Source organism: Mycobacterium paraffinicum, from assembly GCF_001907675.1.
Classification (GTDB): Bacteria; Actinomycetota; Actinomycetes; order Mycobacteriales; family Mycobacteriaceae; genus Mycobacterium; species Mycobacterium paraffinicum_A.
Genome location: NZ_MPNT01000023.1, coordinates 1 through 57,671, shown reverse-complemented (window position 1 = coordinate 57,671; position 57,671 = coordinate 1). Strand labels below are relative to the sequence as shown.

45 protein-coding genes, 5 pseudogenes and 1 riboswitch (1 of these 51 running past the window's edge) are annotated in these 57,671 nt (G+C 68.4%); of the genes and pseudogenes, 30 read left to right on the top strand and 20 right to left on the bottom strand.

The window, feature by feature from the left end:
- Positions 1–366, top strand: the final stretch of a protein-coding gene (locus BRW65_RS21595) for a phospho-sugar mutase (protein WP_073878100.1). It extends 1,257 nt beyond the left edge of the window; only the last 366 of its 1,623 coding nucleotides appear in the window; its start codon lies beyond the left edge, outside the window; it ends in the stop codon at positions 364–366.
- Positions 367–369: 3 nt separating this feature from the next.
- Here BRW65_RS21595 and upp read toward each other — a convergent pair whose 3' ends face one another.
- Positions 370–993, bottom strand: a complete 624-nt coding sequence (gene upp, locus BRW65_RS21590; RefSeq protein WP_073878097.1) for a uracil phosphoribosyltransferase — start codon at positions 991–993, stop codon at positions 370–372.
- 175 nt (positions 994–1,168) lie between these two features.
- Here upp and BRW65_RS21585 point away from each other — a divergent pair, with 175 nt between their 5' ends.
- From BRW65_RS21585 to BRW65_RS21575, 3 genes are read left to right on the top strand one after another with little or no spacing between them, the layout of a single operon-like run.
- Positions 1,169–1,987, top strand: coding sequence for an alkaline phosphatase family protein (locus BRW65_RS21585; RefSeq protein WP_073878154.1), 819 nt, complete (start codon positions 1,169–1,171; stop codon positions 1,985–1,987).
- Positions 1,988–2,030: 43 nt separating this feature from the next.
- Positions 2,031–3,338: a protein export chaperone SatS gene (gene satS / locus BRW65_RS21580; protein WP_073878095.1), complete on the top strand. Its 1,308-nt coding sequence runs from the start codon at positions 2,031–2,033 to the stop codon at positions 3,336–3,338.
- A gap of 41 nt (positions 3,339–3,379) precedes the next feature.
- Positions 3,380–4,363: a VWA domain-containing protein gene (locus tag BRW65_RS21575; protein ID WP_073878093.1), complete on the top strand. Its 984-nt coding sequence runs from the start codon at positions 3,380–3,382 to the stop codon at positions 4,361–4,363.
- 4 nt (positions 4,364–4,367) lie between these two features.
- On the opposite strand, the gene BRW65_RS21570 is transcribed toward BRW65_RS21575, so the two are convergent.
- Together BRW65_RS21570 and BRW65_RS21565 are read right to left on the bottom strand one after the other, a co-directional pair.
- Positions 4,368–5,375 carry a VWA domain-containing protein gene (locus BRW65_RS21570; protein WP_073878091.1) on the bottom strand — a complete coding sequence of 336 codons (1,008 nt, stop codon included), beginning with the start codon at positions 5,373–5,375 and terminating at the stop codon, positions 4,368–4,370.
- Between the two features lie 49 nt (positions 5,376–5,424).
- Positions 5,425–6,453, bottom strand: a complete 1,029-nt coding sequence (locus tag BRW65_RS21565; protein WP_073878090.1) for a cupin — start codon at positions 6,451–6,453, stop codon at positions 5,425–5,427.
- A 150-nt stretch (positions 6,454–6,603) separates the two neighbouring features.
- Between BRW65_RS21565 and BRW65_RS21560 the strand changes: the two genes are divergently transcribed.
- Both BRW65_RS21560 and BRW65_RS21555 read left to right on the top strand, forming a co-directional pair.
- Positions 6,604–7,275 (top strand): GntR family transcriptional regulator, encoded by a 672-nt coding sequence (locus tag BRW65_RS21560; protein WP_073878089.1) that lies wholly within the window; start codon positions 6,604–6,606, stop codon positions 7,273–7,275.
- 92 nt (positions 7,276–7,367) lie between these two features.
- Entirely contained in the window at positions 7,368–7,652 is a 285-nt protein-coding gene (locus tag BRW65_RS21555) for a GlsB/YeaQ/YmgE family stress response membrane protein (protein ID WP_073878152.1), read from the top strand.
- Positions 7,653–7,701: 49 nt separating this feature from the next.
- On the opposite strand, the gene BRW65_RS21550 is transcribed toward BRW65_RS21555, so the two are convergent.
- Genes BRW65_RS21550 through BRW65_RS21540 form a run of 3 tightly spaced genes read right to left on the bottom strand, consistent with a single transcriptional unit; the run spans position 7,702 to position 10,471 of the window.
- Complete coding sequence (locus BRW65_RS21550; protein ID WP_073878088.1) at positions 7,702–8,793, bottom strand: adenosine deaminase; 1,092 nt, start codon at positions 8,791–8,793, stop codon at positions 7,702–7,704.
- Positions 8,790–10,076: a thymidine phosphorylase gene (locus BRW65_RS21545; RefSeq protein ID WP_139273207.1), complete on the bottom strand. Its 1,287-nt coding sequence runs from the start codon at positions 10,074–10,076 to the stop codon at positions 8,790–8,792. Before BRW65_RS21545 ends, BRW65_RS21550 begins: the two co-directional genes overlap by 4 nt.
- Positions 10,073–10,471 (bottom strand): cytidine deaminase, encoded by a 399-nt coding sequence (locus BRW65_RS21540; RefSeq protein ID WP_073878086.1) that lies wholly within the window; start codon positions 10,469–10,471, stop codon positions 10,073–10,075. The genes BRW65_RS21545 and BRW65_RS21540 overlap by 4 nt, the downstream gene beginning before the upstream one ends.
- A gap of 239 nt (positions 10,472–10,710) precedes the next feature.
- Between BRW65_RS21540 and sdhC the strand changes: the two genes are divergently transcribed.
- The 4 genes from sdhC to BRW65_RS21520 are packed head-to-tail and all read left to right on the top strand — an operon-like array spanning position 10,711 to position 14,072.
- Positions 10,711–11,049, top strand: coding sequence for a succinate dehydrogenase, cytochrome b556 subunit (gene sdhC / locus BRW65_RS21535; protein WP_244168162.1), 339 nt, complete (start codon positions 10,711–10,713; stop codon positions 11,047–11,049).
- Entirely contained in the window at positions 11,046–11,516 is a 471-nt protein-coding gene (locus tag BRW65_RS21530) for a succinate dehydrogenase hydrophobic membrane anchor subunit (RefSeq protein ID WP_073878083.1), read from the top strand. The genes sdhC and BRW65_RS21530 overlap by 4 nt, the downstream gene beginning before the upstream one ends.
- Position 11,517: 1 nt before the next feature.
- Positions 11,518–13,272: a succinate dehydrogenase flavoprotein subunit gene (gene sdhA, locus BRW65_RS21525; protein ID WP_073878081.1), complete on the top strand. Its 1,755-nt coding sequence runs from the start codon at positions 11,518–11,520 to the stop codon at positions 13,270–13,272.
- On the top strand, positions 13,272–14,072 hold the full coding sequence (locus BRW65_RS21520; protein WP_073878079.1) for a succinate dehydrogenase iron-sulfur subunit: 801 nt from the start codon (positions 13,272–13,274) through the stop codon (positions 14,070–14,072). The genes sdhA and BRW65_RS21520 overlap by 1 nt, the downstream gene beginning before the upstream one ends.
- Here the strand turns inward: BRW65_RS21520 and BRW65_RS21515 are convergent, their stop codons facing one another.
- The gene (locus tag BRW65_RS21515) at positions 14,073–15,137 is read right to left on the bottom strand and encodes a GGDEF domain-containing protein (RefSeq protein WP_244168159.1); all 1,065 of its coding nucleotides are present in this window, start codon (positions 15,135–15,137) and stop codon (positions 14,073–14,075) included. It abuts the gene before it with no gap.
- Between the two features lie 148 nt (positions 15,138–15,285).
- On the opposite strand from BRW65_RS21515, the gene BRW65_RS21510 reads away from it, so the two are divergent.
- The 4 genes from BRW65_RS21510 to BRW65_RS21495 all read left to right on the top strand — a co-directional run bounded on the left by BRW65_RS21510 (position 15,286) and on the right by BRW65_RS21495 (position 21,157).
- Positions 15,286–15,876, top strand: coding sequence for a carboxymuconolactone decarboxylase family protein (locus BRW65_RS21510; protein ID WP_073878075.1), 591 nt, complete (start codon positions 15,286–15,288; stop codon positions 15,874–15,876).
- 150 nt (positions 15,877–16,026) lie between these two features.
- The gene (locus tag BRW65_RS21505; protein WP_073878073.1) at positions 16,027–16,773 is read left to right on the top strand and encodes an aspartate/glutamate racemase family protein; all 747 of its coding nucleotides are present in this window, start codon (positions 16,027–16,029) and stop codon (positions 16,771–16,773) included.
- 479 nt (positions 16,774–17,252) lie between these two features.
- Positions 17,253–18,557, top strand: a complete 1,305-nt coding sequence (locus BRW65_RS21500; protein ID WP_073878071.1) for an alpha/beta hydrolase — start codon at positions 17,253–17,255, stop codon at positions 18,555–18,557.
- The gene (locus BRW65_RS21495; protein WP_073878069.1) at positions 18,554–21,157 is read left to right on the top strand and encodes a phosphatidylglycerol lysyltransferase domain-containing protein; all 2,604 of its coding nucleotides are present in this window, start codon (positions 18,554–18,556) and stop codon (positions 21,155–21,157) included. Before BRW65_RS21500 ends, BRW65_RS21495 begins: the two co-directional genes overlap by 4 nt.
- A gap of 26 nt (positions 21,158–21,183) precedes the next feature.
- On the opposite strand, the gene BRW65_RS21490 is transcribed toward BRW65_RS21495, so the two are convergent.
- On the bottom strand, positions 21,184–22,086 hold the full coding sequence (locus BRW65_RS21490) for a sigma-70 family RNA polymerase sigma factor (RefSeq protein WP_073878067.1): 903 nt from the start codon (positions 22,084–22,086) through the stop codon (positions 21,184–21,186).
- Positions 22,087–22,211: 125 nt separating this feature from the next.
- Here BRW65_RS21490 and BRW65_RS21485 point away from each other — a divergent pair.
- A pseudogene (locus tag BRW65_RS21485) lies at positions 22,212–23,567 on the top strand (aspartate aminotransferase family protein); the annotation flags it as partial.
- Positions 23,568–23,588: 21 nt separating this feature from the next.
- Positions 23,589–23,789, top strand: a pseudogene (locus BRW65_RS21480) (MMPL family transporter); the annotation flags it as partial.
- A gap of 92 nt (positions 23,790–23,881) precedes the next feature.
- Here the strand turns inward: BRW65_RS21480 and BRW65_RS21475 are convergent.
- Complete coding sequence (locus BRW65_RS21475) at positions 23,882–24,118, bottom strand: hypothetical protein (RefSeq protein WP_208611905.1); 237 nt, start codon at positions 24,116–24,118, stop codon at positions 23,882–23,884.
- Complete coding sequence (locus tag BRW65_RS32035; RefSeq protein ID WP_208611904.1) at positions 24,027–25,445, bottom strand: MFS transporter; 1,419 nt, start codon at positions 25,443–25,445, stop codon at positions 24,027–24,029. Before BRW65_RS32035 ends, BRW65_RS21475 begins: the two co-directional genes overlap by 92 nt.
- A gap of 170 nt (positions 25,446–25,615) precedes the next feature.
- On the opposite strand from BRW65_RS32035, the gene BRW65_RS21460 reads away from it, so the two are divergent.
- The 3 genes from BRW65_RS21460 to BRW65_RS21450 all read left to right on the top strand — a co-directional run bounded on the left by BRW65_RS21460 (position 25,616) and on the right by BRW65_RS21450 (position 30,337).
- Entirely contained in the window at positions 25,616–26,863 is a 1,248-nt protein-coding gene (locus BRW65_RS21460; RefSeq protein WP_073878057.1) for a D-alanyl-D-alanine carboxypeptidase family protein, read from the top strand.
- A gap of 136 nt (positions 26,864–26,999) precedes the next feature.
- Positions 27,000–27,437 (top strand): MmpS family transport accessory protein, encoded by a 438-nt coding sequence (locus BRW65_RS21455; RefSeq protein WP_073878055.1) that lies wholly within the window; start codon positions 27,000–27,002, stop codon positions 27,435–27,437.
- Complete coding sequence (locus BRW65_RS21450) at positions 27,434–30,337, top strand: RND family transporter (protein ID WP_073878053.1); 2,904 nt, start codon at positions 27,434–27,436, stop codon at positions 30,335–30,337. The genes BRW65_RS21455 and BRW65_RS21450 overlap by 4 nt, the downstream gene beginning before the upstream one ends.
- Here BRW65_RS21450 and BRW65_RS21445 read toward each other — a convergent pair.
- Positions 30,334–31,653: an MFS transporter gene (locus BRW65_RS21445; protein ID WP_073878051.1), complete on the bottom strand. Its 1,320-nt coding sequence runs from the start codon at positions 31,651–31,653 to the stop codon at positions 30,334–30,336. The genes BRW65_RS21450 and BRW65_RS21445 overlap by 4 nt on opposite strands.
- A gap of 144 nt (positions 31,654–31,797) precedes the next feature.
- Between BRW65_RS21445 and BRW65_RS21440 the strand changes: the two genes are divergently transcribed.
- On the top strand, positions 31,798–33,135 hold the full coding sequence (locus BRW65_RS21440; RefSeq protein WP_073878049.1) for a sugar porter family MFS transporter: 1,338 nt from the start codon (positions 31,798–31,800) through the stop codon (positions 33,133–33,135).
- Positions 33,126–34,259, top strand: coding sequence for an N-acetylglucosamine-6-phosphate deacetylase (nagA, locus tag BRW65_RS21435; protein WP_073878047.1), 1,134 nt, complete (start codon positions 33,126–33,128; stop codon positions 34,257–34,259). Before BRW65_RS21440 ends, nagA begins: the two co-directional genes overlap by 10 nt.
- Here the strand turns inward: nagA and yhjD are convergent.
- A complete protein-coding gene (yhjD, locus tag BRW65_RS21430; RefSeq protein ID WP_073878045.1) occupies positions 34,256–35,284 on the bottom strand; it encodes an inner membrane protein YhjD in 1,029 nt (342 codons plus the stop codon). The two genes, nagA and yhjD, sit on opposite strands and share 4 nt — an antisense overlap.
- 7 nt (positions 35,285–35,291) lie before the next feature.
- Positions 35,292–36,311: a tryptophan--tRNA ligase gene (gene trpS / locus BRW65_RS21425; RefSeq protein ID WP_073878043.1), complete on the bottom strand. Its 1,020-nt coding sequence runs from the start codon at positions 36,309–36,311 to the stop codon at positions 35,292–35,294.
- Between the two features lie 262 nt (positions 36,312–36,573).
- On the opposite strand from trpS, the gene BRW65_RS21420 reads away from it, so the two are divergent.
- Positions 36,574–37,371, top strand: a complete 798-nt coding sequence (locus tag BRW65_RS21420) for an alpha/beta fold hydrolase (protein ID WP_073878150.1) — start codon at positions 36,574–36,576, stop codon at positions 37,369–37,371.
- Here BRW65_RS21420 and BRW65_RS21415 read toward each other — a convergent pair.
- Positions 37,364–38,590: an NADP-dependent isocitrate dehydrogenase gene (locus tag BRW65_RS21415; RefSeq protein ID WP_073878041.1), complete on the bottom strand. Its 1,227-nt coding sequence runs from the start codon at positions 38,588–38,590 to the stop codon at positions 37,364–37,366. The two genes, BRW65_RS21420 and BRW65_RS21415, sit on opposite strands and share 8 nt — an antisense overlap.
- A gap of 32 nt (positions 38,591–38,622) precedes the next feature.
- Complete coding sequence (locus tag BRW65_RS21410) at positions 38,623–40,860, bottom strand: NADP-dependent isocitrate dehydrogenase (protein WP_073878039.1); 2,238 nt, start codon at positions 40,858–40,860, stop codon at positions 38,623–38,625.
- A 147-nt stretch (positions 40,861–41,007) separates the two neighbouring features.
- Positions 41,008–41,124: riboswitch (SAM riboswitch) on the top strand.
- A gap of 165 nt (positions 41,125–41,289) precedes the next feature.
- On the opposite strand from BRW65_RS21410, the gene BRW65_RS21405 reads away from it, so the two are divergent.
- From BRW65_RS21405 to BRW65_RS21395, 3 genes are read left to right on the top strand one after another with little or no spacing between them, the layout of a single operon-like run.
- Positions 41,290–42,669: a bifunctional o-acetylhomoserine/o-acetylserine sulfhydrylase gene (locus BRW65_RS21405; protein WP_073878037.1), complete on the top strand. Its 1,380-nt coding sequence runs from the start codon at positions 41,290–41,292 to the stop codon at positions 42,667–42,669.
- An 11-nt stretch (positions 42,670–42,680) separates the two neighbouring features.
- A complete protein-coding gene (metX, locus tag BRW65_RS21400; RefSeq protein WP_073878035.1) occupies positions 42,681–43,808 on the top strand; it encodes a homoserine O-acetyltransferase MetX in 1,128 nt (375 codons plus the stop codon).
- Positions 43,805–44,539 carry a class I SAM-dependent methyltransferase gene (locus BRW65_RS21395; RefSeq protein ID WP_073878148.1) on the top strand — a complete coding sequence of 245 codons (735 nt, stop codon included), beginning with the start codon at positions 43,805–43,807 and terminating at the stop codon, positions 44,537–44,539. Before metX ends, BRW65_RS21395 begins: the two co-directional genes overlap by 4 nt.
- 39 nt (positions 44,540–44,578) lie before the next feature.
- Here the strand turns inward: BRW65_RS21395 and BRW65_RS21390 are convergent.
- Positions 44,579–46,573, bottom strand: a pseudogene (locus tag BRW65_RS21390) (APC family permease); the annotation flags it as partial.
- A gap of 14 nt (positions 46,574–46,587) precedes the next feature.
- A pseudogene (locus tag BRW65_RS21385) lies at positions 46,588–48,516 on the bottom strand (APC family permease); the annotation flags it as partial.
- 652 nt (positions 48,517–49,168) lie between these two features.
- Here BRW65_RS21385 and BRW65_RS21380 point away from each other — a divergent pair.
- Both BRW65_RS21380 and BRW65_RS21375 read left to right on the top strand, forming a co-directional pair.
- Positions 49,169–50,905: pseudogene (locus tag BRW65_RS21380) on the top strand (NAD-binding protein); the annotation flags it as partial.
- A gap of 270 nt (positions 50,906–51,175) precedes the next feature.
- Entirely contained in the window at positions 51,176–52,489 is a 1,314-nt protein-coding gene (locus tag BRW65_RS21375) for a PPE family protein, SVP subgroup (RefSeq protein ID WP_073878033.1), read from the top strand.
- 4 nt (positions 52,490–52,493) lie between these two features.
- On the opposite strand, the gene BRW65_RS21370 is transcribed toward BRW65_RS21375, so the two are convergent.
- The gene (locus tag BRW65_RS21370; protein ID WP_073878031.1) at positions 52,494–53,924 is read right to left on the bottom strand and encodes an FAD-dependent oxidoreductase; all 1,431 of its coding nucleotides are present in this window, start codon (positions 53,922–53,924) and stop codon (positions 52,494–52,496) included.
- Positions 53,925–54,218: 294 nt separating this feature from the next.
- Here BRW65_RS21370 and BRW65_RS21365 point away from each other — a divergent pair, with 294 nt between their 5' ends.
- Complete coding sequence (locus tag BRW65_RS21365; protein WP_073878029.1) at positions 54,219–54,704, top strand: DUF732 domain-containing protein; 486 nt, start codon at positions 54,219–54,221, stop codon at positions 54,702–54,704.
- Between the two features lie 7 nt (positions 54,705–54,711).
- Here BRW65_RS21365 and BRW65_RS21360 read toward each other — a convergent pair whose 3' ends face one another.
- Both BRW65_RS21360 and BRW65_RS21355 read right to left on the bottom strand, forming a co-directional pair.
- The gene (locus BRW65_RS21360; RefSeq protein ID WP_073878027.1) at positions 54,712–54,993 is read right to left on the bottom strand and encodes a DUF3017 domain-containing protein; all 282 of its coding nucleotides are present in this window, start codon (positions 54,991–54,993) and stop codon (positions 54,712–54,714) included.
- Entirely contained in the window at positions 54,990–55,835 is an 846-nt protein-coding gene (locus BRW65_RS21355; RefSeq protein WP_073878025.1) for a bifunctional methylenetetrahydrofolate dehydrogenase/methenyltetrahydrofolate cyclohydrolase, read from the bottom strand. Before BRW65_RS21355 ends, BRW65_RS21360 begins: the two co-directional genes overlap by 4 nt.
- 185 nt (positions 55,836–56,020) lie before the next feature.
- Between BRW65_RS21355 and BRW65_RS21345 the strand changes: the two genes are divergently transcribed.
- Complete coding sequence (locus BRW65_RS21345) at positions 56,021–57,229, top strand: NADH:flavin oxidoreductase (protein ID WP_073878021.1); 1,209 nt, start codon at positions 56,021–56,023, stop codon at positions 57,227–57,229.
- Positions 57,230–57,324: 95 nt separating this feature from the next.
- Positions 57,325–57,671 (top strand): FHA domain-containing protein (locus tag BRW65_RS21340; protein WP_139273201.1); only part of this gene is annotated, 347 nt, incomplete at its 3' end.

Below are 57,671 nucleotides of genomic sequence, written 5' to 3'. Positions count from 1 at the left end.
GGCCGGTCGGTGGTTGACGCGCTCGACGAACTCGCCCGGCGGTACGGGGTGCACGACGTCGCCGCGGTGTCCCGTCGCGTCGCCGACACCGCCGAAGCGGGCGAGTTGATGCGCCGGCTGCGGGCGGCGCCACTGGCGACGCTGGCCGGTTTCGGCACCACGGTCACCGACATCACCGACGCGCTGATCCTCACCGGCGGCGACGACGCCACGTCGGTCCGGCTGGTCGTACGCCCGTCGGGGACCGAGCCGAAGTTGAAGTGCTACATCGAGGTTCGTTGCGCGGTGGCCGGCGACCTGGACGAGGCGCGGCGGCGGGGCGGCGCGTTGCGCGACGAGCTGGTGGCCGCGGCGCGCGGCTTATAGGGGCTAGCGGGGCCCGTACTGGCGATCCCCGGCATCGCCGAGGCCCGGGACGATGTAGGCGTTCTCGTTGAGCCCGTCGTCGATCGCCACGGTGAACAGGCGCGCGGCGGGCACCGTTTCCCCAAGCGCGGCAACGCCTTCGGGGGCGGCCACCGCGCACAACACCGTGATGTCGGTGGCGCCGCGGTCGAGCAGCAGGCCGACGGTGTACTTCAGCGACCCGCCGGTGGCCAGCATCGGGTCGAGCACCAGCACCGGCCGGCCGGCCAGTTCGTCGGGCAGCGACTCGAAATACCCTGCGGGCCGGTGGGTTTCCTCGTTGCGGGCCACGCCGACGAATCCGACCCGGGCCTGCGGCAACAGCGCGAGCGCCTGATCGACCATGCCCAGTCCGGCCCGCAGCACCGGCACCAGCAGCGGCGGCTGGGCCAGCCGCACCCCCAACGTGTCGCCCACCGGCGTGCGGATCGGGAATGTCTCGCGGGGCGCGTCGCGGGTGGCCTCGTAGATCAGCATCGCGGTCACGTCGCGCAGCGCCGCCCGGAAACCGTCGTCGGTGGTGCGTTCGTCACGCATCGTCGTCAGCCGGGCGACCGCCAGCGGGTGATCGACAACGCGCACCTCCACGGTGTTCGACCCTATATAACAATCCGGCCGCTTTTCGTTAACGCCCCGCCGAAACCGCCCGCGTCGACGCCCTCGGCGCGGCCCGCCCTCCTATGCTCCCGGGGTGCCGGGCGGAATCTGGGGTTCAACGGGGTTGACGGGCAGGGCATTTCGGGCCCTGCGCCTGCTCGGCGCGGTGGCGCTGGTCGCGCTGGCGGCCGGCCCGTTGACCGCCCGCATAAGCCTTGCGGCCGCGGCGATCCCGCAACCCGCGCACATCGTGATCGTGGTGGAGGAGAACCGATCCGAACCCAGCATCATCGGCAACAAGTCGGCGCCCTTCATCACCGCCCTGGCCGCGAGCGGCGCCAACATGGTGCAGTCGTTCGGCGAAACCCACCCCAGCGAGCCGAATTACCTGGCGATGTTCGCCGGCAGCACCTTCGGCGTGACCAGCGACCGGTGCCCGGTCAACGCCGGCGACGCCCCCAACCTGGGATCCGAACTGCTCGCCGCGGGCTACACCTTCGCCGGTTTCGCCGAAGGCCTGCCCGCGGTCGGCTCACCGGCCTGCACCGCCGGCAAGTACGCGCGCAAGCATGTGCCCTGGGCCAACTTCACCAACGTGCCGGCGGCGAACTCCCTGCCGTTCTCCGCGTTCCCGATGGGCAACTACGCCGGCCTGCCCACCGTGTCGTTCGTCATCCCCAACAACGACGACAACATGCACGACGGGTCGATCGCGCAGGCCGACACCTGGCTCAACCGCCAGCTGTCGGGCTACGCCAACTGGGCGGTGGCCAACAACAGCCTGCTGATCGTGACGTGGGACGAGGACGACAATTCCAGCCGCAACCAGATCCCGACCGTCTTCTACGGCGCGCACGTGGTCCCCGGCAACTACCCCGAGCGGATCAACCACTACAACCTGCTGTCCACGATCGAGCAGATGTACGGGCTGCCGAAGACCGGTTACGCGGCCACCGCCCAGCCGATCGCCGATATCTGGGGCTAGTCCGGGGCCAGGCCCGGCGGCCCCCGTCGCTATTGTGTGCCGCATGGCTGCTGACCTCGTGCCCATCCGCCTGAGCCTGTCCGACGGTGACCGCTACACCGTGTGGGCGCCCCGCTGGCGCGACGCCGGCGACGAGTGGGAGGCGTTCCTGGGCAAGGACGAGGACCTGTACGTCTTCGAGACCGTCGCCGACCTGGTCGCGTTCGTGCGCTCCGACACCGACAACGACCTGGTCGACCACCCGGCGTGGAAAGACCTGACGTCGGCGCACGCGCACAAGTTCGCGCCGGCCACCGACAAGCAGTTCGATCTGGTCGCGGTCGAGGAGCTGGTGTCGGAGAAGCCGACCGAGGAGTCGGTGACCGGGTTGGCCCGCACGCTGTCGCTGGTCTCGTCCATCGGGTCGGTGTGCGAGCTCCCGGCGGTGTCGAAGTTCTTCAACGGCAACCCCACGTTGGGCACCGTGTCGGGCGGGATCGACCACTTCGCCGGCAAGGCCGGCCTCAAACGCTGGAACGCGATCGGCGAGATCATCGGCCGCGGCTGGGACGACGTGCTGAGCGCGATCGAGGGCATCGTCACCACGCCCGAGGTGGACGAGAAGCTGTCGGCCAGGGCCGCCGACGAGCTGGCCGAGGAGCCCGAGGAAGAAGATACGGCGGACACCGAGGCCACCGACGAGGCGGACGAGGAAGCCGGCGACGAGACCGACGTGGCGGCGGAGGCTGCCGACGACGAGGAGGCCGACGAAGAGGCCGACGAGGAGCCGCGCGCGGCCGGCGACACCGTGATCCTGGGCAGCGACGAGGATTTCTGGCTGCAGGTGGGCATCGACCCGATTCGGATCATGACGAGTTCGGGCACCTTCTACACCCTGCGGTGCTACCTGGACGACCGCCCGATCTTCCTGGGCCGCAACGGGCGCATCAGCGTGTTCACCTCCGAGCGGGCGCTGGCCCGCTACCTCGCCGACGAGCACGACCACGACCTGGCCGACCTGAGCACCTACGACGACATCCGCACCGCCGCCACCGACGGCTCGCTGGAGGTCAAGGTCACCGAGGACAACATCTACGTGCTCAGCGGGCTGGCCGACGACATCGCCGACGGCCCGGACGCCGTGGACCACGACCAGCTGGACCTGGCCGTCGAGCTGCTCCGCGACATCGGCGACTACTCGGAGGAAGGCACGGTCGACAAGGCGCTCGAAACCGGACGCCCGCTGGGCAAACTGGTGGCCTACGTGCTCGAGCCGGGTTCGGTCGGCAAGCCGTCGGCCCCGTACGCGGCGGCGGTGCGGGAGTGGGAGAACCTGGAGCAATTCGTGGACGGGCGGCTGCGCAGGGAGTAGCCCGCGTTTGACGGGCCCGGAAGTCTCCTCTTTACTGGCGGGTGTCGCTTCCCGGGATAGGCCCGTTGCCCCTGTACGGCTTTCAGCGCCCGGGCATGCTGTTGTTCGGTTTGCTCCCGCTGGCCCTGTTGGCGGTCTACATCGGTGTCCAGGCTCGCCGCCGGCGCCGGCTGCACCGGTTCACCGAGGCGCCCGTGGCGCAGTCGCCGAGGCGGCACATCCCGATCGCGGTGGCGCTGCTCAGCCTGATCCTGCTGACCATCGCGCTGGCCACCCCCACCCACGACATGCGCATCCCGCGCAACCGGGCCGTCGTCGTGCTGGTCATCGACATGTCGAATTCGATGCGGGCCACCGACGTCCCACCGAACCGGCTCAAGGCCGCCGAGGAGGCGGCCAGCCAGTTCGCCAGCCAGCTGACGCCCGGCATCAACCTGGGCCTGGTCGGCTTCGCGGGCACGCCGTACCTGCTGGTGTCGCCGACCCCGCAGCACCAGGCGACGATCGATGCGCTCAAGAAGCTCGACTTCGCCGACAGCACCGCGACGGGCGAGGCCATCTTCACCGCCCTGCACGCGGTGAGCGCCCTGGCCATCACCGGCGGCGACACCCCGCCCCCGGCGCGCATCGTGCTGCTGTCCGACGGCGGGGAGAACAAGCCGTCCAATCCGAGCGACCCGCACGACGGGGCCTTCACGGCGGCGCGGCTGGCCCGGGACGAGGGGGTGCCCATCTCGACGATCTCGTTCGGCACCAAGACCGGCGAGATCGAGATGGACGGCCAGCGCGTCGCCGTCCCCGTCTCGACCGACCAGATGAAGACCATCGCCAAGCTGTCCGGCGGGCAGTCCTACACCGCCAGCAACATCGCCGAGCTCAACAAGAGCTACAACGCCATCGAGAAGGACATCGGCTATCGCACCGTGCCGGGGCCGGGCAGCGCCGGGTGGCTGCGCCTGGGCGTGATCACCGCCCTGATCGCGACGGCGCTGGCGCTGCTGATCAACCGGCGGCTGCCGGTCTGATCGGTCAGGAGGGCAGCCGGCGGTTGAGGAACAGGCCGGCCAGGATCGCCCCGGCCAACGCGAGGGCGCCCAGCAGCATCCAGGCCAGGCTGGCGTCGCCCTTGACGGTTTCGTAGCCGATCTGGCGCTGCAGGGTGGAGTAGACGTTCTTCAGCGACTCCAGGCTGTCGGCGTGGAACGCCTGGCCGTCGGTGATCTCGCAGATCTTCTGCAGCGTCTGGTCGTCGACGGGAACGGGGATGGTGGCGCCCTCGTACTCGACGGTGCCGTACGGCGTCCCGAAGGAGATCGTCGAGATCTGCACACCGGCGGCCTTGGCGGCCCGGGCGGCGGTGAACGCCCCCTGCGGGGCGTTGGCGTCCAGCGGCACGTTCTCCGCGCCGTCGGACTCCAGCACGATGCGCGCCGGGGGCGGGCCGTCGCCGCCCCCCATCACCGAGCCCACCGTCGCGATCGCCTGCAGGGCGGTGAACAGGCCCTCGCCCGTCGCGGTCTTGGGCGCCGGCTTAAGGCTGTCGATCGCGGCCTTCACGGCCGCACGGTTGGTGGTCGGGGAGACCAGCAGCGACGCGTTGGCCGCGAACTCCACCAGCCCCAGGTTGATGGCCGGCGTCAGCTCGTCCGCGAACTGCTTGCCGGCCACCTTCGCCGCGGTCAGCCGGTCGGGGGGCACGTCGGTGGACGCCATGGACTCCGACACGTCGATGACCAGCATCACGACCGCGCGGTTGAGCGGGATCCGGACGTCGGACGTCGGCCCGGCCATCGCGGTGGTCAGCAGCACCAGCGCCGTGGCCAGCAGGATCGTCGGCACGTGCCGCCAGCGGCTGGGGTGCGCCGGCGCGACCCGCTCCAGCACCTCCATGTTGGCGAACCGCAGCACCCGCCGGCGGCGGGCGAACTGCAGCACGACGTAGATGCCCAGGACCAGCAGAACGGCCAGCAGGAACAGGAAGAACCACGCGTTCTGGAACCCGGTGACCGACACGGGGCCCAGCAGGGGCAGCTTCATGTGCAGCCACACTATGCGCCCGGTGGGCCCCGTGCACTCCTCCGCCGGGTCAGCCGGCGACGAGGTCGCGGCGCTGCGTGAACTTGATGTCGAGGCTGCGCAGGTGGGTCTGCAGCCCGGCGTCCTGGATCGGGATCAGGTGCGCGGGCTGGTCGGTCTCGTTGTAGTGGGCGTGCCACATGCCCGGCGGGGTGGTGAAGGCGCAGCCGGCCCGCCAGTCCACCCGGGTGGGGTCGACGATGTCACCGTGCTCGTCCAGGCGGGTGCCCAGCAGCGTGTAGCAGCCGCTGGCCGGCGCGTCGAGGATCAGATCCAGGGCCACCGACTGGTGCCGGTGCGGGCGCTGCACCTGGTTCGGCGGCAGCACGCCGAACATGGCCCACAGCACGTGGGTGATGGTCAGCGTCTGCTCCTGGTTGGCGTTGGCCAGCAGCACGCTGACGCGGCTCTTCTCGTTGGCGCCCGGGCGCGACGCGATCTCCTCCAGCTTGGCGACGGCGTCCGAGCGGCGGAACTTGGTGGCGCGGAATCGCGGCCGGGTGGCGTCGGCGCCCAGGTAGCGCATCAGCGGCTCGTCGTGCACCCAGTACATGGTCGTGTCGGTGGCCGCGTAGAACACCGAGTGGGTGCCGGCGGGCAGGGTCAGGAAATCCCCCTTTTCCCACTGCACCAGGTGGCCGTTGACCGCGGCGAAGCCCCGCCCGTACAGCACGTAGTACAGCTGCGAGGTGGCGTTGGGGCTGGTGTCGACCTGCTCGCCCGGGCGGATGCGCACGAAGTTGGCGAGCAGCGCGGGGCTGGTCGCGGCGCCGGCCTCGATGCCCAGGTCCTTGGAAAGGTCCAGCGGGATCACGCCGGTCGGCTTGTCGGTGTAGACATCCGGGTCGAACCGGGTAACCGGGACCTGCGGGACGTGGCCCGAGCCGATCGGGTTGGCGGCCTTGGAGTACTCGAAGTACTCGGCGTCGGAGGCCCAGTCCTGGAAGCGACCTTCGAAGCCGTATTCGGCCACGTTGATCATCGGCGCGGGGATCGTCGGATCCAGGTTCGGGGTCACGGCTTGTTCGGTGACGGGCATTTCACGGCTCCTTCGACCTGCTCGGGGGTTCGTCGGCACATCTCATGTTTCTCTCGTATCTATCTTGTATCTCAGTTGTTGACATGTCAAGGTGGGCGGTGGTGTACCGTCACCACACTGCTGGGATACGACTTAGCTACGGAAGGCTCGATGGCAACGATCGACCCGCGACCGGCCACGGCCAAGGACCGCGCGCTCGACTACGTCAAGACGCAGGTGCTCACCGGTGCGTTCCCCGGCGGGGAGCTGATCAGCGAGGGCGACGTCGCCACGGCGCTGGGAATGTCACGCACGCCGGTACGCGAGGCCTTCCTGCGGCTGGAGGCGGAGGGGCTGCTGCGCCTCTACCCGCAGCGGGGCGCCCTGGTCGTCCCCGTGTCTCCGGACGAGGTCCGCTCGGTGATGGAGGCGCGGCTGGTCTTGGAGCAGTTCGCGGCGGCCAAGGCGGTGGGGCGCGGGCCCGCCTCGTGCGCCGCGATTTTCGAGCGGCTGTCGGGCGAGCTTCGGCGCCAGCGCGCGGCGGCCGACCGCTCCGATTGGCCCGATTTCCTCGACGCCGACCGGGCGTTCCACGCCATCACGCTGGCCGAGTCGGGAAACGCCATTCTGGCGGGTTTCCATGCCTCCCTGCGGGACCGGCAGATGCGGATGATCGGCGAATCGGCGCTGCGCGATCCGCACCGGGTGACGACCATCCTCGACGAGCACCGCGAGATCGCCGAGGCGCTGCGCGACGGCGACGGCCCGCGGGCGTCGCGCGCCGTGCAGACGCATCTGGCCAGCACGGTGCGCGCCATCGGGCTCGCTTCCGATTTGATTTGAGCCCCGGCGAATTGTGTTAGAAGTCGGCTGATTCGGGGAAGTCCCGTCAAAGATGGCGCCCACCCCGGGTGCCGCTACGACAGGAGCTCGAAGTGATCACATCCATAATCCTCGCCCTCATCGTGGGCGCGATCATCGGTTTGGTCGCCCGCCTCGTGATGCCGGGACGGCAGAACGTCGGCATGATCATGACGGTCGTGCTCGGGGCCGTCGGCGGCCTGGTCGGCTCATGGGCCGCCAGCCAATTCGGATACCACAACGCCAACGGCGGGGTGGCCTGGGTTCCGTTCTTCATCGGAGTGGGCGCCGCCATCGTTTTCATCGCCATCTACGAATCGCTGACCGGTCGCCGCACCGGGACCCGGCTGCCCCGTTAACCCGTCGGCCGAAAAGCTGCGCCGCTCACCCGGATTCGGGCGGGCGGCGTCAGCCTGCGATCAGCACCGCATAGCGCGGCTTGATCACGTCGTCGATGATCGCCAGCCGCTCGTCGAACGGGAGGAACGCCGACTTCATCGCGTTGATGGTGAACCGCTCGAGATCGCTCCAGCCGTAGCCGAACGCCTCGACCAGGCGCCACATTTCGAGGCTCATCGTGGTATCGCTCATCAGGCGGTTGTCGGTGTTGACCGTCACCCGGAACCGGGTGCGGGCCAACAAGTCGAACGGGTGGTCCGCGATGCTTTTCACGGCGCCGGTCTGCACATTGGAACTCGGGCACAACTCCAGCGGAATCCGCTTGTCCCGCAGGATAGATGCCTGCTGGCCCAGCCGGACCTGGCCGTCTTCGAGGACCTCGATGTCGTCGACGATGCGCACCCCGTGGCCCAGCCGGTCGGCGGCGCAGAACGCGATCGCCTCGTGGATCGACGGCAGCCCGAACGCCTCGCCTGCGTGAATGGTGAAGCGCGCGTTGTGGTCTCGCATGTACTCGAAGGCGTCCAGGTGCCGCGTCGGCGGATTGCCGGCCTCGGCGCCGGCGATGTCGAATCCCACAACACCCTTGTCGCGGAACCGGATTGCCAGCTCGGCGATCTCCCGGGACACCGCGGCGTGCCGCATGGCGGTGACCAGCAGCCGCACCACGATCGGCCGGCCCGCGGCGGCGCAGGCCTGCTCGCCGTCGGCGAAACCGGACAGCACGGCGTCCACGATCTCGTCGAACGACAGGCCCCGGTCGATGTGCAGCTCCGGGGCGAACCGGATCTCGGCGTAGACCACCGAATCGGCGGCCAGGTCTTGTACGCACTCGTAGGCGACGCGGTGCAGCGCGTCGGCCGTTTGCATGACCGCCACGGTGTGCGAGAACGGCTCCAGGTAGCGCTCCAGCGAACCGCTGTGCGATCGGGTGCGAAACCAGGTGGCCAGCTCGTCGACGTCGGTGGTGGGCAGCCCGTCATAGCCGGTCTGGCCGGCGATTTCGACCACGGTCGCCGGGCGCAGGCCGCCGTCGAGGTGGTCGTGCAGCAGCGCCTTGGGCGCCCTCTTGATCTGCTCTAGGCCCAGCGGTGTCGTCACGTCACGATCCGGTCGATGATCAGCGGCCGCGGATCCGGCGCCGCGTCGCCGACGTGATAGCCGCCATCCAGTTCGGCCAGCGCGGCGCCGAGGCGCTCCGGGGTGTCGGTGTAGAGGGTGAACAGCGGCGCGCCGGGAGCCACCGGGTCGCCGGGGCGGCGGTGGATCCGGATGCCGGCGCCGGCCTGCACCCGTTCGCCCGGACGGGATCTGCCCGCACCGAGCCGCCAAGCCGCCTGCCCCACTGCCATCGCGTCGATATCGCCCATTGTGCCGCCCCGGCCCGCGGTCACGGTGTCGGAATGCGCACCGATCGGCAACGGAACCGACAAATCCCCGCCCTGAGCCGCGACGAGCCTGCGGAATCGGTCCATCGCGGTGCCGTCGCGCAGCGTCTCGGCGGGGTCGCGGCCGTCGATCCCGGCCAGCGCGAGCATCTCGCGGGCGAGCCGCACCGTCAGCTCCACCACGTCGGGCGGACCGCCGCCGGCCAGCACGTCCAACGCCTCGGCGACCTCGAGGGCGTTGCCGACGGTCGCGCCCAGCGGGGCGTTCATGTCGGTCAGCAGCGCGCGGGTGGGCACGCCGTGCGCCGCCCCCAGCCCGACCATGGTGTGGGCCAGCTCTCGGCACCGGTCCAAAGAGGGCAGCAGCGCGCCTGAGCCCACCTTCACGTCGAGCACCAGGGCGCCGGTCCCCTCGGCCAGCTTCTTGCTCATCACCGAGCTGGCGATCAGCGGCAGCGACTCGACGGTGGCGGTGACGTCGCGCAGCGCGTACAGCTTGGCGTCGGCCGGCGCCAGCTCGCCGGCGGCGAAGATGGCCGCGCCGACGTCGAGAAGTTGCTGGCGCACGTGCCGGCTGGACAGCGCGGGGGTGAACCCGACGATCGACTCGAGCTTGTCCAGCGTGCCGCCGGTATGCCCGAGCCCGCGCCCCGACGCCTGGGGCACCGCCGCCCCGCAGGCGGCGACGACGGCCACCAGGGGCAGGGTGATCTTGTCCCCGACGCCGCCGGTGGAGTGCTTGTCCACGGTCGGCAACGGCAGGTCGCGGAAGTCCAGCCGCGGGCCGGAGGCCAGCATGGCCGCGGTCCAGCTGGCGGTCTCGCCGGGGTCCATGCCGCGCAGGAAGATGGCCATCAGCAGCGCCGACATCTGCTCCTCGGCCACCCGGCCGTTGGTGTAGGCGTCGACGACCCACTCGATGGCGGCATCGGACAGCCGGCCGCCGTCGCGCTTGGTCCGGATCACCGTCGGCGCGTCCAATGCGCGGTCGATCAACGGGGTTCCCATGGCAGGTCGGCGCCGAAGGCGTCGGGCAGCAGCTCGCCGAGGCGGCGGGGCCCCGCCGGGTGATCGATCAGCAACTCGGTGCCGCCGTGCTCGAGGAGCAGCTGGCGGCACCGCCCGCACGGCATCAGCGGGGCACCCCGCCCGTCCACGCAGGCCACCGCGATCAGCCGGCCGCCCCCGGTCGCGTGCAGGGCGCACACCACACCGCATTCGGCGCAGAGACCAAGACCATATGAGACGTTCTCCACATTGCAGCCGGTGACCACGCGCCCGTCGTCCACCAGAGCGGCCGCCCCCACCGGGAACCGCGAATAGGGCGCGTAGGCCCCCGCCGCGGCACCGATTGCCATGCGGCGCAGCGCTTTCCAATCGACATCAGGCATTCCCGACCCCGCTCAGCTCTTGCCACGTGAGACTGCCACCCTAACCCCGACGGGCGGGTTCGCCAGGCGGACTGCTCGGCGCGAGCCGTCCCCGCGCCGGGTTAGGCTGAACTGCGTCGATGTCAGAAGGCGGTGAGGATCGGGTGACCACACAGGCGACAACCGCGGATCCGGCGGCACAACCTGCGCCCTCGCGCAGGCGGCGACCACCCCGCACCCTGTATCGGGGCGACCCGGGTATGTGGTCGTGGGTGCTGCACCGCATCAGCGGCGCGACGATCTTCTTCTTCCTGTTCGTCCACGTGCTGGACGCCGCGATGCTGCGGGTGAGCCCGCAGACCTACAACGCGGTGATCCACGACTACCAGACCCCCGTCGTCGGCCTGATGGAGTACGGCCTGGTGGCCGCCGTCCTCTTCCACGGGTTGAACGGGATCCGCGTCATCCTGATCGACTTCTGGTCGGAGGGCCCCCGCTACCAGAAGGTGATGTTCTGGATCGTGGGCATCGTCTTCCTGCTGCTCATGGTTCCGGCCGGCGTGGTGACCGCCATTCACATCACCGAGCACCTCCGATGAGCTCCCCCGACCTGCAGCTCGGCCGCGGCCAGGTGGCCCCCGTGCGCCAGCGCAGCCACGACCGGCCGGCCAGCCTGGACAACCCGCGCTCGCCGCGGCGCCGCGCCGGCATCCCCAACTTCGAGAAATTCGCCTGGCTGTTCATGCGGTTCTCCGGCATCGCGCTGATCGTCCTGGCCGTCGGGCACCTGTTCATCATGCTGATGTGGGACAACGGCGTGTACCGCATCGACTTCAACTACGTCGCGCAGCGCTGGGCCTCGCCGTTCTGGCAGTTCTGGGATCTGGCGCTGCTGTGGCTGGCGCAGCTGCACGGCGGCAACGGCCTGCGCACCATCATCGACGACTACAGCCGCTCGGACCGCACCCGGTTCTGGCTGAACAGCCTGCTGCTGCTGTCGATGGGGTTCACGTTGGTCCTCGGCACCTACGTGCTGGTGACATTCGACCCGAATATCGGAGGCTGACGTGATCCAGCAGCACCGCTACGACGTGGTCATCGTCGGCGCCGGCGGTGCCGGCATGCGCGCCGCGGTGGAGGCCGGCCCGCGGGTCCGGACCGCCGTGCTCACCAAGCTCTACCCCACCCGCAGCCACACCGGCGCCGCCCAGGGCGGCATGTGCGCGGCGCTGGCCAACGTCGAGGACGACAACTGGGAGTGGCACACCTTCGACACGGTCAAGGGCGGCGACTACCTCGCCGACCAGGACGCGGTGGAGATCATGTGCAAGGAAGCCATCGACGCGGTGCTCGACCTGGAAAAGATGGGGATGCCGTTCAACCGCACCCCCGAGGGCCGCATCGACCAGCGCCGCTTCGGCGGGCACACCCGCGAACACGGCAAGGCCCCGGTCCGCCGGGCGTGCTACGCCGCCGACCGCACCGGCCACATGATCCTGCAGACCCTCTACCAGAACTGCGTCAAGCACGACGTGCAGTTCTTCAACGAGTTCTATGCGCTGGACCTGGTTTTGACGCAGACGCCGAGCGGCCCGGTGGCCACCGGCGTGGTGGCCTACGAGCTGGCCACCGGCGAGATCCACGTCTTCCACGCCAAGGCCGTGGTGCTGGCGACCGGCGGCTCGGGCCGGATGTACAAGACCACCTCCAACGCGCACACGCTGACCGGCGACGGCATCGGCATCGTGTTCCGCAAGGGACTCCCGTTGGAGGACATGGAGTTTCACCAGTTCCACCCCACCGGCCTGGCCGGGCTGGGCATCCTGATCTCCGAGGCCGTGCGCGGCGAGGGCGGGCGGCTGCTCAACGGTGAGGGCGAGCGTTTCATGGAGCGCTACGCGCCGACCATCGTCGACCTTGCGCCCCGCGACATCGTCGCGCGCTCAATGGTTTTGGAGGTGCTGGAGGGCCGCGGCGCGGGCCCGCACAAGGACTACGTCTACATCGATGTGCGCCACCTCGGCGAGGACGTGCTCGAGACCAAGCTGCCCGACATCACCGAATTCGCCCGCACCTACCTCGGCGTCGACCCGGTGCACGAGCTGGTCCCCGTCTACCCGACATGTCACTACGTGATGGGGGGCATTCCCACCACGGTCACCGGACAGGTGTTGCGGGACAACACATCCACGGTGCCGGGCCTGTACGCGGCCGGCGAGTGCGCGTGCGTGTCGGTGCACGGCGCCAACCGGTTGGGCACCAATTCGCTATTGGACATCAACGTGTTCGGCCGTCGCGCCGGGATCGCCGCCGCGGATTACGCCGACGGGCACGACTTCGTCGACATGCCGCCCAACCCGGAGGCGATGGTGGTCGGCTGGGTCGGCGACATCTTGAGCGAGCACGGCAACGAGCGGGTGGCCGACATCCGCGGCGCGCTGCAGCAGTCGATGGACAACAACGCCGCCGTGTTCCGCACCGAGGAGACGCTCAAGCAGGCGCTGACCGACATCCACGCGCTCAAGGAGCGCTATTCGCGAATCACGGTGCACGACAAGGGGAAGCGCTTCAACAGCGACCTGCTGGAGGCCATCGAGCTGGGTTTCCTGCTGGAGCTGGCCGAGGTCACCGTGGTCGGCGCCCTGAACCGCAAGGAATCCCGCGGCGGGCACGCCCGGGAGGACTACCCGAACCGCGACGACGTCAACTACATGCGCCATACCATGGCGTACAAGCAGGGCACCGATCTGCTGAGCGACATCGCGCTGGACTTCAAGCCCGTCGTGCAGACCCGTTACGAACCGAAGGAACGGAAGTACTGATGTCCGACACCGTCGAAGTCGAGGCCGACCGGGGACCCGAGCCGCCCTTGCCGCCCGTCCCCGAGGGCGCGGTGCTGGTGACCCTCAAGATCGCCCGGTTCAACCCCGACAACCCCGACGCCTTCGCGGAAACCGGTGGCTGGCAAAGCTTTCGGGTGCCCTGCCTGCCCAGCGACCGCCTGCTGAACCTGTTGATCTACATCAAGAGCTATCTGGACGGGACGCTGACCTTCCGGCGCTCCTGCGCCCACGGCGTGTGCGGTTCGGACGCCATGCGCATCAACGGCGTCAACCGGCTGGCCTGCAAGGTGCTGATGCGCGACCTGTTGCCCGAGAAAACGGGCAAGCAACTCACCATCACGGTCGAACCGATCCGGGGGCTGCCGGTGGAAAAAGACCTGGTGGTCAACATGGAGCCGTTCTTCGACGCCTACCGCGCAGTCAAGCCCTACCTGGTCACCAGCGGGAATCCCCCTACGCGGGAACGCATTCAGAGCCCCACCGACCGCGCCCGCTACGACGACACCACCAAGTGCATCCTGTGCGCGGCCTGCACCACCAGCTGCCCGGTGTTCTGGCACGAGGGCAGCTACTACGGCCCGGCGGCGATCGTCAACGCGCACCGCTTCATCTTCGACAGCCGCGACGAGGCCGCCGCCGAGCGCCTCGACATTCTCAACGAGGTGGACGGCGTGTGGCGCTGCCGCACCACCTTCAACTGCACGGAATGCTGCCCGCGCGGCATCCAGATCACCAAGGCCATCCAGGAGGTCAAGCGCGCGTTGATGTTCACGCGCTGATCATCTGGGTGGCTCACACAGCTCGTGGTGACTGCTCTGGTTGCCGCCCAACCGTTTGGCCTGGTACATGGCCGCGTCGGCGGCGGTGACCAACTCCGCCAGGACCGATTGCGGTTCGGCCGCGGTGTCGTCGAGGTCGGCGCAGGCCGTGCCGATGCTGGCTGTCACTCCCGCGGCCGACGCCGCGATGACGTCACACATCCTCGCCGCCAACGACTCGGCGTTGCACGTCTTCGACGTGCCGGCCAACAGGAACTCCTCACCGCCGCTGCGCGCCACCACCGAGTCGTCGGAGGCGGCCAACAGGGCTTGGGCGACCTGAACCAGCGCGCGGTCCCCCGCGGCGTGACCGAGCCGGTCGTTGATCGCCTTGAAATTGTCGAGGTCGATCAGCATGACCACCAGGTGCGAGTCGATGCCCCGTCGGGACAAGAGCATCCCCAACGCCTCGTGCTGGAATGTGCGCCTGTTCAGCAGGCCGGTCAACGGATCCCGGTCGGCCTGCAGCAGATCTCCCGTCAAGGCGCGCATCAAGATCCGAATCGCCAGCGGCAGCGCGATGTTGACTTCGATGACCAGCCACAGATCGACCCCGGCGAGGCTGGGATGCCCGGATCTCGCGAGCGACATGGCCTCCCAAGACCCCACCGCGGCGGCCACGGCGAAGTTGTACAGCACGAACCCGGTGGTGTGAAAGAACGCCATGTAAGCCCCGAAGGTCGCGAATGCGATGCAGCCGATCAGCGCGGCCAGGGGGTTCGGATGCGCCAGGCACGCCAACGCGACGGCGGTGTTGCACGTCAGGGCGAACACGATCGACTGCCTGCGTGTCGGCCAGCGCCAGGTCCACAACAGCACGCCCGCCACTCCACCGGCGAGGGCAACCCACATCATCGCCACCGGCACCGATCCGCGGGGGCCGTCCGAGCTGGCCAGCAAGGCGACGAGGCACAACACCAGCGATGCCGAAATGAGCGCCATCGTCGCCCGAGTAGCGCCGCCGATGCCCCGCGAAGCAAGGTAGCCGGAGAGCCAGTCGTACTGGTCGGCCCGAGGGCTAGACACCGCGGTCATCGTCGACTCGCAATCACACCGTTCCTCGATTCGAAAAGGCTAGCCGCATGCTACGGCTCCCCCGCTGCTCACGAGGCAGATTGCGCGCCGCCGGGCGAGCGGCCGTCACACTTTCGCGGCCCGTCCCGTCTTCAGGGGTATGACACAGAGAACCCGCATCGAGCCCCTGTCCCCCCGGCGCGCCGGCCTGCTGACCCGCGCGCTGTACCGGATCGCCAAGCGGCGCTACGGCCAGGTCCCCGAACCGTTCACCGTGGCCGCCCACCATCGCAAGCTGATGATCGCCGGCGCCGTGCACGAGACGATGATCGACCGGGCGTCCAAGGCGCTGCCGGTCAGCGTGCGTGAGCTGGCGGTGTTGTGGACCGCGCGCAGCATCGGCTGCTCGTGGTGCGTCGACTTCGGGTCCATGCTGCAGCGCCTCGACGGCCTGGACATCGACCGGCTCAAAGAGATCGACAGTTACGCCAGTTCACCGCTTTTCACCGACGACGAGCGCGCCGCGATCCGGTACGCCGACGCGATGACCACCGATCCGCACACCGTCACCGACGAACAGGTCGCCGACCTGCGCGCCCGGTTCGGCGACGCCGGCGTCATCGAGTTGACCTATCAGATCGGCGTGGAGAACATGCGCGCGCGGATGAACACCGCGCTGGGCATCACCGAGCAGGGCTTCAGTTCCGGCGACGCCTGCCGTGTGCCGTGGGCCGAAGAAGTCGGCGGATAGCATCCTCCATTCGCCGGACACGCAAATCGTCCGATACGGGGAGCGGCAAATCCCCCGCCGCGTGAGCCGAACGGCGGAAAGACATCATCCGGGTCGCGGGGGATAGTCGTTGTGTGCCCGAAAAGGGACGCGACCGACTCGGAGATCGACATGGACCAAGTGATCGGCCCCGCGCGGCAACGGCGACTGGGTGTCGTGGACGGGCTGGGCCCGCGCACCACCGCCCGGTTCTACGCGATGCTGTGCGAGCGGCATCGGGCGCTGACGGGCGGCTCCAGTCCGGACGTGGTGGTGCACACCATCACGGTGCAGCGGCGGCTCGGCGAACCGGCCTCGACCGGCTCGTCCCGGCCCGGCCGCCAGGAGGGGGTGCGGAACCTCATCACCCGGACGTCTCGATCGCTGGCCGGAAGCGGCGCGGACGTGATCGCCGTCGCGTGTAACGCCACCACGATCGACCGTGCGACGGGCGGCCCGGCATGCATCGGGATGGTCGAGGCGACGGCTCGGACGCTGCGCCGGCTCAACTTTCGCCGGGTCGGCCTGCTCGCGTCGAGCATCATGGTGTCGTCGGCGGCCTACCAGCGCGGCCTGGCCGAGGCGGGCATCACCGTCGTCTCGCCGGCCGGACGCGATCAGGAGATCGTCGACCGGTTCATCGAGTCGCTGCGGCGGTCCCGGATTCCGATCCCCGTCCCGGGAGAATTCCTGCGCGTCATCCCGAAGTTCGGCGACGACGTCGACGCGCTCCTACTGGACTGCAACGAGCTCTACGGCGTCGTCGACGCCGAGATGGTGGGCAAGCCCGTGATCGACAGCGTGACCGCGCTGGTCGAGGAATCCTCTCGCCTACTGCTGGATCCGGTCACCCACACCACCGAGCCGGCCCGACATTGAATCCATTGCCGCGGAACGACCGTCCCGCCGTTGGCCGCTATCGCATTGGCGGCCCCACCGCCCTCGGCATAGCGCCGGTGAACTCGGTCGGATCAGCGATATCCTATAGGGCGCAAGCGTTTCCGTTACGCACACTGATTGCGAGAATCCGCGGCAGCAGGTTTTGACGCCGGTTGTCGCCCGCGGCGGCCGCAGCGGTCGCCCGGTCCGGGCAGCGCGACATTGAAGGCATAGCCCGCCGTCCCTGCCGTTCGCGTGCGAAAAGAGCGGCCGGTGAAACTTCGGCAGAGTTCCGAAAACCGCTCACCCGTCGTGATATACAGCCATTACTCCCAGGTCGCCTGCCCCGCAGCCAGGGACGACGATGGCCCGGTCGGCTCTTCGACAGGCACCGTCGCACCGGCCACGACGGACGAGGGCCGCTTACGGGGCGCGGCATACAGGCTGCGGCAATGAGCGCGAAGCCAAACGGGAGAGCTATGAAGTCACCCTTGGACTGGTCGCTGATCGACTTCCCGGCGCAGGCGCTGCTCGTGGTGTCGGTGCTTTGCCTCCTGGTCGCGCTGCTGTGGAGGCGTGGGCGCCAGTGGTGGCTGCGCGCCGTACCGCTCAGCGTGGTTATCGCGGTCCTCGTTGCGGTGGCCGGCTATTTCACGGTGAACTACCGCTGGCATCCCTACCCGGACATCATCCCGTGGCCGCTGTTCGCCTGGGGCGGGTTCGCCGCCCTGGTGTTATGCCTGTCGGCTGCCAGGATGCGTCGGTCCGGCTGGCCGGCACGCGCGCTGATGGTGCTGGGCGTGCTGTGGTCGGTCCTCATGATCGGCGCGCAGGCCAACATCCACTACGCGGCGTTCACCACCGCACGCAAGCTGGTCAACCCGCTGCTGCACCCCGTCAGCGACCTCTCCTCGGTCACCTCGAGCCAGCCCAGCGCCGTGCGCGCGTCGGCAGGCGGCACGCTCGAACAGCTGTGGCAGCCTCCCGCGAACATGCCCGCGGACGGTCAGGTGGTGAAGGCGTCGATTCCGGCCTCGGGCCGGTTCACGCCGCGTGAGGCGCTGATCTACCTGCCGCCCGCCTACCTGGCCAACCCGAGGCCCGAACTGCCCGTGCTCGTACTGCTTCCCGGCGACCCGGGAGCGCCGCGCGACTGGATCGACAAGGTGCACGTCGACGACGCGCTCGGCCAGTTCGCCGCGCAGCACAAGGGCCTGGCCCCGGTGGTGGTGATGGCCGACCAGCAAGGTGTCGCGGAAAACAACCCGAGCTGCGTGGACTCCACGTGGGGAACGCCGCAGACCTACCTGGCCGAGGACCTTCCGCGCTGGGTGTCGGCGAACCTGCAAGTGAGCCGGGACCACCGCCAGTGGGCGATCGGCGGCCTGTCGTCGGGCGGCACCTGCTCGCTGCTGGTAGCCCTTCGCGCCCCGCAGACCTTTCCGAACCTGGTGGACATGTCTGGCCAGCGCGAGCCGATCCTGACCAGCCACGCCGAAATCGTCACCAAGCTGTTCAACGGCGACGAGGCTGCGTACAACAACGTCACACCGAAGGACATCATGGCCAAGCGGCAGTATCCCGACACCAACGCGCTGATCACGGCCGGCTCCGACGACCGGGTCTATAACCCCCAGCAGCAGGAGATCTACGTGGCTTGCCGGCAGGCCGGCATGAAGGTGCAGTGGCGGGAATTTCCCGGCGGGCACACCTTCGCCGTGTTCCGGGCCTCCTTCGAAGCGGCGATTCCCTGGCTCGCGACGCGCACGGGGCTGGCCCAATGACCGCCGCGGTGCTCGATCAACCGACGACGGTGCTCGACAAGCGCGCCGTCGTGCAGCACAACGCGCGGCGGGCGCTCGCGCTGCTGCGGCAGTCGCCGGTGACCGTCGGGCTGGTTGTCGCGCTGTGGGGGCTCGGCGCTTTCACCCACGCGTGGTCGGTGTGGTCGAACAACACCGAGAACTCGCCGGGCATGCCGCACGGCCTCGTATCGAAGGTCGCCATCGGCACATCCCAGCTGGAGCGTGGCTTCTGGTGGACCCCGTTTACCGCCGGACTCTGGAACGTGTCGCTGGCCGCCTACATGGTCGCCACGCTGTTCACGCTGGCCGTGGGCGTTCCGGCCGAGCGGTTGCTCGGTCCTCGCCGGACCGCCCTCTTCCTCGCGGCCGGCCAGGTGCTGAGCAGCCTGCTCGGTGTGGGCACCGTCGCGCTGCTGTCCCGGACCGGCGACTCGTGGCTGACCAACCTCGACAAGGAGCTCGCGGTCGGCACCACGCCGGCGCTGGTTTGCCTCGCCGTGGTGATGACGTTCAAGCTGTCGGCGCTGTGGCGGCGCCGGCTGCGGCTGTTGATGTTCAGCGGCGTCGTGGTGTTCGCGCTGTATTCGGGCACGCTGCTCGACGTCCTGCGCGTTTTCGGTGCGGTAACCGGGCTGCTGTTGGGCTGGCTGCTCTACCGCTCCGAAGCGCGTGCCGCCGTCTCGCCCCCCTCACGGTCGGAGTCCAGGGTGCTGGTGGGCACGGTGGTTGCCGCGACGGCGTTCGGCCCTCTGCTGACCCTGCTTGGCTCCACCGGCGCCTGGCTCGCCTACCCCGGCTACGGCCCGCTGCGAATCTTGCAGTCGCTGTTCGCCTCCCCCGCCGAGGACAGCGAGCGCATGCGGCAGATATGTGCCGACCCCGGGTTGAGTGAAGCCTGCCGGCTGGCGGTCTCGCAGACCCTCGGGACCGGTGTGGGCTCGGCGATCACCTCGGTGGGGCCGGCGCTGCTGCTGCTGGCGGCCGCCGTCGGGTTGCGGCGCGGGCGCCGCTTCGCGTGGTGGTTGGCGCTCCTGCTCAACGCGGCGCTGGTCGCGGGCAGCGCCTGGTTCGCCGTCTTGTGGACACGCGACGCGGCCGACGCGGGATCTGTCGTGCACGACGTGGACGACACTTACTCGTTCGCTCACGACACGCTGATCCTGGTTGCGCCGATTGTGGTGCCCTGCCTGATGATCGCGCTGTTGCTGTTCACCCGGCCGTTGTTCACGGTGACCGCGCCACGCGCTACCTATCTACGGCTGGGGCTGGGCCTGGCGGCCACCGCCGTGCTCACCGCCGGCGGCTACCTGCTGGTCGCCTATTGGGAACGCAAGGAATTCGACCCCGCGCCGGACTTCGCCCGCCTGCTGGCCGACCTGCCCACCCGCTACCTGCCGCCGGCCTACGAGCTGGCGCACAGCGCAAAGTTCCTGCCCAACAGCGGGCTTGCCCTTCTGGCGTGGGAGTTCTGCGGCGCGGTGTTCTGGGTGATGCTGCTGGCCGGGTTGCTGATCAGCTTCTGGCGGGCCAGCGTCGTCGTCGACGACGTGGCACGGACCCGGGCGCGGGAGCTGATGGTCGCCAACAGCGGATCCTCGCTCGCCTACATGAGCACCTGGCCGGGCAACGTGTACTGGTTCACCGACGACGGGCGCGCGGCGTTCGCCTACCGCGTCGTGGCCGCCGTGGCGCTGACGACAGGCGGGCCGCTGGGCGATCCGGGTGCGCAGGGGGACGCGATACGCGGCTTCGGGCGGTTCTGCGACCGCAACGGCTGGACGGCATGCATGTACAGCGTCACCGAGGACGTGCGGGACCTCGCGCTGGAGCTGGGGTGGCACGCGGTGCAGGTGGCCGAGGACACCGTGATTCCGCTGGCCGAACTGGAGTTCAAAGGCAAGAAGTGGCAAGACATCCGGACCGCGCTGAACAAGGCGGCCAAGGAGGGCATCCGCGCCGAGTGGACGAGCTATCCGGAGGCGCCGTTGTCGATACGCGACCAGGTCCGGGTGATCTCCGAGGAATGGGTGGCCGACAAAGGCATGCCCGAGATGGGTTGGACGCTAGGCGGTTTGGACGAGCTCGACGACCCGACCGTGCGCTGCCTGATCGCCGTGGACGAGCAGTGGATCGTGCACGGCATTACCAGCTGGTTGCCGGTCTACCGGGACGGGCACGCGGTTGGTTGGACGCTGGACTTCATGCGCAGGCGGGGCAGCAGCCCCTTCAAGGGCGTGATGGAGTTTCTGATCGCCTCTGCCGCACAGACCTTTCGGGAGGAGGGCGCGGAGTTCCTCAGCCTCTCCGGGGCGCCGCTGGCCCGGCTGGCCCGGGGCCAGGAGGTCACGGCGCTGGACCGCATCCTCGACGTCACCGGCAAAGCGCTGGAGCCGGTGTACGGGTTTCGCTCGCTGCTCAGCTTCAAGGCCAAGTTCCAGCCCGAGTACCGGCCCCTCTACATGGCCTACCGTGACCCGTCGACGCTGCCCGCGATCGGCAACGCGATCAGCCGCGCCTACCTACCGCACCTCACCGCGCGGCAGGGGATTCGACTCGCGCGGAGGCTGGCCAGGAGATAGTCCACGCGAGGGGGCCGCGGCCGGTGCTAGGGCCGTCGCAGCGGGGAGCCGGCGAACTTGTCCGGGTTGGCGATATCCCAGAGGGCGCTGACCTTTCCGTCGCGAACCGTCAACGCCGTGATCCGCGGCAGCATCTCCCGATACCCGTCGGAAGCGGGTAATCCGGCGGTGTAGATGCCCAGCTCCCCGTTGACCAGCCCCAGCTCGTAGGAGGTGAACATCGCCGGTCCGTACCGCTGCGCCAGGCCCTGCATGAACCGGACCACCTTGGCCGGGCCGCGGATGGTCTGAACGGCCGTGGGCGCCTTGCCATTCGAATCGCCGGTGAAGGTGACGTCGGGGTGCAGCAGCGAGACCACGGTGTCCAGGTCGCCGGCGGCCATGGCCGCCATCAGCCGGCCGACCACCTCATCGTGCGACGGGTCGGGCTCGGGCGGCGGGTCCGCGCTGACGGCCTTGCGGGCCCGCGACGCCAGCTGCCGGGCGGCGGCCTCGCTGATGCCGAGCACGCCGGCGACTTCGGCGAACGGCACCGCGAACCCGTCGTGCAGCACGAAGGCCACCCGCTGATCGGGCGACAACCGCTCCAGCACCACCATCGCGGCGAACCGGGCGTCCTCGCGGGAAACCACGGCCGACAGCGGGTCGGCCCGGTCGAGGCCGGTCACCACCGGCTCCGGCAGCCAGTTTCCGGTGTAGGTCTCGCGGCGGTGCGCGGCCGAGCGCAGCCTGTCCAGGCCCAGCCGGCTCACCACCGTGGTCAGCCAGGCCCGCAGGTCGCTGATCTCGGCGTCTTGCCGGTCCCAGCGCAGCCACGCCTCCTGCACGACGTCCTCGGCGTCGGCGACCGTGCCGGTGAGTCGGTAGGCGACCGCCATGAGGTGCGGTCGCAGGGCTTCGAATTGTGAGACCTGTTCGGTCCCGGTCATATCGCGAGCCTAGCGCGGCGACGGCGAGCGCCGGAACGGCGCGAGCAAGGAGCCGCGCCATCAACACCCGCGGCGACGGCGAGCGCCGGAACGCCGCGAATAAAGGGCCCGCGCCAGCAGCTCGAGCGGCTAGTCTCGCAGACACCATGACAGAGCACCTGTGGCTGCACTTCGCCCGGCACGGCGCCGGCATCACGCCGCCGATCATCGTGCGAGGCGAGGGGGTGATGATCTTCGACGACCGCGGCAAGAGCTACCTCGACGCGCTGTCGGGACTGTTCACGGTCCAGGTCGGCCACGGCCGCACCGAACTCGCCGAGGTCGCCGCCCGGCAGGCGAGCACGTTGGCGTATTTCCCCCTGTGGGGCTATGCCACCCCGACCGCCATCGAGCTCGCCGAGCGCCTCGCGCGCTACGCCCCGGGTGACCTCAACCGGGTGTTCTTCACCACCGGCGGGACCGAAGCGGTGGAGACCGCGTGGAAGCTGGCCAAGCAGTACTTCAAGCTGACCGGCAAACCCGGTAAGCACAAGGTGATTTCGCGGTCGATCGCCTACCACGGCACCACCCAGGGCGCCCTGGCGATCACCGGCCTGCCCGCGTACAAGGCACCGTTCGAACCCGTGACGCCGGGCGGCTTCCGGGTGCCCAACACCAACTTTTACCGGGCGCCCGAGCCGTTCGCCGACGACCCCAAGGCCTTCGGCCGATGGGCCGCCGACCGGATCGCCGAGGCCATCGAGTTCGAGGGCCCCGAGACCGTCGCCGCGGTGTTCCTGGAGCCGGTGCAGAACGCGGGCGGCGCCATTCCCCCTCCCCCCGGCTATTTCGACCGGGTGCGCGAGATCTGCGACTCCTACGACGTGCTGCTGGTCTCCGACGAGGTGATCTGCGCGTTCGGCCGGATCGGCTCGATGTTCGCCTGCAGCAGTGAGATCGGGGACTTCGGTTATGTGCCCGACATGATCACCTGCGCCAAGGGCCTGACGTCGGGCTACTCCCCGCTTGGCGCGATGATCGCCAGCGAGAGATTGTTCGAACCGTTCAATGACGGCGCCACCGTCTTCCCGCACGGCTATACCTTTGGCGGACACCCGGTTTCGACGGCCGTGGGGCTGGCCAACCTGGACATCTTCGAGCGCGAGGGCCTCAACGATCACGTCAAGCAACACGCGTCCGCGTTCCGCGCCACCCTGGAGAAGCTGTACGACCTGCCCGTCGTCGGCGATGTCCGCGGCGAGGGCTATTTCTACGCCGTCGAGCTGGTGAAGGACAAGGCGACCAAGGAAACGTTCAGCGCCCAAGAGTGCGAACGGGTGTTGCGCGGCCACGTGTCGCCAGCGCTTTTCGAGGCGGGCCTGTACTGCCGCGCCGACGACCGCGGCGATCCGGTGGTTCAGGTGGCGCCACCGCTGATCAGCGGTCAGCCCGAGTTCGACACCATCGAATCCATCCTGCGCGACGTGCTCAGCCAGGTGTAGCCGCCCCAGAGCGTCGCCAGGGTCACCTTGGTCTTGGTCTTGGTCCTGGTCGGCGTCGAGCTGGGCGCGATTCGCGGGGTCGTCGCTATCCTGGCTTACCACAACGTGTTCGGGCTTTCGGCGTTCGCCACGAACCTGCTCACGCTGTTCGCCATCGCCGCCAGCACGGACTACGCGATCTTCATGCTCGGCCGCTACCACGAGGCGCGCTACGCGGGCGAGACCCCTGCGCCATCGGCACGTTGGTTGCGGTCGATCGGATACCGCCGGACAAATCGCATGTCCCCCGGTCGGGGGAACGGCCCGCGCAGGGCCTAGCCGGCGGCCAGTATCCGGTTCACCTCGTACGCGGCCAATGACACCTCGCGGCCGCGCGCGGCGGTCGGCTCATGGGAGAACCGCGCCACGGCGTTGCAGAGCCAGGCGAGTGCGGAACGCACCTCGGCATCGGGTGAGGCGTCACGATGCGCCTTCAGCTCGGTCAACACCTGGTCGAGCCCGGAGCGGCGAACCTGCGTCGCCTTCTCGGCCTGCTTGATCAGCTGTTTCAGTGGCCGCGGGCCGGGCGCACCGCCACCGCCGCGGGAACCCCGCAGCCGAGACCACAAGCCATCGTTTGGAATAGCCGCAAGTGTAGGGCTTGGCGGCGTTCCCCGGCTGGGGAGCCCTCAGGGACGCGATCGCCGCGATGGCGGACAGCCCGAACACCACGACGACCGGCCAGATCGCGGTGTGCCTCTGGGCGATTCCGCCGAGCGCCGCCCCTAGCACCGTCGACACGACGGCAACCAACGTCGAGCAAAAGCCGATCAGCGTCCCGCGGTGCTGTTCGGCGGCGGCCGCGCTGATCCACGAGATTCCGGCAGCGACGACGGCCGCACCGGCGAGCGTCGCCAGGAAGAACACCGTGCCGTACACCCAGACGCGCAACCACTGTCCGGAGAGCTCGGCCAGGATGCACGCCGCGGCGGCGACGGCGCTGAGGATGGCGCTGCCCACCAGCATGCCGCGCACCCCGTACACCCGGTGCACCCTGGTCCACACCGGTGAACCGACGACCAGCCCGATGCTGGAAACGATGACCAGCACGTGCAAACCGCCGCCCTGGTGGGCGGTTCGCAACGCGTAGAAAGTGGCGCCCAGGCTGACGGGAGCGAACAACAGGGAGGTGATCACGTACCGGCGAAACCACGGCTCGCACCGGGCGACCCCGAAGCCCTGCCGGTAGGTCTCCCGAAACGACATCTGCGTGGTCGGCGAAATCGACCGCACCGGGCCCAGGAACAGCGCGGCGATTCCGGATGCCGCCAGTCCGGCGGCGCCCAGCCACAACAGGGTGCGGTGATACGCCATCGTGCTGCCGCGGGCGAGCAACGGCACGATTACAAGAGCGACGACGGTAGCCAGCACCGACCCGATGGCCCCCTTGACCAGCAGCAGCTCACCCCGCCGGAAGTCGGACAGCCTGCTCGAAATCAGGTCGAGATAGGCGACGCGAGACAGCGCGACGACGACTCCACCGACCGCGGACACCACCACGAACACCGTGCTGGCGAACAATCCGGTCCAGGCGATCGCCGCGTCGCACACGATCAGTGCGGCGGAGGCGGCCGCCAGCGCTGCCAGCAGCAGGTGTCGCATCTGGCCCGCTCGCTGCAGGGCGGCCGGCGACAGCGAGTGTCCCACGATGGAGCCGATGCTGTACGCCGGAAACAGCATCGCGGCCGCCCAGGTCAGGCCGTGGTGGGCGGCAATGAAGGGCAGCACGACCGCACCGTTGCTCAGCTGCATCCCGGCGGTGTGGATCGTGCCCTGGGAAAGCAGTCGCCAGAACGGGTTCGTCTGGGTCGAGGCGTCGGGCGCGAACGGTACGCGCATGGCCGGTCACGATACCGGCCTCTGAGCTGCGATAACCGGACTTCGAGCGGATACGGTCTGCGAAATCGGCCGCCCTCCGCCCAGCTGACGGTCGATTCTTAACTCCTGTCGCAGCAGCCACAGCGCGGCTCCCCGGGATGGGGCTGTCGATCGCCTAGTCTGCTCAGATAATGAGCCTCCTACGCCCCGCGTCATGCCTGGCAGCAGCCCTTTTTGTGGCGGCCGCTCCGGCGGCCGTCGCCGCGCCGATCGCCAGCGCGGAGCCCGGCGCCGAGCCCAACGCCGCTACCGCCAACTGCCCCTTCAAGGTGAACACCCCGCCCGCGGTCGACTCGTCGGAGGTTCCGCAGGCCGGTGACCCGCCGATCCCGCTGGCGGTGCCGCCGAAGCCGGTCGGTGGGGAGGCGCTGGGCAGCTGCGGCATCGTCGCCGCGCCCGATACGCCGCCGCTGCCGACCGACGTCAGCGCCGACGCGTGGCTGGTGGCCGACCTGGACAGCGGCGCGGTGGTCGCGGCCAAGGACCCGCACGGCCGCCACCGCCCCGCCAGCATCATCAAGGTGCTGATCGCGATGGCGTCCATCAACGCGCTCAACCTGAACAAGTCGGTGCCCGGCACCGCCGACGACGCGGCCGCCGAGGGCACCAAGGTCGGCGTCGAGGAGGGCGGGGTGTTCACCGTCAACCAGTTGCTGCACGGGCTGCTGATGCACTCCGGGAACGACGCCGCACACGCGCTGGCCATGCAACTCGGCGGTATGCAGCAAGCGGTGGAGAAGATCAACGTGCTGGCCGCCAAGCTCGGTGGCAAGGACACCCGGGTCGCGACGCCGTCCGGGCTGGATGGGCCCGGCATGAGCACGTCGGCCTATGACATCGGGCTGTTCTACCGCTACGCCTGGCAGAACCCGACGTTCGCGGACATCGTCGCGACGCGGACGTTCGACTTCCCCGGCCACGGCGACCATCCCGGCTACGAGCTGGAGAACGACAACCAGCTGCTCTACAAGTACCCCGGCGCCGTGGGCGGCAAGACCGGCTACACCGACGACGCCGGCCAGACGTTCGTGGGCGCCGCCAACCACAATGGCCGGCGCTTGATGGCGGTGCTGCTGCACGGGACGCGGGTGCCGATCGCCCCGTGGGAGCAGGCGGCGCATCTGCTGGACTACGGCTTCAGCACGCCGCAGGGCACCCAGGTCGGCAACCTCATCGAACCCGACCCCTCGCTGGCGCCGGCCAAACGCGACGGCGCCGCCGACCGGCAGGCCAACGGCGCCGAGGCGGCCGCGCTCATTCCCTCGGCGGACGCGCTGCCGGTCCGGGTGGGCGTCGCCGTCATCGGGACGATCATCGTGTTCAGTTTGATCATGGTGGCGCGGGCGATGAACCGCCGGCCGCAACATCAGCACCGTTGACCGCGGACCGGCAACGCCACATAACGATTATTTGAAACCCCCCAATGCTTTAGCGCACCGACGGTAGCCTCTAACTCGCCAACGCAACCAAACATCGAATTGTTATTGCGACCCGGGGCAAAGCGCGAGGGCAAGAATGAATTCGGTCACTTCAGCCGTGAAGCGAATGTGGTTGCTGCTGGCCGTCATCGCCATTGCCAGTGTCGCGGCATTCGGTATCTATCGCCTCCATAGCATGTTCGGCGTTCATGGGCACCCCGTTGTCCAGGTCAAGGCCGACCTCGACGATCCATTGTTCGACCCGAAACGCGTGACCTATGAAGTCTTCGGCCCCGCCGCGACCGCAAAGATCGCCTATTTGGATCCCGACGCGCGCGTGCAACGCCTGGAAAACATTCCGCTGCCGTGGTCGCAAACGGTGACGACGACGCTGACATCGGTCACCGTCAATCTGTTGGCGCAAAGCGACGGCGGCGAGATCGGCTGCCGCATCATGGTGAACGGCGCGACCAAGGACGAGCGGTCCGAGACCGGACCGAAAGCCCTCACCTTCTGCCAGGTCAATGCCGGATGAGCGAGACAACCGCCGCACCGGCCGCTGGTCGCCCGCCCTTTCCACAGCAGATCCGCCGGTTCGCGGTGCCGATCGTCCTGTTGTGGCTGGGGCTCACCGCCGTCCTCAATATCGCGATCCCGCAACTGGAAGCGGTCGGCAAGGCGCACTCGGTTTCGATGAGCCCCGCAGGCGGAGCTTCGATTCAGGCGCTCAAGCGCGTGGGCAAGGTGTTCGGCGAGTCCGGCTCCGACAACGTCGCCACGATCGTGCTCGAGGACCGCAAACCCCTTGGCGACGACGCGCACCGATTCTATAGCGAACTGTTGCAACGTCTTTCGGCCGACACCAAGCACGTCGCGCACATCCAGGACTTCTGGAGCGATCCGCTGACGGCCGGGGGATCGCAAAGCCCCGACGACAAGGCCGCCTACGTCGTGGTCTACCTCGCCGGCAAAAGCGAGACGGCGGCCTACAATTCGGTCTACGCCGTGCGGCACATAGTGGACACCACGCCGGCGCCACCGGGGCTCAAGGCGTATGTGACCGGCATGACCGCGATGATCGCCGATCAATCGGAGGCCGGCGACAAGAGCATCGCCAGGGTCACCCTGATCACCGGTGTGGTGGTCGCGGCGATGTTGCTCTTCATCTACCGGTCGGTGATCACCATGATCCTCGTCCTCGCCATGGTGGGGATCGAGCTGGGGGCGATTCGCGGCGTGGTCAGTTTTCTGGTCTCGCACAACGTTTTCGGCCTGTCGACCTTCGCGGTCAACCTGCTCACGCTGCTGGCCATCGCCGCCAGCACGGACTACGCGATCTTCATGCTCGGCCGCTACCACGAGGCCCGCTACGCGGGTAAGGACCGAGAAGCCGCGTTCTTCGCCATGTTTCACGGCACCGCGCACGTGATCCTGGGCTCCGGCCTGACCATCGCCGGCGCCATGTATTGCCTCAGCTTCGCCCGGCTGCCGTACTTCAAGTCGCTCGGTCCGCCCTGCGCGGTGGGCATGTTGGTCGCCGTGCTGGCCGCGCTCACGCTCGGACCGGCGGCGCTGACCGTCGCCAGCTTCTTCGGGTTCTTCGATCCCAAGCGGAGGATGGCCACCCGCCGGTGGCGCCGGGTGGGCACCGCGATCGTGCGCTGGCCCGGCCCGGTGCTGGCGGCGACCTGCGCGGTGGCGTTCATCGGGTTGCTCGCCCTGCCGAGTTACCGCACGACCTACGATCTGCGTGGATTCATGCCGGCCAGCATGCCGTCCCTGGTCGGGGACAGGGCCGCGGCTCGGCACTTCTCGCAGGCGCTGTTGAATCCCGATGTGCTGCTGCTCGAGACCGATCACGATATGCGCACCCCGGTCGACATGCTGGTCTTGGACAAGGTCGCGAAGGCCATTTTTCATAGCCCCGGAATCGCGCAGGTGAAATCGATAACCCGCCCGCTGGGAACGTCGATCAAACACACCTCGATCCCCTTCATCATCAGCATGCAAGGCGTCTCCAATGCCGAGAACATGCAATTCATGAAGGACCGATTGGACGACATGGTGGTGCAGCAGCAGGCCATGACCGTGTCCATCGAAACCATGAAGCACATGTATGACCTGATGGGTCAGATCGTCGACAACACCGTCGACATGGACCACCTCACCCACGACATGTCGAACATCACCGACACCATCAGGGATCATCTCGCGGACCTGTCGGATTTCCTGCGGCCGATCGGCAGCTATTTCTACTGGGAACGGCATTGCTACGACATCCCGGTGTGCTGGGCGATCCGGTCGGTATTCGACACGTTCGACAACGTCGATCAGCTCAGCCAGAAATTGGAGGGCCTGGTCGGGGATTTGGACGTCCTGACCCGACTCCTGCCGGAGATGCGGGCGCAAATGCTGCCGATGATTTCGACGATGACCATCATGCGCGACATGCTGGTCGTCTGGCACGGCACCCTGGTGTCCTTCTACAAGGAACAGGAGCTGAACAGCAAGGACCCCGGTGCGATGGGCCGGGTCTTCGACGCCGCTCAGGTCGACGACTCGTTCTACCTGCCGCAGTCGGCCTTCGACAATCCGGATTTCCAGCGCGGCCTGAAGATGTTCCTGTCACCGGACGGCAAGGCGGCCCGCTTCATCATCGGCCTGGACGGCGATCCCTCGACGCCCCAAGGCATCGCCCGCGTCGAGCCGATCCAGCAGGCGGCCAAAGAGGCCATCAAGGGAACCCCGCTGCAAGGCGCCGCGATTTCCATGGGCGGCACCGCCTCGACGTACCGGGACATCCAAGAGGGCGCCTTCTACGACCTGCTGATCGCCGGGGTCGCCGCGATCAGCCTCATCTTGATCATCATGCTGCTGGTGACCCGCAGCCTGATCGCCGCGCTGGTCATCGTCGGGACGGTGCTGGTATCCCTGGGCTCGTCCTTCGGCCTGTCGGTCCTGCTCTGGCAGGACATCCTGGGCATCGACCTGTACTGGCTGGTCTTGGCGATGTCGGTGATCCTGCTGTTGGCCGTGGGATCGGACTACAACCTGTTGCTGATCTCCCGGCTCAAGGAGGAGATCGGCGCCGGCCTGAACACCGGCATCATCCGCGCGATGGCCGGCACCGGCGGCGTGGTGACCGCCGCCGGCATGGTCTTCGCCGTCACCATGTCGCTGTTCGTGTTCAGCGACCTGCGGATCATCGGCCAGATCGGCACCACCATCGGCCTGGGCCTGCTGTTCGACACCCTGATCGTGCGCTCCTTCATGACACCGTCCATCGCCGCGCTGCTCGGGCGCTGGTTCTGGTGGCCACAACGGGTGCGACCCCGCCCGGCCAGCCAGATGCTCCGACCCTACGGGGCCCGCCGCCTGGTGCGCGCCCTGCTGCTCACCCCCGCCGACAAATCCCCGGAGCCGGCGCGGCCCTAGGCGGCCTGCAGGCTCAGCGCCGGCGCCATGGCCGCCAGGGGCCGCTCGGGGCTCGCCACGCTGCGCATGCGACGCACGACCGGCCGCCGCGTCTCGGACGCAGGCGCGCGCAGCGAAACAAGGACGGCGGCGACCGTCAACGTCAGCATGAGGACGTCCGGCCAGATCGTGGTGTGCAGTTGGGCGATCGCGCCGAGCGCGACGCCCAGCACCGCCGACGCGACGTTGTACAGCGTCGAGGCGAAGCCGATCAGCGTCCCCCGGTGCTCCTCGGCGGCGACGACACTGATCCAGGAGACGCCGGAGGGGAAGATCGCCTGAGCGGCCACGGTCGCCAGGAAGAAGGCGGTGCCGTACGCCCACGCGTGGGACCACTGGCCGCTCGACTCGGCCGCGATGCACAGCACGACGGCGGCGACGCTGAGCAGGGCGCTGCCCAGGAGCATGCCGCGCACGCCGAAGATGCGGAAAGCCCTGCGCCACAACGTCGAACCGAGAACCAGGCCGATGCTGGACAGGACGATCAGCACGTGCAGGCTGCCGTGGTGGTGGGCGGCGCGCAGGGTGTAGAAGAAGGTGCCCAGGTTGACCGGCGCGAACAACAGGTAGGTGAGCACGTACCGGCGGAACCACGGCTGGGACCCGGCGACCGCGAAGCCCTGCCGGTAGGTGTCCCGCACGGACATCCGGGTGGTGATCGAAGCCGACCGCATCGGCCCGACGAACAGCGCCGCGACGGCGGACGCGGCCAGACCGACGGCGCCCAGCCACAGCAGGTCGCGGCGATAGGCCGTTTGGTTGCCGTGCGCCAGCATCGGCACGATCAACAACGTGACGCCGGTGGCCAGCACCGACCCGATGGCCCCCTGGATCAGCAGCAACTCGCCCCGCCGCGACGCCGACAGCTTGTTGGACACCAGGTCGGGGTAGCCGACGCAGCCGATCCCGACGACGACGCCGCTGACCACGCAGGTCAGCAGGAACACCGCGGCGGTCAACATGCCCGTCCAGGGGATCACAGCGTCGAGCAGGAGCATGCCCGCCGCGGTCGCCCCGACGGCCGCCAGCAGCAGGTGGCGCATCCGGCCCGACCGCTGCAGGACCGCCGGCGAGATCGAATTTCCCGTCAGCGCGCCCATTCCGTACGCCGGAAAGATCAGCCCGGCCGCCCAGCCGAGGCCCTGGTGCGCGCAGACCACCGGCAGCACGACCGCGCAGTTGCTGAGCTGCATCCCCGCCGTGTACAGCGTGCCCTGCGACAGCAACCGGCCGAACGGGCTTTTCTCCGCCGGGGCCGGGGCCAACGTGATGGACATAACAAAAGAATGTAGATCCGGTCAAGGGTGGGAAACATCCACCGATCGGACGCCGCGGGTGGAATTGCGGGTCCCCCGATCGGGGGACAAAACGCCCGGTGAGCACTCGGGAAGCGCTGGGAGCGCGACACTAAACTCACCCAGATGACCAACGCCCGGCGCGGCCTCCTGGTCGCGTCGACGGCCGCGAGCGTCGGCCTCGTCTACGGCTACGACCTGTCCATCATCGCCGGCGCGCAGCTCTACGTCACCGAGGACTTCGGGCTGTCCACGCGGCAACAGGAACTGCTGACGACGATGGTCGTGATCGGGCAGATCGCCGGGGCGCTCGGCGCGGGCGTGCTGGCGAACGCGATCGGGCGGAAGAAGTCGGTGGTGCTGCTGCTGGTGGCCTACGCGGCGTTCGCTCTCCTGGGCGCGCTGTCGGTGTCCCTGCCGATGCTGTTGACGGCCCGGCTCCTGCTGGGCCTGACGCTGGGCGTGGCGGTGGTGGTGGTGCCGGTGTACGTGGCGGAGTCCGCCCCGACCGCGGTGCGTGGCTCGCTGCTGACGGCCTATCAGCTGGCCATCGTCAGCGGTCTCATCGTCGGCTACCTGACCGGCTACCTGCTCGCCGGGTCGCACAGCTGGCGCTGGATGCTGGGCCTGGCCGCCGTGCCCGCGATCGCGTTGCTGCCGTTGCTGATTCGCGCGCCCGACACGGCGCGGTGGTACGTGCTCAAGGGCCGGCTCGACGAGGCCCGCCGGGCGCTGCTGCGCGTCGAGCCCACCGCCCAGGTGGACGAGGAACTCGCCGAGATCGGCCGCGCGCTGAACGAGGGGGGCGGCGGCTGGTCGGAGATGCTGCGGCCGCCGTATTCGCGCGCCACCGCCTTCGTCATCACGCTCGGCTTTCTCATCCAGATCACCGGCATCAACGCGATCATCTATTACAGCCCACGGATCTTCCAGGCCATGGGCTTTACCGGGAACTTCGCGCTGCTGGCGCTGCCCGCCCTGGTTCAGGTCGCCGGCCTGGCGGCCGTGGGCGTGTCGCTGCTGCTGGTCGACCGGCTGGGCCGGCGCCCGATCCTGTTGTCCGGCATCGCCATGATGATCGCCGCCGACGTCGTGCTGATGGCCGTGTTCGGGCGGGGCATCGGCGGCGCGGTCCTCGGATTCGCCGGCATCGTGCTGTTCATCATCGGCTACACGATGGGCTTCGGCTCCCTGGGCTGGGTGTACGCCAGCGAGAGCTTCCCGTCCCGGCTGCGGTCCATCGGATCGAGCACGATGCTCACCTCGAACCTGGTGGCCAACGCGATCATCGCCGCCGTCTTCCTCACCATGCTGCATTCCCTGGGCGGCGCGGGGACTTTCGCGGTGTTCGCGTCCCTGGCGGCGGTCGCGTTCGTCGTCGTCTACCGGTACGCGCCGGAGACCAAGGGGCGCCGGCTCGAGGAGATCCGGCACTTCTGGGAAAACGGCGGCCGATGGGACTGATCGCCGCGGGCACGATGGTGCTCGACGGGTGGGTCCGCCGGCCGGGATGGCTTGAGACGGACGGGCCGCGGATCGTGGGTTGCGGCGCCGGGTCGCCACCCCGCCCGGCCGACGCGAACTTCCCCGACGGCACCGTGGTGCCCGGCTTCATCGACATGCACGTGCACGGCGGCGGCGGGGCGTCCTACACCGACGGCCCGACCGACGGAGGCGCCATCGCCGGTGCGGCGGAATTCCACCTGCGGCACGGCACCACGACGACACTCGCCAGCCTGGTCACCGCCTCGCCGGCGGAGTTGCTCGCCGGCGTGCGCGCGCTCGCCGAAGCCGCCCGGCAGGGCACCGTCGCGGGCATCCACCTGGAGGGGCCGTGGCTGAGCCGGGCCCGTTGCGGGGCGCACGACCCCGCCCACCTGCGCGCCCCGGATCCGGCCGAGATCGACGCCGTGCTGGCCGCGGGCGGCGGCGCGATCCGGATGGTAACGCTGGCCCCCGAGCTGCCCGGCGCCGACGATGCGGTCCGGCGCTTTCGCGACGCCGGAGTCGTTGTGGCGCTGGGGCATACCGACGCCACCTACGAGCAGGCAGAACACGCCATCGCGCTCGGCGCCACGGTCGGCACCCACCTGTTCAACGCGATGCCGCCGCTGCACCACCGCGAGCCCGGCCCGGCGCTCGCCCTGCTCCGCCACCCGAACGTGACCGTCGAGCTGATCGCCGACGGCGTGCACGTGCACCCGTCCGTCGTGGGCGCGGTCCTCGCGGCCGCCGGGCCCGACCGGGTCGCGGTGGTCACCGACGCCATCGCCGCGGCGGGCCGCGTGGACGGGGCGTTTCGCCTCGGCGCGGTGGCCGTCGACGTCGTCTCCGGGGTGTCACGGGTGCGCGGGACGTCGACGATCGCGGGCAGCACCGCCACGATGGACCGGCTCTTTCGCAACGTCAACGCCGACGCGGGGCTGGCCGCCGCGGCGCTGACGACCTCGGGGACCCCGGCGCGGGCGCTCGGCCTCGAGCGGGTCGGCCGCCTGCGCGCCGGTTATGACGCGAATCTTGTTGTGCTGGACGGTGATCTGCGGGTGGCGGCGGTCATGGTCGCCGGCCGTTGGCGGGCGGCCGGCTAACGCGGCCGCCGCGTTAGGCGCGAAAGAGCCAGCGCCCCAACGGCTCCCATCGCCATCGCGGTCAGCGTCTGACGCGTGCCGATCCCGTCGTCGTGTTGCACACGCGGGGCGATGATCGCGGGCGGGGGCGGCGCGACGTGACGGGTGCGCGGCTGACCGGAGGCCGTCGCCGCCCACGCCGTGCAGAAGAGCACGAGATAGGAGGTGATGTAGGCGAACACCATCAGACCCAGCACCGGCCCGAAGGTCGCGCCCGCGGGGCTGCGCAACACCACCCGCAGGTACAGCGATCCCACCTGCTTGAAAAGCTCGAACCCGACCGCCGCCATCAACGCGGCGCGCATCGAATCGGCCAGGCTGACCTTCTCGCGCGGCAGCCGGGCGATCATCCATGCGAACAGCAACCACGACACCGCCGTCGAGATCACGATCGACAGCAGCCAGAAGAACCAGTCGAACACCACCAGTTGCGGTATGCCAAGCCATTTGAGCAACGCCGCCAACGGTGCGTCATGGCCGATGGTGGTCAGACCGACGGTGGCCATGATCACCGCGAACGTCCCCAGCATGGCCAACAGATCGGACAACTTGTTGTGCACGAAGCCCGGTGACTCGATGCGCTCCTCCCACCACATCTCGGTCAACGCCTGCCGCAGGTGCGATATCCAGCCCAGACCCGCCCAGACCGCGGTGGCCAGGCCGATGACACCCACCGACGCCCGCGCGGCGATCGCGGAGTTCATCAAGTCCAGCAGCTGGTCCCCCAGCGCGCCCGTGACCTGGGACCGGATGTGGCCGTCGATCGTCTTCAGCAGCTCCGGCCGCCGGGCCAGGATGAACCCGAAGGCCGCGAAACCGACCATCAGCAAAGGGAATAACGCGAAGATCGTGTAATAGGTGAGGCCGGCCGCGAAGAACCCGCCGTTGCGGTCGTCGAAGCGCTGGTAGGCGCGGATGACGTGGTCGAGCCAGCCGTGCCGGGCCCGCAGCCGGTCGAGGATGCCTGCCTTGGCCGGCTCGCCCATGATGAACTCATCCTCGCTGCGGAAGGAACCCCAGCCGATCGTAGACCCGCCTAACGGTTTTGCCGGCGACATCCTCGGCGCGCTGTGCCCCGGCCGCGAGCACGCCCTCCAATTCGGCTGGGTCGGCAAGCAATTCGTCGACGCGGGCCTTGATCGGGCTGACGAACTCGACGACCGCCTCGGCGGTGTCCTTCTTGAGGTCGCCGTAACCGCGTCCGGCGTAACCCTCGACGAGCGTGTCGATGCCCACCCCGGTGACCGCCGACTGGATGGTCAGCAGGTTCGACACCCCGGCCTTGGCCTCAGTGTCGAAGCGGATCTCACGCTCGCTGTCGGTGACCGCCGAGCGAATCTTCTTGGCGGAGGCGGCGGGATCGTCGAGCAGGTTGATCAGGCCGGCGTCGGTGGCCGCGGACTTGCTCATCTTCGACGTCGGGTCGGCCAGGTCGTAGATCTTGGCGGTGACCTTGGGGATCAGCAGGTCGGGCACCACGAAGGTGTCGGGGAACCGGCTGTTGAACCGCTGCGCCACGTCGCGTGCCAGCTCCAGGTGCTGGCGCTGGTCCTCCCCCACCGGAACCAGCTCGGCGTCGTAGGCCAGGACGTCGGCGGCCTGCAGCACCGGATAGGTGAACAGGCCCACGGTGGTGGAGTCGCCGCCCTGGCGGGCCGACTTGTCCTTGAATTGCGTCATCCGCGAGGCCTGCCCGAAGCCGGTGAAGCAGCCCAGCACCCAGGCCAGCTGGGAATGAGCGGGCACGTGGCTCTGCACGAAGATGGTGCTGCGCGCGGGGTCGATGCCCAGCGCCAGGTACTGGGCGGCCGTGACCAGCGTCCGGCGGCGCAGCGCCTCGGGATCCTGCGGGACGGTGATGGCGTGCAGGTCGACCACGCAGAAGAAGCACTCGTGGTCGTCCTGCAACCCGACCCACTGGGCGATGGCACCCAAGGCGTTCCCCAGATGGAGCGAATCGGAGGTGGGCTGTACGCCGGAGAAAATCCGGCCGGATCCGGTGGCGGTGCTCATGATGCACCGATCTTTTCACGCGGGCCTTGCCGGGCACGCGCCGCCGCCGAGTGTGCGGCCAGCTTCACCCTCGCCGCCGAGCGTGCGGCCAGCCGCACGCTCGCAAGCGGGCACGCGCCGCCGCCGAGTGTCCGGCCCACCGCGGGCGCTCGCTTGCGGTACCGGCGGTACCGCATTTAATGTCGGCGATATGGGGAGCAAGCGGACGAACAGCAACACGGGGACGCGACCACCGATCCACCTCGGCTCGGGCGAGCCGGTCCTGCTGCTGCACCCGTTCCTGCTGTCGCAGGCGGTCTGGGAGGACGTCGCCCGGCGGTTGGCCGACACCGGACGGTATGAGGTGTTCGCCCCGACGATGGCCGGCCACAACGGCGGGCCCTCGGCGGGAACCTGGTTCCTGTCCTCGGCGGTCCTGGCCGACCATGTGGAACAGCAGATGGACGAGCTGGGCTGGGACACCGCCCACATCGTCGGCAACTCGCTGGGCGGCTGGGTCGCGTTCGAACTCGAGCGGCGGGGGCGGGCCCGCAGCGTCATGGGCATCGCCCCCGCCGGCGGGTGGACGCGATGGAGCCCGGCGAAATTCGAGGTGATCGCCAAGTTCATCCTGGGCATTCCGCTGCTGGTGCTGGCCTGGCTGTTCGGCCCGAAGGTGATGCGCCTGCCGTTCAGCCGTCAGCTGGCCACCTACGCGATCAGCGCACGGCCCGACGGGGTCACCGACGAGCAGCTGCTCGGCTGCATCGACGACGTCGCCCACTGCCCCGCCTATTTCCAGCTGCTGGTCAAGTCGCTGCTGCTGCACGGCCTGCAGGAGCTGGCCGAAAACGCCGTCCCGGCGCACCTGGTGATCTGCGAAAAGGACCGGATCGTGCCCGCGCCCCGGTTCAGCAGGCATTTCACCACTCACCTGCCCGACGACCACCAGGTCACCGAGCTCGACGGCGTGGGGCACATCCCGATGTTCGAGGCGCCCGAGCGCGTCGCCGATCTGATCATCGCGTTCCTCGACGAGTGCAAGGCGGAGAGCCGGGGCGCCAACCCCTCGGCTAGCTGACCAGCTTCTTCTCCAGGTTCTCGGCGATCGAGTTGAGGAACTCCTCGCTCTGTTGCCAGTCCTGCTCGGGCCCGATGAGGACGGCCAGGTCCTTGGTCATCTTGCCGCTCTCGACCGTGGAGACGACCACGTCCTCGAGCGTCTGCGCGAACTCGATCACCTCGGGGGTGTCGTCCAGCTTGCCGCGGTGCTGCAACCCGCGCGTCCAGGCGAAGATCGAGGCGATCGGGTTCGTCGACGTCGGCTTGCCGGCCTGGTATTGGCGGAAGTGCCGGGTGACGGTGCCGTGCGCGGCCTCGGCCTCGACCGTCTTCCCGTCGGCGGTCATCAGCACCGACGTCATCAGCCCCAGTGATCCGTAGCCCTGCGCGACGAGGTCCGACTGGACGTCACCGTCGTAGTTCTTGCAGGCCCACACGTAGCCGCCCTCCCACTTGAGGCAGGCGGCCACCATGTCGTCGATCAGCCGGTGCTCGTAGGTCAGCCCCTCGGCCTCGAACTTGTCCTTGAACTCCTCGTCGTAGATGCGCTGGAACTCGTCCTTGAACATGCCGTCGTAGGCCTTGAGGATGGTGTTCTTCGTGGACAGGTACACCGGCCACTTGGCGTTCAGGCCGTAGGCCAGCGATGCGCGGGCGAAGTCGCGGACGGATTCCTTGAAGTTGTACATCCCCATCACGACGCCGCCGTCGTCGGGAATGGACACCACCTCGTGCACCATCGGCGCGCTGCCGTCGGACGGGGTGAACGTGATCGACACGGTGCCGGGCTTGTCGACCTTGAAGTTGGTCGCCCGGTACTGGTCACCGAACGCGTGCCGGCCGATCACGATCGGCTTGGTCCAGCCCGGCACCAGGCGCGGCACGTTGGAGATCACGATGGGCTCGCGGAAGATGGTGCCACCCAATATGTTCCGGATCGTGCCGTTGGGCGACAGCCACATCTTCTTCAGGTTGAACTCGGAGACCCGGGCCTCGTCGGGGGTGATCGTCGCGCACTTGATGCCCACACCGTGCCTCTTGATGGCGTACGCGGCGTCGATGGTCACCTGGTCGTTGGTGCGGTCGCGGTTCTCGATGCCGAGGTCGTAGTAGTCCAGGTGGATGTCCAGATGCGGCAAGATCAGCAGGTCCTTGATGAACTTCCAGATGACGCGGGTCATCTCGTCACCGTCGAGCTCTACGACCGGGCCCTTGACCTTGATCTTGTCGGTGGACATCGGTCAACTCCCTATCTCGCGGCGCTTGAAGCTTACGAGCTATGCGAAGCGTCCAGCGCTTCGTTGAATGTCTTGCTCGGCCGCATCACTGCCGTGGTCTTCTCGCGGTCCGGGTAGTAGTACCCACCGATGTCGACGGTCTCGCCCTGCGCCTTGGCGAGTTCGGCCACGATGGTGTCCTCGTTGCGGCTCAACTCGTCGGCCAGCGCGGCGAAGTGCTCGCGCAGCTCCTCGTCGTCGGATTGCGCGAGTTCGGCCGCCCAGTACAGCGCCAGGTAGAACTGGCTGCCGCGGTTGTCGAGCTCGCCGGCCTTGCGCGACGGGCTCTTGTTGTTCTCCAGCAGCTTGCCGATCGCGGCGTCCAGCGTCTTGCTGAGAATCTTGGCGCGCTGGTTGTCGGTCTTGATGCCGATGTCTTCGAAACACGCTCCCAGAGCGAGGAATTCACCGAGGGAATCCCAGCGCAGGTGGTTCTCTTCGAGCAGCTGGTGGACGTGCTTGGGCGCCGAACCGCCCGCCCCGGTCTCGTACATGCCGCCGCCGGCCATCAGCGGCACGATGGACAGCATCTTGGCGCTGGTGCCCAGCTCCAGGATGGGGAACAGGTCGGTGAGGTAGTCGCGCAGGATGTTGCCGGTCACGGCGATGGTGTCCTGCCCGCGCATCGCGCGCTCCAGCGTGTACCGCATGGCCCATACCTGCGGCATGATCTGGATCTCGAGGCCCTCGGTGTCGTGTTCCTTGAGGTAGGCCTTGACCTTCTTGCGCAGCTCGACCTCGTGCGGCCGCTCGGTGTCCAGCCAGAACACCGCCGTCATGCCCGAGTTACGCGCCCGGGTGACGGCCAGCTTGACCCAGTCCCGGATCGCCTCGTCGGTGACGACGGGCATCCGCCAGATGTCGCCGGTTTCCACGTTCTGGGTCAGCAGCACCTCGCCGGTGTCGAGGTCGACGATGTTGGCGACGCCGTCCTCGGGGATCTCGAACGTCTTGTCGTGTGAGCCGTACTCCTCGGCCTGCTGCGCCATCAAACCGACGTTGGGCACGGTGCCCATCGTCGTCGGATCGAACTGGCCGTGGGTCTTGCAGAAGTTGATGATCTCTTGGTAGATGCGGGAGAAGGTGGACTCGGGGTTGACGGCCTTGGTGTCCTTCTGCCGCCCGTCGGCGCCCCACATCTTGCCGCCCGCGCGGATCATCGCCGGCATCGACGCGTCCACGATCACGTCACTGGGGGAATGAAAGTTGGTGATGCCCTTGGCCGAATCGACCATCGCCAGCTCGGGGCGGTGTTCGTGGCAGGCGTGCAGGTCGCGGATGATCTCCTCGTGCAGCGACGCCGGCAGCGACTCGATCTTGTTGTAGAGGTCGACCAATCCGTTGTTGACGTTGACACCGAGCTCGTCGAAGAGCTCCTGGTGCTTGGCGAACGCGTCCTTGTAGAAGACCTTGACCGCGTGGCCGAACACGATGGGGTGCGAGACCTTCATCATCGTCGCCTTGACGTGCAGCGAGAACATCACGCCGGTCTCGTAGGCGTCCTGCATCTGTTCCTCGTAGAACTCGACCAGGGCCTTCTTGCTCATGAACATGGAGTCGATGACGTCGCCGTCGCGCAGCTCGACCTTTCCCTTGAGCTCGAGGGTCTTCCCGCTCTTGGTCTCCAGCACCATCTTCACGTTGCGCGCACGGTCCAGCGTCATCGACTTCTCGCCGTGGTAAAAGTCGCCCTTCCGCATGGTCGCCACGTGGGTGCGCGAGGCCGGCGACCACTCCCCCATGCTGTGCGGGTGCCGGCGCGCGTACTCCTTGACCGCCTTGGGCGCGCGGCGGTCCGAGTTGCCTTGCCGCAGAACCGGGTTGACCGCGCTGCCCAGGCACTTGCCGTAGCGGGCGCGGATTTCGGAGTCCTCGTCGGTCTTCGGGCTCTGCGGGAAGTCCGGGATCTTGTATCCCTTGCCCTGCAGCTCCTTGACGGCGGCGATCAGCTGGGGCACCGAGGCGCTGATGTTCGGCAGCTTGATGATGTTGGTGTCGGGCAGGTTCGTCAGCTCGCCCAGCTCGCCCAGGTTGTCCGGAACCCGCTGTTCTTCGGTCAGGTAGTCGGGAAACTCGGCGAGGATCCGGGCGGCCACGGAGATGTCACTGGTCTTGATCGTGATGCCCGCCGGTTCGGCGAAGGCGCGCACGATCGGCAGGAACGCGTAGGTCGCCAGCAACGGCGCCTCGTCGGTCAGTGTGTAGATGACGGTCGGCTGTTCGGCGCTCACGGTCCCTCTTCCCGGCGTCAAAATCCTCGAATATTCGGTCAGATCTCTGGGGGCTCAGCGGTCTTCCTGCCACGTTATCAAGGGCGTTTGGGCAGGTGTCGACCTGCCATTGGCATCCAGTCGGCGCAGTAAGCTAATCTTTGTATTGGTCATGAGTGCCAGCACCAAGCCCCGGCTTGCTGGCCGGCAACCCTCCAACCGCGGTGGGGTGCCCCGGGTGATGACCAGGTCTAGTAGCCACAGGCTGCGCGGCAAGCGCGGGTCCGCCATAACGGACCCCTGACTAGAGGGGAAGACGTGATGTGCACATATTCAGCTCCTTCGGATCGGCTCATGTGTCGACTCGTGTTTCGCTGCTAACCCGCGGCCGCCCAGCCGCCAGCACCCCGATACCCGATTCGCCAGCCTCGACGCAGAAAGCAAACGCACGTGAGCCCCGACAACAGCGCCACCAGCAACGACGACGCCGATCCGACCGCGAGCTGGTCGTTTGAGACCAGGCAGGTGCACGCCGGCCAGCACCCGGACCCGGCCACCAACGCCCGCGCCCTGCCGATCTACCAGACCACGTCGTACACGTTCGACGACACGACCCACGCCGCCGCCCTGTTCGGGCTCGAGGTGCCGGGCAACATCTACACCCGGATCGGCAACCCGACCACCGACGTCGTCGAGCAGCGCATCGCCGCCCTCGAGGGCGGCGTGGCCGCGCTTTTCCTGAGCTCCGGGCAGGCCGCGGAAACCTTCGCCATCCTGAACCTCGCGTGTGCCGGAGATCACATCGTCTCCAGCCCGCGGCTCTACGGCGGCACGTACAACCTGTTCCACTACTCGCTGGCCAAGCTCGGCATCGAGGTCAGCTTCGTCGACGATCCCGACGATCTGGATTCCTGGCAGGCCGCGGTGCGGCCCAACACCAAGGCGTTCTTCGGCGAGACGATCTCCAACCCGCAGATCGATCTGCTGGACATTCCCGGGGTGGCGGGCGTCGCGCACGCCAACGGGATACCCCTGATCGTCGACAACACCATCGCGACGCCTTACCTGATCCAGCCGTTCTCCCACGGCGCCGACATCGTGGTGCACTCGGCCACCAAGTACCTCGGCGGGCACGGCTCGGCGATCGCCGGCGTGATCGTCGACGGCGGCACCTTCGACTGGACGCAGGGCCGCTTCCCCGGCTTCACCACGCCCGATCCGAGCTACCACGGCGTGGTGTTCGCCGAGCTCGGGCCGCCGGCCTACGCGCTCAAGGCGCGGGTGCAGCTGCTGCGTGACCTCGGGTCGGCCGCCTCGCCGTTCAACGCGTTCCTGGTCGCCCAGGGCATCGAGACCCTGAGCCTGCGCGTCGAGCGGCACGTCGCCAACGCGCAACGCGTCGCCGAATTCCTCGAGGGTCACGACGGCGTGCTGTCGGTGAACTACGCGGGGCTGCCCAGCTCGCCGTGGCACGAGCGGGCGAAGAAGCTGGCGCCCAAGGGAACCGGCGCCGTGCTGGCCTTCGAGCTGGCCGGTGGCGTCGAGGCCGGCAAGGCGTTCGTGAACGCGCTGAAGCTGCACAGCCACGTCGCCAACATCGGCGACGTGCGCTCGCTGGTGATCCACCCGGCGTCCACCACGCACGCCCAGCTGAGCCCGCAGGAGCAGCTGGCCACCGGCGTCACCCCGGGGCTGGTGCGGCTGGCCGTCGGGATCGAGGGCATCGACGACATCCTGGCCGACCTCGAGCTCGGTTTCGCGGCGGCCCGCAAGTACGGTGCGAACGCCGAAACCTCCGGCGCCGACCCGCAAGCCGTGGCGGCGTTCTAAGGGGCCCGGGCATGACGATCTCCGACGTTCCCACCCAGGCGCTGCCCGCCGAAGGCGAGATCGGCCTGGTGCACATCGGCTCGCTGACCACCGAGAGCGGCGCGGTGATCGACGACGTGTGCATCGCCGTCCAGCGTTGGGGCGAGCTGTCGCCGACTCGCGACAACGTGGTGGTGGTGCTGCACGCGCTGACCGGCGACTCGCACATCACCGGGCCCGCCGGACCCGGTCATCCCACCGGTGGCTGGTGGGACGGGGTTGCCGGTCCGGGCGCGCCGATCGACACCGACCGCTGGTGCGCCGTGGCCACCAACGTGTTGGGCGGTTGCCGCGGCTCCACCGGGCCCAGCTCGCTGGCCCGGGACGGAAAGCCTTGGGGTTCAAGGTTTCCGATGATCACCGTGCGCGACCAGGTCGAGGCCGACATCGCCGCGCTGGCCACACTGGGAATCAACGAGGTCGCCGCGGTTGTTGGTGGGTCTATGGGCGGCGCAAGGGCTTTGGAGTGGATGGTCGGCCACCCGAGCCGGGTGCGCGCCGGGCTGCTGCTGGCGGTCGGCGCGCGCGCGACCGCGGACCAGATCGGCACCCAGACCACGCAGATCGCGGCCATCAAGGCCGACCCGAACTGGCAGGGCGGCGATTATCACGACACCGGCCGCACCCCGGATACCGGCCTGACCATCGCCCGACGCTTCGCGCACCTGACCTATCGCGGGGAGACCGAGCTCGATACCCGGTTCGGCAACGACAAGCAGGGCGGCGCGGACGGCCGCTACGCCGTGCAGAGCTACCTGGAGCATCAGGGCGACAAGCTGTTGGCCCGCTTCGATGCGGGCAGCTACGTGACCCTGACCGAGTCGCTGAACAGCCACGACGTCGGTCGTGGCCGCGGCGGGGTGCGCGCGGCCCTGACCGGTTGCCCGGTGCCGGCCGTGGTCGGTGGCATCACCTCCGACCGGCTCTACCCGCTGCGGTTGCAGGAGGAGCTAGCCGAGTTGCTGCCGGGGTGCGGCGGCCTGCAGGTCGTCGAGTCCATCTGCGGGCACGACGGCTTCCTGGTGGAATCCGAGGCGGTCGGTGAGCTGATTCGCAAGACGCTGGATCTGGCCGCCACCGAAGGCACGTGTCGGCGGTGACCCGCTCTCGCCACGACCGCTCCCTGTCGTTCGGTTCGGCGGCGGCGGCCTACGAGCGGGGACGCCCCTCCTATCCCCCGGAGGCCATCGACTGGCTGCTGCCGCGCGGCGCGCGCCAGGTGCTGGACCTGGGCGCGGGCACCGGCAAGCTGACCACCCGGCTGGTGGAACGCGGGCTGGACGTCGTCGCCGTCGACCCGATTCCCGACATGCTGGAGGTGTTGCGCTCCTCGCTGCCGGAGACCCGCGCGCTGCTGGGCACCGCCGAAGGGATTCCCCTGCCGGACAACAGCGTTGACGTTGTGCTGGTCGCGCAGGCCTGGCATTGGGTGGATCCCGAACGCGCCATCCCCGAGGTGGCCCGCGTGTTGCGGCCGGGCGGGCGGCTGGGCCTGGTGTGGAACACCCGCGACGAGCGGTTGGGCTGGGTGCGGGAGCTGGGCGAGATCATCGGCTCCGACGGTGACCGCGGCCGCTTCGACGTCACGCTGTCCGAGGCGTTCACCGAGCCGGAGCGCCACCAGGTCGAGTGGACGAATTACCTTACGCCGCAAGCCCTGATCGACCTGGTCGCGTCGCGCAGCTACTGCATCACGTCGCCGACCGAGGTCCGCACCAGGACCCTGGAGCAGGTGCGTGAGTTGCTGGCCACCCATCCGGCGCTGGCGAATTCGACGGGACTGGCGCTTCCCTACGTCACCGAGTGCATCCGCGCGACGCTGGCCGGATAACTACGCCTGGTCGCCCACCAGACTCGATATCGGTGTCACCACTTCCGCCGCACCGTTGACGTCAAGGCCGTTGGGCGCAAGCCGTCCGATCCGCGACTCGATGTCGTAGGGGACGATGATGGCGGTCGCGTCCCGGATGCGGCTGACGGTGCGAGCCATCTTGTCCGCCGTGCGGTCGTGCAGCAGCCGACCCAACAGGGGCGAGTACGTGCGGCGCGGGAACAGCACCGTCACCCTGGTGTCCGGATGGTCCTTGAGCACCCGCAACACCAATTCGTGTGCGGCGCGGCTCAAATGGCGGTCCGGGCAGTTGATCAGCCACAGCGGGGTGTCGTGCTCAAAGCGGTCCCAACGCTCGCGCAACCGGACGGCATGGTCGACGTCGATGACGAAGTGCACTGCGGTCAATTCGTCGGCGTGTAGCCCGTAGCCCAGGCGCACCGCCTCGATCTCGGCGAGGTCGATCGTGTCCACGAAGACCAGCACCTGCAGTCGCGGATGCCGCTCCAGGTTCAGGTCTTCGGTGCGCGACATCTCCAGCACCGAGGCCTCGTCGCGGTATTTCCGGTTCAGCCGCATCAGCGCCAGCACCAGCAGCGGGAAGATGACCACGATGAGCCAGGCCCCCTCGGTGAACTTGGCCACCACGAAGATTCCCACCACGATCGTCGACATGATTCCCGCCGACAGGTTCACCGCCAGCTTGACTCGCCAGCCCGGATCTCGCCGGGTCAGGTGGTGCTTGGCCATGCCGTATCCGGCCATCGCGAAGGCGGTGAAGACGCCGATCGCGAAGAACGGCACCAGCGCACTCACCTTGGCTTCGGTGATGATGAGCAGCACCATGGCCAGCGCGGTCAGCACGAAGATGCCGTTGGAGAACACCAGGCGGTGGCCGCGTTTGGTCAGCGGGCGAGGCAGGAAGCGGTCCTCGGCGACGAAACTGGCCAGCGCGGGGAAGCCGTTGAAACTGGTGTTGCAGCCCGTGAACAGGATCGCCGCGGTCGACGCCTGGACCAAGAAGTAGAAGACGTTGCCGATGACCCCGTGGCCGAAGACCGCCCGGGCGATCTCGGAAAGCATCGACGGGTATTCGTCGAGATAGGCCGCGGCGTGGGTGACGTGTGTCAGCCAGCCCACGCCCGCGAGCAAAAACCCGAGGATGCAGGCCATCCACGTCAGCACGCGACGTGCGTTGGGGCCCTGCGGCTTTTGAAAGACGTTGACGGTGTTGGAGACCGCCTCGACGCCGGTCAGCGAGGTGCCGCCGTTTGCGAACGCGCGCAACACTATCAGGATCGTCGCGCCCATCACCAGGCCACCGCCCTGATGCACCGGCACCGAGCCGGCGATGTGCTGTGGGTCGTATTTGGGTAGGCCCCAGAACATTTCACGCACGAAGCCGGTCAGGATCGTCACCGTGATCATGGCGACGAAGGCGTAGGTCGTCATCGCGAACGTGCGGCCCGACCGCCGCAGCCCGCGCAGGTTCGCCAGGCAGATCAGGACGACCGCCGCCAAGGTGATCTCCAAGTGATAGGGCCGCAGCGGGGGAATCGCCGACACCACCGCCACCGTCGCCGCCGCGGGCTGCACCGCCACGGTCACCACGTAATCGATGAGCAACGCCGCCGCGGCGACCTGCGCCACCCGCGGGCCGAAGTTCTCCCGCGCGACCGTGTAGGAACCGCCGGCCCGCGTGTAGGCCATCACGACCTCGCGGTACGACGCGCACACCAGCGCAAGGATCACCAGGATGACACCGGTGATCGGAAGCACCAACGCGTACGCCGCCATGCCCGCCGCCGGGAGCAGCTCGATCATGATCTGCTCGGTGCCGTACGCCGTCGAGGAGATCGCGTCTGGCGAAAGAGCGCCCAATGCAACGGCGTTCGGCAGCCTCTCCCCATCCAACTGGTCGGTGGTCAACGGCTCTCCGAGAAAAAGCCGTTTGCACTTGTCGGTGAAGGAGAGCGGTATCCCGCCACTCGGTTGCGTCACAACATCCCCTCCTCGAGGACCCGATTGCCTCATCCCGCGCGAGTGACCTCGGCGATGCGGGACTCGATGTCATAGGGCACGATCTGCGCGGCCGCCCCCGGAATCCTGCTGACCGCGCGGGCGATCTTGTCCGCGGTGCGATCGTGCAGCAAACGGCCGACCAGCGCCGAATAGGTCCGGCGCGGCAGCAGCACGGTGGCCTTGGTGTCCGGATGCTCGTTGAGCACGCGGAGAACCAGCTCGTGCGCGGCACGCCCCAGGTGCCGATCAGGGCAGTCGATCAGCCGCAGCGGCGTGTCGTGTTCGAAGACTTCCCAACGCTTTTGCAGCCGGGCGGCATGCTCGGCGTCGATGACGAAATGCACCACGGTGAGCTCGTCCGCATGCAGGCCGTTTGCGTACCGCATCGCCTCCACCTCGGCGAGGTCGATGGAATCCACTAAGACGAAGACCCGGTGACGGGTGTACCGGTCCAGGACCGGCTTTTCCGTGCGAGACATCTCCAGCACCGACGCCTCCACGCGGTACTGCCGGTTGAGTCGCATCAACGCCAGCACCAGCAGCGGGAAGACCACCACGATGAGCCAGGCCCCCTCGGTGAACTTGGCCACCGCGAAGATCCCCACGACGATCGTCGACAGGACCCCCGCCGACAGGTTGACCAGGACCTTTCGCCGCCAGCCCGAACCGCGCTGGCGCAGATAGTGTTTGGTCATCCCGTAGCCGGCCATCGAGAACCCGGTGAACACCCCGATCGCGTAGAAGGGCACCAACGCGTCGACCGAGCCCCCGGTGATGATCAGCAGCGCGATCGATAGCGCCGTCAGAGCCAGGATGCCGTTGGAGAAGACCAGGCGGTGCCCGCGCTTCATCAGCGGGCGCGGCAGGAACCGGTCTCCGGCAACGAAGCTCGCCAACGCGGGGAAGCCGTTGAAGCTGGTGTTGCCGCCGGTGTAGAGGATCGCCGCGGTCGACGCCTGCACCAGGATATACAGCAGATTGCCGGTCATGCCGTGGCCGAAGACCGCCCGGGCGATCTCGGACAACATCGACGGGTATCCGTCCGTGTAGGGGACGGCGTGAGTCACGTGCGTCAGCCACGCCACGCCCGCGAGCAGGAACGCGAGGATGCAGGCCATGATGGTCATCACCCGGCGGGCGTTGACACCTTCCGGCTTGCGGAACGTGGTGACGGTGTTGGAGATGGCCTCCACTCCGGTCAGTGACGAACCGCCGTTGGCGAACGCGCGCAACACAATCAGGACGGTCGCGCCCATGATCAGTCCGCTGCCGTGGTGGACCGGCACCGCGCCGGCGATGTGCTGGGGATCGTAGGTCGGCAGGTTTCCGCACAGTTCGCGGATGACCCCGACGACGATCGTCAGCGAGACCATGGCCACGAAAGCGTAGGTGGGCAGGGCGAACCGCGCTCCCGCTTCCCGCAACCCCCGCAGATTGGCAAAGCACATCAACAGCACCATGCCGACGGTGATCTCCAGGCTGTAGGGGCCCAGAACCGGGAGCGCCGACGCCACCGCGACCGTCCCGGCCGCGCATTGCACCGCGACGGTCACCACATAGTCGATCAGTAGCGCCGCCGCGGCGACCTGTGCCACTCGAGGGCCGAAGTTCTCCCGCGCGACCACGTACGACCCGCCGGAGCGGGTGTAGACCATGACGACCTGGCGGTACGACGCGGCGACCAAAACCAGGATCAGCAGGATCACGCCGGTGATCGGAAGCAGTAGGGCGAACGCGGCCATCCCGGCCGCCGGCAGCAGTTCGATCATGATCTGCTCGGAGCCGTAGGCGGTGGAGGAGATCGCGTCGGGTGAGAGCACGCCGAGCGCGACCGGGTTCGACAACTTCTCGTGCTCGAGCTCCGAGTTGATCAATGGCTTGCCCAACAAGCCCCGCTTGCAGACATCGGAGAACGACGACCACGCCTTGTGCTCGGCAGCCGGCCGCTCAACCAGAGGTGTTGCCACAGAAGATATCCCTTCCCCCTAATGCGTGCGCCTTGTCGCAGGGCGGTGCGGCCCGCCGAAAGCGTAGCTGCCGCAATTGCGTTTGTCGCATCTCGCTTTTCGGCCAGCAACCATAACCACAGGCAATTGTCAGAAGAATTGCCAGGACACTCTCAGCGAGGTGACCTGGATGTTACAAAGGGGCTCCCATCGGCAATGCCGGCTCGGAATTTGAGCGCGTTCGCCGCCGGGTAACGGCTCCCACGAAACCTGTTGTGACATGCGGCACTTTGGCTCGCACAGGCTGATTGCCACCGGGCGTAAGTTCCCCAGCAGATACACAGGTAAACCAACGGTGTTGTACAGCAGCGCTTCTGGGACGGCCTGAGTTTGGTTGTGCTCCAGCATATTAGGAGTGCGGAGCTGTACCCGTTCGATCTCAGTTCTATGCAGGATGCAATGCGTAACGCTCGCCGCGCCGCGATTCTGTCTGTTAGCATCGAATTAGATCTCCATTTCCTTGGAGTAGCGCGTGACACCCGCTTCAGCAAATAAGCGCTTGTGCCACACGGGTTTCGCGTCTCTGCCCCGCCGGAAGTATTGAGGCCGTATCAAGGTTCAAACGGAAGGGCAGCTGTGTTTGGCGGAGGGGTGGACAGTCATGAACCAGTGCATCATCGTCAGCGGTGATGACGCGCTGGCGTCAATCATCGTCGAAGAGCTGAGAAGAGCCGGGGCACGCGTCGAAAGGCTCCTCGATGCCGAACTGGCCGGCACCCGTGTCAAGACCCAGCTCGCCAAAGCCGGAGTCGCTACGGCATCGGCCGTGGTGTGTGCAGGCGACGACGATGCGACGAACCTGGAGATCGCGCTGCTGGCGCGCAAGGCCAACCCGAACATCCGCGTGGTGGCGCGGGTGGCCAATGACGTGCTGCGCGAAGCGGTCGCCGCGGACGAAGGGCCCGGCGCGATCCTCGGCGTCGCCGACCTCGCGGGCGCCGCGGTCGTCGAGGCGTGTCTGGCTCGCACGACACATCCATTCGAGGTTGCGGGCATTGAGTTCATGGTCTTCGGCGGCGAGGCGCCGTTCGACGCATCGCTGCGGGAGATCTATGGGGACCTCGCCCCGGTCGCGGTGGTCCACAACGAGAACGCCCCCGATTCCGGCGAAGTGATGGTATGTCCGGGTCGAGACGTTCGGGTCAGCACCGGCGACTGGACGGCGATGATCGGCACCACCGAGGAGGTCGCCGCCTGCGGCATCAAGATTCCGCGGCAGCCACGGATGCGGTCGCGCCAATCGCGATTGCGCCGGGTCCTCTATGCGGTGCGAGCCCTGCCCAACGAGGTCAACCCCGCGTTCTATCCCTTGATCGTCGCCCTGATCTTCCTGGTCATCGGCTCGACGACGTTGCTGCACTTCTCCTACACCCACCCGGGCATGTCCTGGACCGACGCGTTCTACTTCACCAACGAGACGATCACCACCACGGGATACGGCGACTTCAGCTTCGCAGCGCAGCCGACATGGCTGCGGCTCTACGCCGCGGTGCTGATGTTGGCCGGCGTGACCACCACCGCACTCCTGGTCGCCTTCATCGCCGACGTGCTGCTGTCGCGTCGATTTCTCACGTTGTCCGCGCGCCCCCGGGTGCGCCACCTGCGCAATCACGTCATCGTGGTCGGGTTGAGCGCGCTGGGGGTGCGGGTGGTAACCGACCTGACCGAAGCCGGGTACGAAGTCGCGGTTATCGAGCGCGACCCCAACAATCCGTTCCTGTCCACCGCCGCCGAACTGGACGTGCCGGTTATCTTCGGTGACGCGACGTTACGCCCGACGATGGAAGCCGCCAGGGTCGATACGGCCCGCGCCGTCGCCGTGCTGACCCGAGACGACATGGTCAACATCGAGACCGGGCTCGTGGTCCGCGAAATGTTGGGCTCCGACCTCGCTCCCGTCGGCAATCGGTGGGGCAAGGTGCCGCTTGTCCTGAGGGTTTACGACCACGACCTGGGATCCGCGGTGGCGCAGCGGTTCGGTTTCGAAAACGTCCGCTCTACAGTCGAGCTGGCCGCGCCGTGGTTCATCGGCGCGGCGATGGGACTGCAGGTGCTGGGCACCTTCTCGGTGGGCAACCGATCGTTTCTGGTCGGCGGAATGTATGTGCAGGCCGGTAGCGAGCTCGACGGCTTGCAGATGTTCGAAGTCTCGACACAGACCCGCGTAATCGCGATTACCCGGGAGGACGCGCCGGTTCGACTGCACCCGCGCCGCGACGCCAGGCTCAGCGCCGGCGACACCGTCTACCTGGTCGGCCCCTACCGAGAGCTCATCGCCACCCTGCGTAAGGGGCAACCGCTACCGCAGCCGGCTCCCGAGGATGCGCTCGCCGACCGGGACTGCGACTGCGGGGAGCCAGGACCCGAAGCGAAGACGGCGAATGAAGACAACGTTCGACGTCTCCAACCGGTCAGAGAGGGGCGCGGTGTAGCGAGCCATTGACATCGCAAGACACTCAAGAGTTCGTCGACCGAGTCGGAATCTCATGCCTCGGTCACGTTCGGCGCCGGCCTCGCCGCGCCCGTCAACGAGTCATCGAGGGGGAACCTTTTGTCATCCACAGCTCATGTGCGCCACCCGCGGCCGTCTGGATAGGTGGACTTCGCAATGGATTTCGCCACTCTGCCGCCGGAAGTCAACTCGGGCCTGATGTACTCGGGCCCCGGCTCGGGACCGATGCTCGCAGCTGCTCAGGCGTGGGAATCTCTTGCGGCGGAATTGCATTCGACGGCCAGCTCGTACGAGTCGGTGATCTCCGGCCTTACCGCCGGACCGTGGCTGGGGCCCTCTTCGGTGATGATGGCCGCCGCGGCCAACTCCTACGTGGCGTGGTTGAGTGGGACCGCCGCGCAGGCGGAGCAGACCGCCACGCAGGCCATCGCGGCCGCCGCGGCCTACGAGGCCGCGTTTGCCGCCACGGTGCCGCCGCCGGAGGTCGCGGCCAACCGCAGCCAACTCGCGATGCTGGTCGCCACGAACCTGTTGGGGCAGAACACTCCCGCGATCGCCGCCACCGAGGCCCAGTACGGCGAGATGTGGGCGCAGGATGCGGTGGCCATGTACGGCTACGCGGGCTCCGCGGCCGCGGCGACACAGCTGACACCCTTCACGCCGCCACAGCAGAACAGCAACCCGGCCGGATCGGCCACCCAGGCCAACGCGCTCAGCCAAGCCGCCGAGCTGCCCGCCGGGTCGGCGGCCTCGGCGACTGGGGCGGCGGGCGGCGCGGGGGCGGCGGGCGACGCCGGGGCGGCCCTCGGCCTGAGTTCGCCGTTGGACCTGGTCAACGTGGGAGCGGACGCGATCACCTACGGTATCGACGCCCCGTTGGCCCCGCTGGGGGCGGTGTCGATGCCGATCGACCTCGTCGGCGCGCAAACCGGTTTGCACACCGACGACATCGTCAGTGACTGGGATGTGAACGGCGCGCCCGTGTCCGTAGTCAGGTCAGTGACGCCACCGGACGCGGTGGCCGCGCCGAATGTGTTGTCTCGGACGGTGTCCGCCGGTATCGGTGAGTCCGATTCAATCGGTCGGCTCTCGGTCCCGCCGACCTGGGCGGCCGCGACGCCGGCGGTGCGCCCGATCGCGTTGGCGCTCCCGGCCGCACCGGCCGGCGCCGCCGTTTCCGCGGCGCCGAGCTTGGAGAGCACGTTCGGCGAGGCGGCCCTGGCCGGCACGGCCGGGCGGGCCATCCGGGACGCCGTCGGCAACCGCGCCCGGGTGCCGTTGGGCGCGGAACCGGTCGGCCGCCGAACCACTATCGAGGAGAAGGCCGAAGACGGGCCCGCCGAGGCCGAGCCCCGCACCGTAGTGACGGGCATCGCCGCCGAGATACGCGAGTTCGCCAGGCTGCGCGACGAGGGACTGATCTCCGAGGAGGAATACATCGAGCAGAGGAATCGTCTGCTCGGTCGCTGAGCCTTTAGAAGTTCAGCCCGGAGAACATGACCCGGTTGGGGTCGTACTTCTGCCGGACGGTCGTCAGCCGTGACAGGTTCGAGCCGAAGTAACGCGCCGGGGCGGCGTTGGCCTCCAGGTAGTTGACGTAGCCCCCGACCGAGATCTGTTGCACCGCTTGGTGCGCGGAGCTCAGCCAGGTGTTCGCGGCGGCGACCTGGCTGCCCGAGGGTTCGACGTACCACTGCAAGACGGCCGACTGATTGCGCCACGGGAACGCGGTGTCGCCCGCGGCCACGTCCGCGACGGCACCACCGAGCGGGTCGACGAGGACCGACGCCTGCCCGGCGCCGGCGGGCCACTGCCCGATCGCGGTGGCGATGGCATGCGCGGCAACCGAATCCACCGGGCCGATGACGTCCGACCCGGCCACGAACGAGCGCGCGGGAGGGTTGGAACTGCCACCGGCCAGGAACATCACCAAATCCGTGCGGTTCATCGTCTTGTTCGAGACGGCGGTCGGCGCCACCCCCACCGCGGACTTGATCGCGTCGGCCACACCGGACCCCGCACCCGCGGGGCAGGTCGCCAGCACGTGGCAATTCGGGGCGGAGCCGATCATGAGATCCACGATGCCCCAGGTGTTTCGGTCCGCACCGTTGAGCCAGGACTGCCAGCCGACGAGCACCTGCGTGGCGGACGCGGGCGGGAAGTCGAGCCGCACGACGTCGCTGTCCGAGGTAGCAAACGTGGAGAAGGTCATCGACGTCGTCACGCCGAAATTGCCGCCGCCGCCCCCTTTCAGCGCCCAGAACAGATCAGGGTTGTCGTTGGCGGAGGCCGTCACCACGTCACCGCTGGGCAAGACCACGGTGGCGGACTGCAGCGCGTCACACGTCAGGCCCGCGTGCCGGGTGTCGGGCCCGATGCCGCCACCGAGCGCGAGCCCCGCGACGCCGACGGTCGGGCAGGTGCCGCTGGGTATCGCGCGCCCGGCGCCGGTCAACGCCTGGTGGATGGCGTACAGGGTGGTCGCGGGGGTCACCGTGAGGTTGTTCCCGTCGAAGTTGGCGCCACCGGGAAGCCCACGCAGATCGAGCACCATCGTGCCGTTCGCGGCGGAGGCACCGACGTAGGAATGGCCGCCGCCGCGGGGAGCGATCTTGAGGTTGTTCGCCGTCGCGAACGCGATCGCCTTCTGCACATCGGCCTGGGACGAGACGGTCACCACCGCGGCGGGGGTGGAGCTGTCGTAGAAGGAATTGAAAACCTTTTTGCTGGTGGCGAATTGGCCGCTGTTGGCGGGCAGGACGACGCTGCCGCCGATGGACGACGCCAGGCCGCCCCAGCCGGTCGGGGGGTCGGCGGCCGCGCGGGCGGTGCCCAGAACCGCGCCGGTGGCCAACATTCCGACGGCGCTGCGCAGAAACGCCTGACGCGAGATGCCGCGCTGCAAGGGTGGGTCCACCGGACGGCTGCGATTAGTCGTCATGTGCGGAGATTCTTAAACATTTCTCACGCAAAAGCGCGGCACCGGCGCCCGTGTCAGGTCACAGTGTGGAATCGATCCGCCGACCGGCTTGACGATTCGTCCGGCCCAATAGTCGACGCCGCGGCCGCCGCCGGCCCACAAAACGCTGATTTGTGCCAACCTTTACCCCACCGTGTCGCAAACGTGACGGTGATAGTTCAGAGTTCACAACGTGATTCGAGTGCATCCGGCGCACTCCACGACCGAGGGGGAGGCCGCATGAAGGCACGGGCACGAACGAACCACTGGATCTGGCTGTTTCGGAATCAGCCCCTGACCGTTCGTCTGCTGGCCGCGGCCGCCGCCCTGCTCACCGCGGCGTCGGCGCTCGCCGCGCCGGTGCGGGCGGACAACCCCGACGACAACTTCATCGACGCGCTCAACCACGCGGGCATCGACTTCGGCGAACCCGGAAACGCGATGTCCGTGGGCCAGTCCATCTGCCCGATGCTCGCCCAGCCGGGCGGTAACTTCGCCGCGGCGGCGTCCAGCGTCTCCGGACGGGGCATGTCACCCGCCATGGCGCGGATCTTCACCACGATCGCGATACAGACCTACTGCCCGGAACAGATGGCGAACCTGGCCAGCGGCAATCTGTCCGTCCCCCAGATGCCCGGTATGCCCGGCATGGCGGGACAGCTGCCCGGAATGGCCGGGCAAGTGCCCGGACTGCCGCGGCAGATCCCGGCGGTGCCGGGTATCTAACGGGTAGCTAACCGGTGCCAAGTGGGTCGATGGTCCACGCGATGTAGACCATCGCCGCGGCGACCGTCGCGGTGGTGAGGAAGTCAATTCCCTTGCTGCGCACCACCAGAAGGCCGGACCGCTCATCGGGGAGCACCAGCCGCAGCGCGGCCGCCAGGCCGACGCCGATACCGATCAGCAGTGAACCGCGACGCCAAAAGTTGGCCCCCACCAGAGCAAGTGCGGTGGCGAAAGTCAAGCCCACCAGCAGGATTGGCCATTGGGCCCTGACGACGGACCGCGCGCTCATGCCCGTTCGGCGAGCTCGACGACGTTGCTCAGCAGGAATGCCCGGGTCAACGGGCCGACACCGCCGGGGTTCGGCGACACGTGTCCGGCGACCTCCCACACGTCGGGGTGCACGTCGCCGACCAACCCGTTCTCGGTGCGGCTGACGCCCACGTCGACGACCGCGGCGCCCGGACGCACCATGTCGGCGGTCACCATGTGCGGCACCCCGACGGCGGCCACCACGATGTCCGCCTGGCGGGTGTACGCGGCGAGATCGCGAGTCCCGGTGTGGCACAACGTCACCGTGGCGTTCTCCGACCGCCGGGTCAGCAGCAGCCCCAGCGGCCGGCCGACCGTCACACCGCGGCCGATGATGACCACATGCGCCCCGGCGATCTCGACGTCGTAGCGCCGCAGCAGGTGCACGATCCCGCGGGCGGTACACGGCAGCGGCGCCGGCACGCTGAGCACCAACCGACCCAGATTCGTCGGGTGCAGTCCGTCCGCGTCCTTGTTCGGGTCGACACGCTCCAGCGCCGCGTTCTCATCGAGCTGCTTGGGCAGCGGCAGCTGCACGATGTAGCCGGTGCAGTCGGGGTTGGCGTTCAGTTCGTCGATGGTTTCTTCCAGCGTCGCGGTGCTGATGTCGGCGGGCAGGTCCCGGCGGATCGACGTGATCCCGACCTTGGCGCAGTCCGCGTGCTTGCCCCGGACGTAGGCCTGCGACCCGGGATCGTCGCCGACCAGGATGGTGCCCAGCCCGGGGGTTCGGCCCGATGCGGTCAGGGCGGCGACCCGTTCTTTGAGGTCGACGAAGATCTCGTCGCGGGTGGCCTTGCCGTCCAGTGTGATTGCGCCCACGCCTGACAGTCTGGCAGACATCGATGTCGGCGACCCGCCACGCCCCGCGTGCGATCGCCACGGTGCCCGATGATGGCGACCCGCCACGCGCCGCTTCGCCGCGCTTGCGATCGCCACGGTGCCCGATGATGGCGACCCGCCACGCGCCGCTTCGCCGCGCTTGCGATCGCCATTAGGCTCCCGGTATGTCAACCCCTCCGGACGTGTTCAGCCCGGCCAAGCTCGGCCCGATCACGCTGCGCAACCGCACCATCAAATCGGCGACCTTCGAGGCCCGCACGCCCGACACCCTGGTGACCGACGACCTGATCGAATACCACCGGCTGCCCGCCGCGGGCGGCGTCGGCATGACAACCGTCGCCTATTGCGCCATCTCCCCCGGCGGCCGCACCGAGGGCAACGGGATCTGGATGCGCCCCGAGGCGGTGCCCGGATTCCGCCGGCTCACCGACGCGATCCACGCCGAGGGCGCGGCGGTGAGCGCACAGATCGGCCACGCCGGACCGGTCGCCAACGCCAAATCCAACAAGGCCAAGGCGCTGGCCCCGGTGCGATTCTTCAATCCGATCGGGATGCGGTTCGCCAAGAAGGCGACCCGTGACGACATCAACGACGTCATCGAGGGCCACGCCAACGCGGTGCGGCTGGCCATCGAGGCCGGCTTCGACGCGGTCGAAATCCACCTGGGCCACAACTACTTCGCCAGCTCGTTCCTGTCCCCGCTGATCAACCGCCGCGACGACGAGTTCGGCGGATCGCTTCAGAACCGGGCGAAGGTGGCGCGCGGCATGGTGATGGCCGTGCGCCGCGCGGTGGAAAAGGAGGGCACGCCGATCGCGGTCACCGCCAAGCTCAACATGACCGACGGCGTCCGCGGCGGCATCTCCATCGAGGAGTCGCTGACCACCGCCAAGTGGCTACAGGAGGACGGCGGGCTGGACGCGATCGAACTCACCGCGGGCAGCTCGCTGGTGAACCCGATGTACCTGTTCCACGGTGACGCGCCGCTCAAGGAGTTCGCCGGGGCGTTCAAGCCGCCGCTGAGTTGGGGAATGCGGATGACGGGCAAGAAGTTCCTGCGCGAGTACCCCTACCGCGAGGCCTACTTGTTGCGGCACGCCAAGCTGTTCCGCGCCGAGCTGACGATGCCGCTGATCCTGCTCGGCGGCATCACCAACCGGGAGACAATGGACCTCGCGATGGCGGAGGGGTTCCAATTCGTCGCGATGGGCCGGGCGCTGCTGGCAGAACCCGACCTGATCAACCGGATCGCGGCCGACGGCGCCGCGCACAGCGTGCATTCCGCCTGCACGCACTGCAACAAGTGCATGGCCACCATCTACACCCGCACCCAGTGCGTGGTCACGGGCGCCCCGGATCTACTAGCGCGCTGACGGTGGGCGCCGCGCAGCGGCGCGACTAGAGCGGGCCGGCAAACGCACATTTGGGCCTCAGGGTGGCCACGGTTTCACGCGATACAGTTGTTGCGATGAGTGCACCAGCCCCGCCCGTCCTGACGGTTCGTTATGACGGGTCAGAACGCACCTTTGCCGCCGGTCACGACGTCGTCGTCGGGCGCGACCTGCGTGCCGACATGCGCATCACGCACCCGCTGATCTCCCGCGCGCACCTGCTCCTGCGCTTCGACCAGGGCCGGTGGCTGGCGATCGACAACGGTTCGCTCAACGGCACTTTCGTGAACGGCCGGCGGGTTCCGGTGGTCGACATCCACGACGGCCAGTCCCTCAACATCGGTAACCCCGACGGGCCGCAGCTGGTGTTCGAGGTCGGGCGGCACCAGGGCATGGCCGGGCGGCCCCCGCAAACCGAATCGAT

What these genes read in the sequence shown, in the direction of transcription:
- satS (WP_073878095.1), top strand. Translation starts at nt 2,031, where the DNA reads ATGGCTGCTGACCTCGTGCCCATCCGCCTGAGCCTGTCCGACGGTGAC.
- BRW65_RS21570 (WP_073878091.1), bottom strand. Translation starts at nt 5,375, where the DNA reads ATGAAGCTGCCCCTGCTGGGCCCCGTGTCGGTCACCGGGTTCCAGAAC.
- BRW65_RS21565 (WP_073878090.1), bottom strand. Translation starts at nt 6,453, where the DNA reads ATGCCCGTCACCGAACAAGCCGTGACCCCGAACCTGGATCCGACGATC.
- BRW65_RS21560 (WP_073878089.1), top strand. Translation starts at nt 6,604, where the DNA reads ATGGCAACGATCGACCCGCGACCGGCCACGGCCAAGGACCGCGCGCTC.
- BRW65_RS21540 (WP_073878086.1), bottom strand. Translation starts at nt 10,471, where the DNA reads ATGCCTGATGTCGATTGGAAAGCGCTGCGCCGCATGGCAATCGGTGCC.
- sdhC (WP_244168162.1), top strand. Translation starts at nt 10,711, where the DNA reads ATGTGGTCGTGGGTGCTGCACCGCATCAGCGGCGCGACGATCTTCTTC.
- BRW65_RS21530 (WP_073878083.1), top strand. Translation starts at nt 11,046, where the DNA reads ATGAGCTCCCCCGACCTGCAGCTCGGCCGCGGCCAGGTGGCCCCCGTG.
- BRW65_RS21520 (WP_073878079.1), top strand. Translation starts at nt 13,272, where the DNA reads ATGTCCGACACCGTCGAAGTCGAGGCCGACCGGGGACCCGAGCCGCCC.
- BRW65_RS21510 (WP_073878075.1), top strand. Translation starts at nt 15,286, where the DNA reads ATGACACAGAGAACCCGCATCGAGCCCCTGTCCCCCCGGCGCGCCGGC.
- BRW65_RS21505 (WP_073878073.1), top strand. Translation starts at nt 16,027, where the DNA reads ATGGACCAAGTGATCGGCCCCGCGCGGCAACGGCGACTGGGTGTCGTG.
- BRW65_RS21500 (WP_073878071.1), top strand. Translation starts at nt 17,253, where the DNA reads ATGAAGTCACCCTTGGACTGGTCGCTGATCGACTTCCCGGCGCAGGCG.
- BRW65_RS21495 (WP_073878069.1), top strand. Translation starts at nt 18,554, where the DNA reads ATGACCGCCGCGGTGCTCGATCAACCGACGACGGTGCTCGACAAGCGC.
- BRW65_RS21490 (WP_073878067.1), bottom strand. Translation starts at nt 22,086, where the DNA reads ATGACCGGGACCGAACAGGTCTCACAATTCGAAGCCCTGCGACCGCAC.
- BRW65_RS32035 (WP_208611904.1), bottom strand. Translation starts at nt 25,445, where the DNA reads ATGCGCGTACCGTTCGCGCCCGACGCCTCGACCCAGACGAACCCGTTC.
- BRW65_RS21460 (WP_073878057.1), top strand. Translation starts at nt 25,616, where the DNA reads ATGAGCCTCCTACGCCCCGCGTCATGCCTGGCAGCAGCCCTTTTTGTG.
- BRW65_RS21455 (WP_073878055.1), top strand. Translation starts at nt 27,000, where the DNA reads ATGAATTCGGTCACTTCAGCCGTGAAGCGAATGTGGTTGCTGCTGGCC.
- BRW65_RS21450 (WP_073878053.1), top strand. Translation starts at nt 27,434, where the DNA reads ATGAGCGAGACAACCGCCGCACCGGCCGCTGGTCGCCCGCCCTTTCCA.
- BRW65_RS21445 (WP_073878051.1), bottom strand. Translation starts at nt 31,653, where the DNA reads ATGTCCATCACGTTGGCCCCGGCCCCGGCGGAGAAAAGCCCGTTCGGC.
- BRW65_RS21440 (WP_073878049.1), top strand. Translation starts at nt 31,798, where the DNA reads ATGACCAACGCCCGGCGCGGCCTCCTGGTCGCGTCGACGGCCGCGAGC.
- nagA (WP_073878047.1), top strand. Translation starts at nt 33,126, where the DNA reads ATGGGACTGATCGCCGCGGGCACGATGGTGCTCGACGGGTGGGTCCGC.
- yhjD (WP_073878045.1), bottom strand. Translation starts at nt 35,284, where the DNA reads ATGGGCGAGCCGGCCAAGGCAGGCATCCTCGACCGGCTGCGGGCCCGG.
- trpS (WP_073878043.1), bottom strand. Translation starts at nt 36,311, where the DNA reads ATGAGCACCGCCACCGGATCCGGCCGGATTTTCTCCGGCGTACAGCCC.
- BRW65_RS21415 (WP_073878041.1), bottom strand. Translation starts at nt 38,590, where the DNA reads ATGTCCACCGACAAGATCAAGGTCAAGGGCCCGGTCGTAGAGCTCGAC.
- metX (WP_073878035.1), top strand. Translation starts at nt 42,681, where the DNA reads ATGACGATCTCCGACGTTCCCACCCAGGCGCTGCCCGCCGAAGGCGAG.
- BRW65_RS21375 (WP_073878033.1), top strand. Translation starts at nt 51,176, where the DNA reads ATGGATTTCGCCACTCTGCCGCCGGAAGTCAACTCGGGCCTGATGTAC.
- BRW65_RS21365 (WP_073878029.1), top strand. Translation starts at nt 54,219, where the DNA reads ATGAAGGCACGGGCACGAACGAACCACTGGATCTGGCTGTTTCGGAAT.
- BRW65_RS21360 (WP_073878027.1), bottom strand. Translation starts at nt 54,993, where the DNA reads ATGAGCGCGCGGTCCGTCGTCAGGGCCCAATGGCCAATCCTGCTGGTG.
- BRW65_RS21345 (WP_073878021.1), top strand. Translation starts at nt 56,021, where the DNA reads ATGTCAACCCCTCCGGACGTGTTCAGCCCGGCCAAGCTCGGCCCGATC.